General features: G+C 69.6%; 57 protein-coding genes (2 of these 57 only partly in view). 31 read left to right on the top strand and 26 right to left on the bottom strand.

The genetic code is table 11. The annotated features are described in order from the left end of the window. From odhB to ACT541_RS00810, 4 genes are all read left to right on the top strand, one after another. Positions 1-427: the final stretch of a 2-oxoglutarate dehydrogenase complex dihydrolipoyllysine-residue succinyltransferase gene (odhB, locus tag ACT541_RS00825; RefSeq protein WP_476133519.1), read on the top strand. 797 nt of this gene lie to the left of the window's left edge; 427 of the gene's 1,224 nt are visible here — the last part of the coding sequence; its start codon lies beyond the left edge, outside the window; it ends in the stop codon at positions 425-427. 103 nt (positions 428-530) lie between these two features. Further along, positions 531-1,298 carry an SDR family oxidoreductase gene (locus ACT541_RS00820; protein WP_476133518.1) on the top strand — a complete coding sequence of 256 codons (768 nt, stop codon included), beginning with the start codon at positions 531-533 and terminating at the stop codon, positions 1,296-1,298. 35 nt (positions 1,299-1,333) lie between these two features. After that, complete coding sequence (gene lpdA / locus ACT541_RS00815; RefSeq protein WP_476133516.1) at positions 1,334-2,740, top strand: dihydrolipoyl dehydrogenase; 1,407 nt, start codon at positions 1,334-1,336, stop codon at positions 2,738-2,740. Between the two features lie 221 nt (positions 2,741-2,961). Further along, positions 2,962-3,303, top strand: a complete 342-nt coding sequence (locus tag ACT541_RS00810) for a hypothetical protein (protein WP_476133514.1) — start codon at positions 2,962-2,964, stop codon at positions 3,301-3,303. Between the two features lie 192 nt (positions 3,304-3,495). On the opposite strand, the gene ACT541_RS00805 is transcribed toward ACT541_RS00810, so the two are convergent. From ACT541_RS00805 to ACT541_RS00795, 3 genes are all read right to left on the bottom strand, one after another. Then, positions 3,496-4,296: a Bax inhibitor-1/YccA family protein gene (locus ACT541_RS00805; protein WP_476133513.1), complete on the bottom strand. Its 801-nt coding sequence runs from the start codon at positions 4,294-4,296 to the stop codon at positions 3,496-3,498. Between the two features lie 151 nt (positions 4,297-4,447). Further along, positions 4,448-7,006: an ABC transporter permease gene (locus ACT541_RS00800; protein ID WP_476133511.1), complete on the bottom strand. Its 2,559-nt coding sequence runs from the start codon at positions 7,004-7,006 to the stop codon at positions 4,448-4,450. Further along, positions 7,003-7,719, bottom strand: coding sequence for an ABC transporter ATP-binding protein (locus tag ACT541_RS00795; protein ID WP_476133509.1), 717 nt, complete (start codon positions 7,717-7,719; stop codon positions 7,003-7,005). Before ACT541_RS00795 ends, ACT541_RS00800 begins: the two co-directional genes overlap by 4 nt. A gap of 120 nt (positions 7,720-7,839) precedes the next feature. On the opposite strand from ACT541_RS00795, the gene ACT541_RS00790 reads away from it, so the two are divergent. After that, a complete protein-coding gene (locus ACT541_RS00790; RefSeq protein ID WP_476133508.1) occupies positions 7,840-8,475 on the top strand; it encodes an arylesterase in 636 nt (211 codons plus the stop codon). 34 nt (positions 8,476-8,509) lie between these two features. Then, positions 8,510-9,562 (top strand): aldo/keto reductase, encoded by a 1,053-nt coding sequence (locus ACT541_RS00785; protein ID WP_476133507.1) that lies wholly within the window; start codon positions 8,510-8,512, stop codon positions 9,560-9,562. Between the two features lie 27 nt (positions 9,563-9,589). On the opposite strand, the gene ACT541_RS00780 is transcribed toward ACT541_RS00785, so the two are convergent. From ACT541_RS00780 to ACT541_RS00765, 4 genes are all read right to left on the bottom strand, one after another. Further along, positions 9,590-9,829: a hypothetical protein gene (locus ACT541_RS00780; RefSeq protein WP_476133506.1), complete on the bottom strand. Its 240-nt coding sequence runs from the start codon at positions 9,827-9,829 to the stop codon at positions 9,590-9,592. Positions 9,830-9,955: 126 nt separating this feature from the next. Beyond that, positions 9,956-10,729: an alpha/beta fold hydrolase gene (locus ACT541_RS00775; RefSeq protein WP_476133504.1), complete on the bottom strand. Its 774-nt coding sequence runs from the start codon at positions 10,727-10,729 to the stop codon at positions 9,956-9,958. Between the two features lie 110 nt (positions 10,730-10,839). Continuing rightward, on the bottom strand, positions 10,840-11,565 hold the full coding sequence (gene phbB, locus ACT541_RS00770) for an acetoacetyl-CoA reductase (protein ID WP_476133502.1): 726 nt from the start codon (positions 11,563-11,565) through the stop codon (positions 10,840-10,842). A 163-nt stretch (positions 11,566-11,728) separates the two neighbouring features. Beyond that, the gene (locus ACT541_RS00765) at positions 11,729-12,901 is read right to left on the bottom strand and encodes an acetyl-CoA C-acetyltransferase (RefSeq protein WP_476133501.1); all 1,173 of its coding nucleotides are present in this window, start codon (positions 12,899-12,901) and stop codon (positions 11,729-11,731) included. Between the two features lie 402 nt (positions 12,902-13,303). Between ACT541_RS00765 and phaR the strand changes: the two genes are divergently transcribed. After that, the gene (gene phaR, locus ACT541_RS00760; protein ID WP_476133500.1) at positions 13,304-13,885 is read left to right on the top strand and encodes a polyhydroxyalkanoate synthesis repressor PhaR; all 582 of its coding nucleotides are present in this window, start codon (positions 13,304-13,306) and stop codon (positions 13,883-13,885) included. Positions 13,886-13,897: 12 nt separating this feature from the next. Here the strand turns inward: phaR and ACT541_RS00755 are convergent, their stop codons facing one another. Then, on the bottom strand, positions 13,898-14,359 hold the full coding sequence (locus ACT541_RS00755; RefSeq protein ID WP_476133498.1) for a helix-turn-helix domain-containing protein: 462 nt from the start codon (positions 14,357-14,359) through the stop codon (positions 13,898-13,900). Between the two features lie 69 nt (positions 14,360-14,428). Between ACT541_RS00755 and ACT541_RS00750 the strand changes: the two genes are divergently transcribed. The 8 genes from ACT541_RS00750 (at position 14,429) to ACT541_RS00715 (ending at position 21,725) form a co-directional block, all read left to right on the top strand. Further along, positions 14,429-15,682 (top strand): MFS transporter, encoded by a 1,254-nt coding sequence (locus tag ACT541_RS00750; protein ID WP_476133496.1) that lies wholly within the window; start codon positions 14,429-14,431, stop codon positions 15,680-15,682. Positions 15,683-16,002: 320 nt separating this feature from the next. After that, on the top strand, positions 16,003-16,311 hold the full coding sequence (gene rplU / locus ACT541_RS00745; protein WP_476133494.1) for a 50S ribosomal protein L21: 309 nt from the start codon (positions 16,003-16,005) through the stop codon (positions 16,309-16,311). A gap of 91 nt (positions 16,312-16,402) precedes the next feature. After that, complete coding sequence (rpmA, locus tag ACT541_RS00740) at positions 16,403-16,675, top strand: 50S ribosomal protein L27 (RefSeq protein ID WP_476133492.1); 273 nt, start codon at positions 16,403-16,405, stop codon at positions 16,673-16,675. A 177-nt stretch (positions 16,676-16,852) separates the two neighbouring features. Beyond that, complete coding sequence (locus ACT541_RS00735; protein ID WP_476133490.1) at positions 16,853-17,461, top strand: GNAT family N-acetyltransferase; 609 nt, start codon at positions 16,853-16,855, stop codon at positions 17,459-17,461. Between the two features lie 58 nt (positions 17,462-17,519). Continuing rightward, entirely contained in the window at positions 17,520-18,560 is a 1,041-nt protein-coding gene (gene obgE, locus ACT541_RS00730) for a GTPase ObgE (RefSeq protein ID WP_476133489.1), read from the top strand. A 116-nt stretch (positions 18,561-18,676) separates the two neighbouring features. After that, positions 18,677-19,798, top strand: a complete 1,122-nt coding sequence (gene proB, locus ACT541_RS00725) for a glutamate 5-kinase (RefSeq protein WP_476133488.1) — start codon at positions 18,677-18,679, stop codon at positions 19,796-19,798. Then, complete coding sequence (locus ACT541_RS00720) at positions 19,798-21,072, top strand: glutamate-5-semialdehyde dehydrogenase (protein ID WP_476133487.1); 1,275 nt, start codon at positions 19,798-19,800, stop codon at positions 21,070-21,072. Before proB ends, ACT541_RS00720 begins: the two co-directional genes overlap by 1 nt. An 83-nt stretch (positions 21,073-21,155) precedes the next feature. Further along, a complete protein-coding gene (locus ACT541_RS00715; protein ID WP_476135993.1) occupies positions 21,156-21,725 on the top strand; it encodes a nicotinate-nucleotide adenylyltransferase in 570 nt (189 codons plus the stop codon). A 3-nt stretch (positions 21,726-21,728) separates the two neighbouring features. Here the strand turns inward: ACT541_RS00715 and ACT541_RS00710 are convergent, their stop codons facing one another. From ACT541_RS00710 to rsfS, 5 genes are all read right to left on the bottom strand, one after another. Further along, positions 21,729-22,883, bottom strand: a complete 1,155-nt coding sequence (locus ACT541_RS00710) for a divergent polysaccharide deacetylase family protein (RefSeq protein WP_476133486.1) — start codon at positions 22,881-22,883, stop codon at positions 21,729-21,731. Positions 22,884-23,016: 133 nt separating this feature from the next. Beyond that, positions 23,017-24,363 carry a S41 family peptidase gene (locus ACT541_RS00705; protein ID WP_476133485.1) on the bottom strand — a complete coding sequence of 449 codons (1,347 nt, stop codon included), beginning with the start codon at positions 24,361-24,363 and terminating at the stop codon, positions 23,017-23,019. Further along, a complete protein-coding gene (locus ACT541_RS00700) occupies positions 24,360-25,646 on the bottom strand; it encodes a murein hydrolase activator EnvC family protein (protein ID WP_476133483.1) in 1,287 nt (428 codons plus the stop codon). The genes ACT541_RS00705 and ACT541_RS00700 overlap by 4 nt, the downstream gene beginning before the upstream one ends. Before the next feature lie 103 nt (positions 25,647-25,749). Continuing rightward, positions 25,750-26,229 (bottom strand): 23S rRNA (pseudouridine(1915)-N(3))-methyltransferase RlmH, encoded by a 480-nt coding sequence (gene rlmH / locus ACT541_RS00695; RefSeq protein WP_476133481.1) that lies wholly within the window; start codon positions 26,227-26,229, stop codon positions 25,750-25,752. 16 nt (positions 26,230-26,245) lie between these two features. After that, positions 26,246-26,620: a ribosome silencing factor gene (gene rsfS / locus ACT541_RS00690; RefSeq protein WP_476133480.1), complete on the bottom strand. Its 375-nt coding sequence runs from the start codon at positions 26,618-26,620 to the stop codon at positions 26,246-26,248. Positions 26,621-26,886: 266 nt separating this feature from the next. On the opposite strand from rsfS, the gene ACT541_RS00685 reads away from it, so the two are divergent. Both ACT541_RS00685 and ACT541_RS00680 read left to right on the top strand, forming a co-directional pair. Beyond that, the gene (locus ACT541_RS00685) at positions 26,887-27,396 is read left to right on the top strand and encodes an RNA pyrophosphohydrolase (RefSeq protein WP_476133478.1); all 510 of its coding nucleotides are present in this window, start codon (positions 26,887-26,889) and stop codon (positions 27,394-27,396) included. 60 nt (positions 27,397-27,456) lie between these two features. Next, complete coding sequence (locus tag ACT541_RS00680; RefSeq protein WP_476133476.1) at positions 27,457-27,975, top strand: hypothetical protein; 519 nt, start codon at positions 27,457-27,459, stop codon at positions 27,973-27,975. Positions 27,976-28,079: 104 nt separating this feature from the next. Here ACT541_RS00680 and ACT541_RS00675 read toward each other — a convergent pair whose 3' ends face one another. The 6 genes from ACT541_RS00675 to ACT541_RS00650 form a co-directional block, all read right to left on the bottom strand. Further along, positions 28,080-28,490 (bottom strand): F0F1 ATP synthase subunit epsilon, encoded by a 411-nt coding sequence (locus tag ACT541_RS00675; protein WP_476133474.1) that lies wholly within the window; start codon positions 28,488-28,490, stop codon positions 28,080-28,082. Between the two features lie 87 nt (positions 28,491-28,577). After that, positions 28,578-30,017, bottom strand: coding sequence for a F0F1 ATP synthase subunit beta (gene atpD / locus ACT541_RS00670; protein ID WP_476133472.1), 1,440 nt, complete (start codon positions 30,015-30,017; stop codon positions 28,578-28,580). Between the two features lie 23 nt (positions 30,018-30,040). Further along, a complete protein-coding gene (locus ACT541_RS00665) occupies positions 30,041-30,919 on the bottom strand; it encodes a F0F1 ATP synthase subunit gamma (RefSeq protein ID WP_476133470.1) in 879 nt (292 codons plus the stop codon). Between the two features lie 118 nt (positions 30,920-31,037). Next, entirely contained in the window at positions 31,038-32,567 is a 1,530-nt protein-coding gene (gene atpA, locus ACT541_RS00660) for a F0F1 ATP synthase subunit alpha (RefSeq protein ID WP_476133468.1), read from the bottom strand. After that, a complete protein-coding gene (locus ACT541_RS00655) occupies positions 32,567-33,130 on the bottom strand; it encodes a F0F1 ATP synthase subunit delta (protein WP_476133467.1) in 564 nt (187 codons plus the stop codon). The genes atpA and ACT541_RS00655 overlap by 1 nt, the downstream gene beginning before the upstream one ends. A gap of 239 nt (positions 33,131-33,369) precedes the next feature. Next, positions 33,370-35,601 (bottom strand): primosomal protein N', encoded by a 2,232-nt coding sequence (locus ACT541_RS00650; protein WP_476133466.1) that lies wholly within the window; start codon positions 35,599-35,601, stop codon positions 33,370-33,372. A gap of 334 nt (positions 35,602-35,935) precedes the next feature. On the opposite strand from ACT541_RS00650, the gene ACT541_RS00645 reads away from it, so the two are divergent. The 10 genes from ACT541_RS00645 (at position 35,936) to yddG (ending at position 45,865) form a co-directional block, all read left to right on the top strand. Then, positions 35,936-36,895, top strand: coding sequence for a tyrosine recombinase XerC (locus ACT541_RS00645; protein WP_476133464.1), 960 nt, complete (start codon positions 35,936-35,938; stop codon positions 36,893-36,895). A gap of 118 nt (positions 36,896-37,013) precedes the next feature. Beyond that, positions 37,014-37,898 carry a DMT family transporter gene (locus tag ACT541_RS00640; RefSeq protein WP_476133463.1) on the top strand — a complete coding sequence of 295 codons (885 nt, stop codon included), beginning with the start codon at positions 37,014-37,016 and terminating at the stop codon, positions 37,896-37,898. Positions 37,899-38,017: 119 nt separating this feature from the next. Beyond that, a complete protein-coding gene (locus tag ACT541_RS00635) occupies positions 38,018-39,694 on the top strand; it encodes an acyl-CoA dehydrogenase family protein (protein WP_476133461.1) in 1,677 nt (558 codons plus the stop codon). Between the two features lie 370 nt (positions 39,695-40,064). Next, positions 40,065-40,913: an SDR family NAD(P)-dependent oxidoreductase gene (locus ACT541_RS00630; protein ID WP_476133460.1), complete on the top strand. Its 849-nt coding sequence runs from the start codon at positions 40,065-40,067 to the stop codon at positions 40,911-40,913. Positions 40,914-40,918: 5 nt separating this feature from the next. Then, positions 40,919-41,107, top strand: a complete 189-nt coding sequence (locus ACT541_RS00625; RefSeq protein ID WP_476133459.1) for a twin transmembrane helix small protein — start codon at positions 40,919-40,921, stop codon at positions 41,105-41,107. Between the two features lie 86 nt (positions 41,108-41,193). Further along, entirely contained in the window at positions 41,194-41,769 is a 576-nt protein-coding gene (locus ACT541_RS00620; protein WP_476133457.1) for a cob(I)yrinic acid a,c-diamide adenosyltransferase, read from the top strand. Positions 41,770-42,024: 255 nt separating this feature from the next. Next, entirely contained in the window at positions 42,025-42,774 is a 750-nt protein-coding gene (locus tag ACT541_RS00615; protein WP_476133456.1) for an electron transfer flavoprotein subunit beta/FixA family protein, read from the top strand. 14 nt (positions 42,775-42,788) lie between these two features. Continuing rightward, positions 42,789-43,733, top strand: coding sequence for an electron transfer flavoprotein subunit alpha/FixB family protein (locus ACT541_RS00610; protein WP_476133455.1), 945 nt, complete (start codon positions 42,789-42,791; stop codon positions 43,731-43,733). A 266-nt stretch (positions 43,734-43,999) separates the two neighbouring features. Then, complete coding sequence (locus ACT541_RS00605) at positions 44,000-44,881, top strand: 3-hydroxybutyryl-CoA dehydrogenase (RefSeq protein WP_476133453.1); 882 nt, start codon at positions 44,000-44,002, stop codon at positions 44,879-44,881. A 90-nt stretch (positions 44,882-44,971) separates the two neighbouring features. Further along, complete coding sequence (gene yddG, locus ACT541_RS00600; RefSeq protein ID WP_476133452.1) at positions 44,972-45,865, top strand: aromatic amino acid exporter YddG; 894 nt, start codon at positions 44,972-44,974, stop codon at positions 45,863-45,865. On the opposite strand, the gene ACT541_RS00595 is transcribed toward yddG, so the two are convergent. Then, complete coding sequence (locus ACT541_RS00595; protein ID WP_476133450.1) at positions 45,848-46,309, bottom strand: cupin domain-containing protein; 462 nt, start codon at positions 46,307-46,309, stop codon at positions 45,848-45,850. The two genes, yddG and ACT541_RS00595, sit on opposite strands and share 18 nt — an antisense overlap. 11 nt (positions 46,310-46,320) lie before the next feature. Then, positions 46,321-47,070, bottom strand: a complete 750-nt coding sequence (gloB, locus tag ACT541_RS00590; protein ID WP_476133449.1) for a hydroxyacylglutathione hydrolase — start codon at positions 47,068-47,070, stop codon at positions 46,321-46,323. A gap of 120 nt (positions 47,071-47,190) precedes the next feature. Between gloB and ACT541_RS00585 the strand changes: the two genes are divergently transcribed. Then, positions 47,191-47,931, top strand: a complete 741-nt coding sequence (locus tag ACT541_RS00585) for a class I SAM-dependent methyltransferase (RefSeq protein ID WP_476133447.1) — start codon at positions 47,191-47,193, stop codon at positions 47,929-47,931. Between the two features lies 1 nt (position 47,932). Here the strand turns inward: ACT541_RS00585 and metW are convergent, their stop codons facing one another. Both metW and metX read right to left on the bottom strand, forming a co-directional pair. Further along, a complete protein-coding gene (gene metW / locus ACT541_RS00580) occupies positions 47,933-48,580 on the bottom strand; it encodes a methionine biosynthesis protein MetW (protein WP_476133445.1) in 648 nt (215 codons plus the stop codon). A gap of 11 nt (positions 48,581-48,591) precedes the next feature. Next, positions 48,592-49,785: a homoserine O-acetyltransferase MetX gene (metX, locus tag ACT541_RS00575; protein WP_476133443.1), complete on the bottom strand. Its 1,194-nt coding sequence runs from the start codon at positions 49,783-49,785 to the stop codon at positions 48,592-48,594. A 137-nt stretch (positions 49,786-49,922) separates the two neighbouring features. Between metX and ACT541_RS00570 the strand changes: the two genes are divergently transcribed. The 3 genes from ACT541_RS00570 to ACT541_RS00560 are packed head-to-tail and all read left to right on the top strand — an operon-like array spanning position 49,923 to position 52,888. Further along, entirely contained in the window at positions 49,923-50,774 is an 852-nt protein-coding gene (locus ACT541_RS00570) for a chorismate mutase (RefSeq protein WP_476133441.1), read from the top strand. A 58-nt stretch (positions 50,775-50,832) separates the two neighbouring features. Then, entirely contained in the window at positions 50,833-51,945 is a 1,113-nt protein-coding gene (locus tag ACT541_RS00565) for a pyridoxal phosphate-dependent aminotransferase (protein ID WP_476133440.1), read from the top strand. Positions 51,946-51,949: 4 nt separating this feature from the next. Further along, positions 51,950-52,888 (top strand): prephenate/arogenate dehydrogenase family protein, encoded by a 939-nt coding sequence (locus tag ACT541_RS00560; protein WP_476133439.1) that lies wholly within the window; start codon positions 51,950-51,952, stop codon positions 52,886-52,888. Positions 52,889-52,914: 26 nt separating this feature from the next. On the opposite strand, the gene ACT541_RS00555 is transcribed toward ACT541_RS00560, so the two are convergent. From ACT541_RS00555 to ACT541_RS00545, 3 genes are all read right to left on the bottom strand, one after another. After that, complete coding sequence (locus tag ACT541_RS00555; RefSeq protein WP_476133437.1) at positions 52,915-53,229, bottom strand: hypothetical protein; 315 nt, start codon at positions 53,227-53,229, stop codon at positions 52,915-52,917. Positions 53,230-53,388: 159 nt separating this feature from the next. Further along, positions 53,389-54,888 carry a phosphomannomutase/phosphoglucomutase gene (locus tag ACT541_RS00550; RefSeq protein WP_476133436.1) on the bottom strand — a complete coding sequence of 500 codons (1,500 nt, stop codon included), beginning with the start codon at positions 54,886-54,888 and terminating at the stop codon, positions 53,389-53,391. 96 nt (positions 54,889-54,984) lie between these two features. Next, positions 54,985-55,580, bottom strand: partial view of an AMP-binding protein gene (locus ACT541_RS00545; RefSeq protein ID WP_476133435.1) — the 3' portion only. The gene runs 430 nt beyond the window's last position; the window shows 596 of its 1,026 coding nt (coding positions 431-1,026); its start codon lies beyond the right edge, outside the window; the stop codon is at positions 54,985-54,987.

Raw genomic sequence — 55,580 nt, 5'->3', positions numbered from 1 at the left:
GAACTACTACAACATCGCCGTGGCGGTGGGCTCCGACAAGGGTCTGGTGGTTCCGGTGGTGCGCGACGCCGACAAGCTGTCGATCGCCGGCGTCGAGAAGACCATCGCCGACTTCGGTCGCCGCGCCCGCGACGGCCAGCTGAAGATCGAGGAGATGCAGGGCGGCACCTTCACCATCTCCAACGGCGGCGTCTACGGCTCGCTGATGTCGACCCCGATCCTCAACGCGCCGCAGTCGGGCATCCTCGGCCTGCACCGCATCGAGGAGCGGCCGGTGGTCAAGAACGGCCAGATCGTCATCCGTCCGATGATGTACATGGCGCTCTCCTACGATCACCGCGTCATCGACGGCAAGGAGGCGGTCACCTTCCTCGTCCGCATCAAGGAGCTGATCGAGGATCCGCAGCGTCTGGTGATGGACATCTGATCCGGCAGGATCGATCCTCACGACCGCGGCGGGTGCTCCTCGCCGCGGTTCGCTGTTCGGCGGCCCGCGTCCTCGCGCAGCTTGGGAAAGGCGGCGGAGCATCATGGCAGACACCCGCGACATCGTCTTGGTCACCGGCGGCAGCCGTGGCATCGGGCGCGCGATCTCCGTGAGCGTCGCCGCGACGGGGGCGGCCGTGGTGGTGAACCACGTCGGCAATCTCGCCGCGGCGGAAGAGACCGTCGCCGAGATCGAGGCCGCCGGCGGCACCGCGATCGCCGTGCGCGGCGACGTCGCTTCGGAAGCCGACGTCCTCGCTCTCTTCGCGGCGGTCGAAGCCTTCGCCGCACGGATCGGCGGCCGTCTCGCCGCGGTCGTCAACAATGCCGGCGTCGTCGACGTCGCCGCGCGGGTCGAGGACATGTCCGCCGCCCGCATCGAGCGGATGTTCCGCATCAACGTCTTCGGCACCATGCTGGTGGCGCGCGAGGCGGTCCGCCGCCTGTCGACGCGCCGCGGCGGCGCCGGCGGTGTGATCGTCAACATCTCCTCGATCGCCGCGCGCCTCGGGTCGGCCGGTCAGTACGTCGACTATGCCGCCGCCAAGGCCGCCGTCGACACCTTCACCCTCGGCCTCGCCCACGAGGTCGCCGACGAGGGCATCCGCGTCGTCGGCGTTCGCCCCGGCATCGTCGACACCGAGATCCACGCCTCCGGCGGTCAGCCCGATCGGGCCCGCGCCATGGCGGGACACATTCCGATGAAACGCCCCGGCCGGCCGGAGGAGATCGCCTCGGCGGTCCTCTGGCTCCTGTCGCCGGGGGCCTCCTACACCACCGGCTGCCTTCTCGACGTCTCGGGCGGGCGGTGATTTTTCATCCCATGCGATCAAACGGGGATCAGGCAATGGCTCAAGTATACGATCTCGTCGTCATCGGCACCGGCCCGGGCGGTTACGTCTGCGCCATTCGTGCCGCCCAGCTCGGCATGAAGGTGGCGGTCGTCGAGAAGCGCAAGACGCACGGCGGAACCTGCCTCAACGTCGGCTGCATTCCGTCGAAGGCGCTGCTGCACGCCTCCGAACTCTTCGAGGAGGCCGGTCACGAGTTCGCCGATCTCGGCATCGAGGTGTCGAAGCCGAAGCTGAACCTCGCGGCGATGATGAAGCACAAGCAGGACGTCATCGACGGCAACGTCGGCGGCATCCAGTTCCTGTTCAAGAAGAACAAGATCGACGTGTTCCACGGCACCGGCTCGATCGTCTCCAAGGGCAATGTCGGCCTCGCGCTCGAGGACGGCACCAACCAGGTGATCGAGACGCGCAACATCGTCATCGCCACCGGCTCGGACGTCGCCCGTCTGCCGGGCATCGAGATCGACGAGAAGGTCGTGGTCTCTTCGACCGGCGCGCTCGAACTCGACAGGGTTCCGGGCAAGATGATCGTGGTCGGCGCCGGCGTCATCGGCCTCGAGCTCGGCTCGGTGTGGCGCCGCCTCGGTTCGGAGGTGACGGTCGTCGAATATCTCGACCGCATCCTGCCGGGCCTCGATCTCGACAGCTCCAAGCAGTTCCAGCGCATGCTCGGCAAGCAGGGCATGGCCTTCGAGCTCGGCATGAAGGTGACGGGCGTCGAGAAGGGCGCCGAGGGCGCCAAGGTCACGATCGAACCGGCGGCCGGCGGCGAGGCCAAGGTGCTCGAAGCCGACGTGGTGCTGGTGGCGATCGGCCGCGTGCCCTTCACCGACGGTCTCGGCCTCGAGGCGGTCGGCGTGCCCAAGGACGCGCGCGGTCGGATCGAGGTCAACGACCACTTCCAGACGGCGGTCCAGGGCATCTACGCCATCGGCGACGTCATCCGCGGCCCGATGCTCGCCCACAAGGCCGAGGACGAGGGCGTCGCGGTCGCCGAGATCATCTCCGGCCAGCACGGCCACGTGAACTACGACGTGATCCCGGGCGTGGTCTACACCCAGCCCGAGTTCGCCTGCGTCGGCAAGACCGAGGAAGACCTCAAGGCCGCCGGCGTCGCCTATTCGGTCGGCAAGTTCCCCTTCTCGGCGAACGGCCGCGCCAAGGCGATGCGCAAGTCGGAGGGCTTCGTGAAGGTGCTCGCCGACAAGGCGACCGACCGGGTGCTGGGCGTCCACATCGTCGGCGCCGGTGCCGGCGAGATGATCCACGAGGCGGCGGTGCTGATGGAGTTCGGCGGCTCGGCCGAGGATCTCGCCCGCACCTGCCATGCCCATCCGACCATGTCGGAAGCGATCAAGGAGGCGGCGCTGGCCGTCGACAAGCGCCCGATCCACATGTGATCGCCCGACGATCGGTGTCGACGACGAGACGAGAGCGCCTTCGGGCGCTCTTTTTCGTTTCGGGGTGCCTTCGGGGCAGGGGACGGACGTTGCGGCAATCTCTCCGAGTGACAGAATTATGAAGCATCTTTGACGCGATTCTGCCATCGACTCTCGAGTGAGAGGATGAGACTATCCGAAACCAGCAATTGCTGGATCAAAGATACACAAGGAGGAAGCGCATGTCCGGAACCAAGACGATCACCAACAATTCCAGCGGTCCCATCTCGGTGGTGCTGCGTGGTCGCATGGGCGCCGATCCGCACAACGGCAGCCTGCCGCCGGTATCGGCCTCGATCCCGGCGCATCAGTCGGTCCTGGTGACCTACGGCAACGACCAGAACCCCTATCTGAACTCGCTGCAGGTCGAGGAGAGCTCCAACGGCTCCGACGTCTCGCAGAGCTACGTCTGTCTGGCGCGCGGCGGGCCGGGGACGCTCGACAACCTCTTCAACGCCAACAGCACCCTGGTGCTGAGCTATTCGGCGGGCAGCTACGGCTACACCCTCGCCGCGCACAACTGAGCGGCGGATCGGGCGAAGCCCGGTGCGGGCCGTCGACGAGCGTCCGATCCACATCTGATCGGGACGCGATCCTCGCGGGGATTTCGAAGGGCGGAACGGCGACGTTCCGCCCTTTGTCGTCTCGGCGGGCCAAACGAAAAGGGCGGCCCGAAGGCCGCCCCGCGTCTCGTCTCTTCCGAGGATCCTCGCGGATCAGTCGTTGTTGCGCTGTCCGAAGAGCTGCAGCAGCATCATGAAGAGGTTGATGAAGTCGAGGTAGAGGGTCAGCGCGCCCATCACCGCGGAGCGACCGACGGTCGCCTCGTCCGCGCCGGACAGGCCGAAGACGTACTCTTCCTTGAGCTTCTGGGTGTCGTAGGCGGTGAGGCCGGCGAAGACCAGGACGCCCACCACCGAGATGGCGAACTGCAGGGCCGACGAGGCCAGGAAGATGTTCACCAGACCGGCGATGATGATGCCGATCAGGCCCATCATCAGGAACGAGCCCATGCCCGACAGCGAGCGCTGGGTGGTGTAGCCGTAGAGCGACAGACCACCGAAGGCCGCGGCCGAGATGAAGAACACCTGCGCGATCGAGTTGTGCGTGTAGACGAGGAAGATCGTCGCCAACGACGCACCGACGAGGGCGGCGTAGAGGAAGAACACGCCCTGAGCCGTGGTCGGCTGCATGCGCTGGACGCGGAAGCCGAGCAGGAGGACGAGGCCGATCGGCGCCAGCGCCACCACCCACTTCAGCGGGCTGACGAACATCACGCGGCCGAATTCGGTCAGCGCGATGCCGCCACGAACCGCGGCGACGGCGTCGGGGGCGCCGACGGTGGTCACGGCCATGTTGTAGACGACGAGCGCGATCAGGCCGGTCACGGCGACGCCGATCGCCATGAAGTTGTAGATCGAGATCATGTAGGCGCGCAGGCCGCGATCGATCTCCCGGGCGTCTGCATGCGCCACGGTCGAACCGAAGCGGGCGTAGCCGTTGTCGAAGTTCGACATCGAATTCATCCTTTCGTTGGCTCCCCTCGAACGAAGAGGGGCCTCGATGCTCGAATATGGGTGCGCCTCGTGACGGCCGCAAGGCGAGATCTGTCCGAATCGGTTCGCATGCGACCAAAAATCCCGTGAACGGGATTAATTCTTCGTCATGTCAGGCAGTTGCGCGGAGCACGTCGGCCGGTCGGGCGGAAAGCGCGGTGCGGGTGGCGAGGAGTCCGAGGCCCACCGTGACGGCGAGCGTGCCGACGAGGACGGCCGCGAGCGTCGCGGGATCGGGGGCGAAGGGCAGCTTCATGATCCGCGTCAGGACGTGATGGGCGGCGAGCGTGCCGACGAGGCCGGCGAAGAGCCCGCCGATCAACCCGAGCAGCGCCAGTTCGACGGCCAGCGCCGCGACGAGGCGCCGGCGGGTGGCACCCAGCGCCACCAGGATCGCGGCGTTGCGGACGCGCGCCTCGCCGCGGGCGGCGAGCGAACCGGCGAGAACGAGGGCGGCGGCGACCACGGCGAAGCCGGCGACGACGGAGATGCCGGAGGCCGAGCGGCGCACCAGCGCGTCGACCTGGGCGAGCGCGTCGCGCACGCGGACGGCGGTCACCACCGGGAAGCGGTCGACGACGGCGCGCATCAGGGCGGTCTCCTTCTCGGCCTGCCCGCCGCCGGCCCAGGTGACGGTGGCGAGCCGCGTCACCGGCGCGCCGCGGAAGGCGTCGGGCGAGAAGACCATGAAGAAGTTGATCGCCAACCGGTTCCACTCGATCCGGCGCAGGTTGGCGATCGTCGCCTCGATCTCGCGGCCGAGCACGTTGACGGTGACGGTGTCGCCGACGGCGAGGCCGAGGCCGGCCGCGGCGTCGGCATCGAGCGAGACGAGCGGTGGGCCGGCGTAGGCCTCGTCCCACCAACTGCCGGCGACGATGCTCGAATGGGGCGGTGGTGCCGGCGAATAGGTGATGCCGCGGTCGCCGGCCAGCATGAAGCGCATACGCTCCTCGATCGTCACCTTCTCGACCGGCACGCCCTTCAGCGCGGTGATGCGGCCGCGCAGCATCGGCACGTCCTCGATCCGCGCGCCCGTCGCCTTGTCGGCGAGGAAGCTGCGGAAGGCGTCGGCGTCGCGGGCCGGAACGTCGAGGAAGAAGAAGCTCGGCGCCTCGCCGGGGATCGTCGTCTCGACCGCCTTGAGGAGGCCGCTCTCGATCTCCAGAAGCGCGACGATCAGCGTCGCGCCGAGGCCGATCGAGGCGAGGACGGCGCCGGTCGCCGCCCCCGGCCGCACCATGGCGGAGATCGCGGCGCGTCCTTCGAAACGCTCGGGCCGCGGCAGGCGCGCGAGCAGGGCGACGAGGCCGCGCGCCACCAGCCTGAGCCCGACGAGGGCGACGGCGAGGACGACGAGATAGGGCAGGGTGATGCGTCGATCGGGGGCCGCCGCGACGACGAGGGCGACGAGGGCGAGGCCGACGACGACGGTCGCGACGAGACCGGCGCGGCGACGGCCGGGGCCGGCGTCGAGCGTGTCGCGGAAGAGCACGGCCGGCGGCGTCTCGACCGCACGGGTGAGCGGGCCGACGGTGAAGAGCGCCGCGGTGAGGAGGCCCTCGGCGGCGGCGAGCAGCCAGTCGGCCGGGGCGGCGACCGGGGTCAGCGGCACGCCCAGCGCACTGCCGATCGGTCCGGCGAGGAGCCAGGGCGTGGCGAGGCCGAGGATCAGGCCGATCGTCACGCCGATCACCGCGATGGCGCCGATCTCGATGCCGTGGACGAGGAAGATCTGGCCGCGGGTCGCACCGAGCGAGCGCCAGACGGCGATGGTGCGGCGACGGCGCTCGAGATGACCGCTGACGGCATTGGCGACGCCGATGCCGCCGATCACCAGCGTGGTGAAGCCGACCAGCGTCAGGAACTGGACGAAGCGCTCGATCGTCGCCTTGGTGCCGGGAGCGGCGTCGGTGCGGGTGCGGATCTCCCAGCCGGCGCCGGGGAAGGCGGTGCCGGCGTCCGCCACCGTCGCGGCGAGGCGGCCGGGGTCGGAGAGCGCGACGCGCAGGTGCCAGCGCACGAGGCTGCCGGGGGCGAGCAGCCCGCTCGCCTCGAGGGCGGCGCGCGAGACGAGGAGGCGCGGACCGAAGCCGATGCCCGAGGCGAGGCGATCGGGCTCGTCGGTGAGGATGCCGGCGATGCGCAGACGGGCGCCGCCCAGCGCGATCTCGTCGCCGACGGCGATCTTCAGGCGGGCGAGCAGCGTCTCTTCGGCGAGTGCCGGGAAGACGCCGTCGCGGGGGGCGTCCGCGAGGACGGGACGGGCGTCGGTGCCGTCGGCGAGCGTCGCGCGGCCGACGAGCGGCCAGGCGGCATCGACCGCCTTGGCCTCGACCAGCGCGGTCTCGGCGCCGTCGGGCGTGCGGGCCATGGCGCGCAGGGTGGCGACTTCCGAGGTGCGGCCGCGGACGGCGAAGAAGGCGATCCGATCGGGGGCGAAGGGGCGGTGATTGACCGAGACGGCGAGGTCGCCGCCGAGGATGGCGTCGCCCTGCGCCGCCAGTGTCGCCTCGAAGGCGCGGCCGAGGGCGCCGACCGCGGCGATGGCGGCGACGCCGAGGGCGAGGCAGGCGACGAAGATGCCGAAGCCGCGCAGCGAACGGCGCAGCGTGCCGGCGATCTCGCGGCCGGCGATACGGACGGCGGCGGCGAGGCGGGCGCGGTTCATGCGGGTGATCCCGACGCGGCGCCGTGGGCGGCGGCGTCGACCACGCGGCCGGCGCGGACGTGGACGATGCGGTCGCAGCGGGCGGCGAGGTCGCCGTCGTGGGTGACCAGCATCAACGCCGCGCCGATCTCGCGGACGCGGGCGAAGAGCAGATCGGCGATCTCGGCGCCGGTCGTCTCGTCGAGATTGCCGGTCGGTTCGTCGGCGACGACGATCGGCGGGCGATGGACGAGGGCGCGGGCGATGGCGACGCGCTGCTGCTCGCCGCCGGAGAGCTGGGCGGGGTAGTGGTCGAGCCGCCGGCCGAGGCCGACGGCCTCCAGTTCGGCACGGGCGCGGGCGAAGGTGTCGGGTTGGCCGGCGAGTTCCAGGGGCGTCGCGACGTTCTCGATCGCCGTCATGTCGGAGACGAGGTGGAACGACTGGAAGACGATGCCGATCGTCTCGCCGCGCAGGATCGCCAACCGGTCGGGGTCGAGGCCGGCGAGGTCGCGGCCCTGGACCGCGACGCGGCCGCCGTCGATGCGCTCGAGGCCACAGGCGACCATCAGCGCCGTCGACTTGCCGGAGCCCGAGGCGCCGACCACGCCGACGCGCTCGCCGGGGGCGATCTCGAGATCGAGGCCGCGCAGCACGTCGACGGCGGCACCGCCGCTGCCCAGTCTCAGATGGACGTCGGCGAGGAGGAGGGCAGGCGGGAGGGGCGCGGACAAGGGCGGGCTTCCTGTGGGCGGGCGATCGGACGGCGGGAGGGGCTGGTATCGCGGTGTGTCGGTTGTCATATGGAGGAGGACGGGGAATGATCCAATCCCCCCGTGTTTCACGAGACCGTCATGCCGCATCCGACCCGCCGCTCCGTCACCACGGCCCTCGCGCTCGCCCCGCTCGCCGGTCGCCCCGCCGCGGCCGCTCCGCTCCGCCTCGCCGCTCTCGGCGACAGCCTGACCGCCGGCTACGGCCTGCCGCGCGCCGACGGTTTCGTCGCCAAGCTGGAAGCGGCGCTGAAGGCGGAGGGCCGCGACGTCTCCATCGTCGACGGCGGCGTCTCGGGCGACACCACGGGCCAGGGCCTCGCCCGGCTCGAATGGTCGGTGCCGGCGGAGGTGAAGGGCGTCATCGTCGAACTCGGCGCCAACGACATGCTGCGCGGCCTGCCGCCGGCGGAGGCGCGGGCCAATCTCGACGAGATCCTGACCCGGCTGACGGGACGTGGACAGAAGGTGCTGCTCGCCGGCATGTCGGCGTCGCGCAATCTCGGCGAGGCCTATGTGAAGGCCTTCGACCCGATCTATCCGGAACTGGCGGCGAAGCACGGCGCGCTGCTCTATCCCTTCTTCCTCGAGGGCGTCGCGCTCGATCCGTCGATGACGCTGCCCGACGGGCTCCATCCCAACGCCCGCGGCGTCGATCGCATCGTCGCCGGCATCCTGCCCAAGGTGCGCGAGCTGATCGCCCGCATCGAGGGCTGACGTTTCCCTCCTCACTCATTTCCCGCGAGACCCCATGCGCCGCAATCGCCTCGGAACGTCCGACGTCACCGTTTCCGCCGTCTGCCTCGGCACCATGACCTTCGGCGAGCAGAACACCGAGGCCGAGGGCCATGCCCAGCTCGACCTCGCCTTCGATCGCGGCATCGACTTCGTCGACACCGCCGAGCTCTACGCCATCCCGCCGAAGCCGGAGACGCAGGGGCGGACCGAGGAGATCATCGGCTCGTGGATGAAGGCGCGGGGCAACCGCGACCGGGTGGTGCTCGCCACCAAGGTCTGCGGTCGCTCGGCCTCGACCTGGTACCGCAAGGACGGCTCGCGTTGCCGCCTGACCCGGGCGCAGATCGACGAGGCGGTGTTCGGGTCGCTCAGGCGGCTCGGCACCGACTACATCGACCTCTATCAGGTCCATTGGCCCGAGCGTGCGGTGGCCGCCTTCGGCGCCAACGCGCCGATCTGGAGCGACCCCAAGCCGCATGCCGAGGAGACGCCGATCGAGGAGAGCCTCGCGGCGCTCGCGGATCACGTGAAGGCCGGGCGAATCCGGCAGATCGGCCTCTCCAACGAGAGCGCCTGGGGAACGATGCGGTGGTTCGCCGCTGCCGCCGCCCTCGGCGTGGATCGTCCGGTGTCGATCCAGAATGCCTACAGCCTCGTCAACCGCATGTACGAGGTGGCGCTGGCCGAGGTCTCGGCGCGCGAGGGCATCGGGCTTCTCGCCTATTCGCCGCTCGGACAGGGCTATCTCACCGGCAAGTATCGCGGCGGGGCGCGGCCGGCGGGGGCGCGGACGACGCTCTTCGGCCGCGGTCAGCGCTACGAGGGGACGAACGCGGAGGAGGCGATCGCGGCCTACGTGGCGCTCGCCACCGAGCTCGGCGTGACGCCGGCGACGCTGGCGCTGGCCTTCGTCGCCTCCAAGCGCTTCGTCGCCTCGACGATCATCGGCGCCACCACGCTGGCGCAACTCGAGGAGGACATCGCCGCCTTCGACTTCGCGATCACGCCCGAGATCGCGGCGAAGATCGACGCGATCCATCTGCGCTTCCCCAATCCGGCGCCGTGAACGAGCGCCTCGGCGCAACGGGTGCGGTCAGCGGCGGGCGAGGAAACGTCCGTCGGCGGCGAGCTTGGCGAGGAACCAGCCGGCCTGGGCCGCGGCCCAGAAGGCGAGGCAGGCGAGCAGCACCGGCGTGGCGAAATGGCCGGCGGCGGCGGCGAGCAGCAGTGCGATCAGGCAGACGACGACCAGCGCGACCGCGAACTGCGGTCGTTGCATGCGGCGCGCCAAGAGCCAACCGACCAGTAGGCCGGCGAGCGATCCGATCAGCATCGAAGCCTCCCCCACCCGCTCGCGCGGGCCCGAGGGAAATGGTTAACACGCCTCGCCTCCGTCGGGAATGGCGTCGTTCCGCGCGCGATGGTCGCAGTCCCATACCGCATCGGCGAAACGGCGCGGTCAGTCGCGGGCGGTGTTCTCGGCGATGATCCGGGTGACGTCGCGGGCGACCTCGAGATGCGGCATGTGGCCGACGCCGGCGAAGACGTGGACGCCGACGGTGCCGGGCACGCCATGGGCCTGGCGCAGCGGCAGGACGCGGTCCTGATCGCCCCAGATCAGGCGGATCGGGTGGGGCAGGTCGGTGAGGCGGGCGAGGTCGAAGCTCTTCTGGCGTTCGCCGTCGAGGATCGCCTCGGCGATGATCGACAGGGTGCGCGGCACGTCCGCGTCCTCGCGCGCCTCGGCGATGCGGCGGGCGGCGGCGAGCGGCACCGGCTTCTCGAAGCCGAAGAACTGTTCGAGCAGCGAATGGATCTCGTGCTCGTCGACGGCGGCGGCGAAGCGGCGCAGCAGGCGGTGGTTGATCTCCGGGCCGAAACCGCCGGGGGCGACCAGCGTCAGGCTCGCCAGTCGCTCGGCCTCGGCGAGTTTGGAGGCGACGATCGTGGCGGTGGCGCCGCCCATCGAATGGCCGACGAGATGGAAGCGTTCGATGCCGAGGCCGTCGAGCGAGGCGATCACCGCGGCGGCGGAGATGCCGGCATGGCCGATCTTCGGCCAGTGGAGCGCGGCACCGTGGCCGGGCAGGTCGAAGGCGATGGTGCGCCGCCGCGTCTCGAGGCCGATGGTCTGGCCGATCCAGGTCTCGTGGTCGCCGGCGAAGCCGTGCAGGAAGACGACCGGCACGCCGCCCTGCGGGCCGCGGGTCCAATGGGGGAGAATCGTCGACATCGGCAGGCTCCGAACGGCGGTGGGGCGCCATCTTCGCGGCTGCCGGACCCGAAGGAAAGAGGGGGCCGCATGGGCCCCCTCGGTGGTCGCGCAACGTTCGGTCGGCGAACTCAGGTCAGATACTGGCCGCCGTTGATCGACAGCGTCGAACCGGTGATGAAGCCGGCTTCCTCGGAGGCGAGGAAGAGCACGGCGCGGGCGATCTCTTCCGGCTGGCCGAGGCGGCCGACCGGGATGTGCGGCAGGATCTTGGCCTTGAGCACGTCCTCCGGGATCGCCTGGACCATCTCCGTGGCGATGTAGCCGGGGGTGATGGCGTTGCAGGTGATGCCCTTGGTGGCACTCTCCTGGGCGAGCGCCTTGATGAAGCCGATGTCGCCGGCCTTGGCGGCGGAGTAGTTCACCTGGCCGAACTGACCCTTGTGGCCGTTGATCGACGAGATGACGATGATGCGGCCGAAGTTGCGGTTGCGCATGCCCTCGATCACCGGGCGGGTGATGTTGAACAGACCGTCGAGGTTGATGCGGATCACCGACGACCACTGTTCCTTGGTCATCTTGTGGAAGAGGCCGTCGCGGGTGATGCCGGCATTGGCCACCAGCACGTCGACCGGACCGATCGACGCCTCCACCTTGGCGATGCCTTCGGCGCAGGCGTCGAAGTCGCCGACGTCCCACTGGAAGATGGCGATGCCGGTCTCGGCGTGGAACTTCTCGGCCGCCTCGACGTTGCCGCCGTAGGTGGCCGCGACCTTGTAGCCGGCCGCGTGCAGGGCCTTGGATATGGCTGCGCCGATGCCGCGGGTACCGCCGGTGACGAGTGCAACTCTGCTCATGTGATTCTCTCCCTGTGGGCCGCCGGTGCCCGTCTGATGCGGCTCGGCGGCATCGTTTCGATGAAGGACGGCGCAACGGAGATCGGCTCGGAGCCGCGCCGCGTGCCGGGGATCTCTTCGTTGGGCGACCGGCCCCGCCGCGGCGCGACGGGGCGGCGTCCGATCAGCGCTCGACGGTGAGGGCGATGCCCATGCCGCCGCCGATGCAGAGGGTGGCGAGGCCCTTCTTGGCGTCGCGCTTCTGCATTTCGTAGAGCAGCGTGACGAGGACGCGGGCGCCGGAGGCACCGATCGGGTGACCGATGGCGATGGCGCCGCCGTTGACGTTGACCTTCGACGTGTCCCAGCCGAGCTCCTTGTTGACGGAGATCGCCTGCGCCGCGAAGGCCTCGTTGGCCTCGACCAGATCGAGGTCGGCGACGGTCCAGCCGGCCTTCTCGAGCGCCTTCCTGGAGGCCGGGATCGGGCCGGTGCCCATGATCGCCGGATCGACACCGGCGGTCGCCCAGGACTTGATGGTGGCGAGCGGGGTCAGGCCGCGGCGGTCGGCCTCGTCCTTGGTCATCAGCACGACGGCGGCGGCGCCGTCGTTGATGCCGGAGGCGTTGCCGGCGGTGACGGTGCCGTCCTTGGAGAAGGCCGGACGGAGCTTCGCCATGGCGTCGAGGGTGGCGCCGTCACGGATGTACTCGTCGGTGTCGACGATGACGTCGCCCTTGCGGCTCTTCACCGTGACGGGGACGATCTCGTCCTTGAAGCGGCCGGCCTTGCGGGCGGCCTCGGCCTTGTTCTGCGAGGCGGTGGCGAAGGCGTCCTGCTCCTCGCGCGAGATCTGCCAGCGGGTGGCGATGTTCTCGGCGGTGGTGCCCATGTGATAGCCGTTGAAGGCGTCGGTCAGGCCGTCCTTCAGCATGGTGTCGATGAACTCGAGGCTGCCCATCTTGGTGCCGTTGCGCAGATGCGCGGCATGCTGCGACTGCGACATGGATTCCATGCCGCCGGCGACGATGACCTTGGCATCGCCGTTGGCGATCTGCTGCAGGCCGAGGGCGACGGCGCGCAGGCCCGAGCCGCAGAGCTGATTGAGACCCCAGGCGGTCGCCTCCTGCGGCACGCCGGCGGCCATCGCGGCCTGACGGGCCGGGTTCTGGCCGTGACCGGCCGACAGGACCTGGCCGAGGATGACTTCGTCGACGTCGGCGGCGGCGACGCCGGCGCGCTCCAGCGCGGCGGAGACGGCGGTCGCGCCGAGCTGGTGGGCCGACACGCCGGCGAGGGCGCCCGAGAACGAGCCGACGGGGGTGCGGGCCGCGCCCACGATGACGACGGTGGTCATGCGAATTTCCTCCGGTTTCCGTTTGCCGGCCCGTCGTGGCGTCACGCCCGGGCCGTGTCACATTGGATCGTTTGAAACGGCGGATTGCCTCGTGCCGCTCCGAACCTCCCTCGGTGGCGATGAGAGACGACGCACCCCGCCCGTGTCAATGCGACGAGGGTCGGGCGCGTCTCGGCAATCCGTCGGATTCGACGTCGAAGTCGGCGTTTCGGCATCAGACCTTCGGCCAAGAGAGCCCGGGTGCGGCGGTTCGGCGCCTTTTGCACCACGGAAAGCGGTGGCCTTGCAGCGCAAAACTTCCTAATCTCGTCCGACCGGGAGGCCCCGCCGATCGACTGCGCTCCACGTCGCGCCTGCGGCCGAGCGCGCGGCGACCGGCGGTCGAAAAGAGTGGCAAAGAAGATGGCAAAGACCGACGAGCCCACGATCATCAAGAAATACGCGAACCGGCGGCTCTACAACACCGGCACCTCGTCCTACGTGACGCTGGAAGATCTCGCCGAGATGGTGAAGAGCCAGGAGATCTTCGTCGTCTACGACGCCAAGTCGGGCGACGACATCACCCGTTCGGTTCTCACCCAGATCATCTTCGAACAGGAAGGCAAGGGGCAGAATCTGCTTCCCATCGCCTTCCTGCGTCAGCTCATCCGGTTCTACGGCGACAGCATGCAGAACCTGGTGCCGAGCTACCTGGAGTTCTCGCTCGACGGCTTCGCCCGCGAGCAGGAGAAGTTCCGCGAGCAGATGACGACGGCCTTCCCCGGCAATGCCTTCGAGGCGATGGAAGAGCACGTGCGCCGCAACACCGAGATGTTCGAGCGGGCGATGCGGATGTTCTCGCCCTTCGGCGCGATCATCCCCGAGGGCTTCACCCCCGCGACCCCGGCCAAGTCGGAAGAGAAGCCGGCGTCGAGCGAACTCGATCTGCTCAAGCAGCAGATGGAGGAGATGAAGAAGAAGCTCGACTCGCTCGCCTCCAAGTGAGGCCGGTGACGGTCATTCCGCCCCGCGGCGCGTGCCGCGGGCGGGACGGCCGCTCGCCTTCTCGCGGGCGACGCGCGAACGCCGCCAACGGCCCGCGACCTCGATCAGGCGCCGGAAGGTCGGGCATTCCATGTGGCTCGGCGCCGGACAGTCGGCGACGTGGCGCAGCGTGTCGCGCAGCGCCGTGAGTTCCCTGATCCGGCGGTCGAGGTCGTCCGCCTTCTCGCGCAGCCGCGCCCGCGGCAGATCGGGCGCGCCGTTCCGGCCGAACATGCCGGCGATCTCGTCGAGCGAGAACCCCGCCGTGCGCCCGACCGCCACCAGTTCCAGCTGAAGCAGCACATCGGGCGCGAACTGACGACGCAGCCCGTGGCGGGCGATCGATTCGATCAGCCCGATCTCCTCGTAGTAGCGCAGCGCCGAAGGGCGGATGCCGGTCGCGGCGGCGACCTCGCCGATGTCGAGAATCTTCATGCTTGACTTCAAGTCGACTTGAATTCGTAGCCTGCCCTTCGAGGTCGTTTTCGGCAAGAGGGCAATGCGATGAAGACACGGACGGACGGGACAAACAGGCGATGGATCGGCCGCGAGACGGGGGCTGCGGCGCTGGCGACGGGGCTCGCCTCGCTCGGCACCAGCATCGCCAACATCGCGCTGCCGGCGACGGCCGAGGCCTTCGCGGTGACCTTCCCCGAGGTGCAGCGGGTGGTCGTCGCCTATCTCGCGACGATGACGGCCTTCGTACTGATCGCCGGGCGTCTCGGCGACCGGCATGGCGTCCGCCGCATGCTGCTCGTCGGGCTCGGTCTCTTCGCGGCGGCGGCCGGGGCGGCGGCGCTGGCGCCGTCGCTTCCCGCGCTGATCGGGGCGCGGGCGGTCCAGGGCGTCGGCGCGGCCTTCGCCATGACGCTGTCGCTGGTGCTGGCGCGGCAGGCGGCCCCCGCCGATCGGCTGGGGCGGACGATGGGTCTCCTCGGCACCGTCTCGGCGATCGGCACGGCGCTCGGGCCGTCGCTCGGCGGGTTTCTGGTCGCGACGGCCGGGTGGCGGGCGGTCTTCGTCGTCCAGGTACCGATCGCACTCGCCGCGCTGGTGCTGGTCTCGGGGTTGCCGAAGGACGTGCCGGTCCGGCCGGCGACTGTCACGGGGCGAGCTCGCTTCACGCTCGCCGCGCCGCTCTCGTCGCTCGCGGCCAATGTCCTGGTCGCCGCCGTGATGATGGCGACGCTGGTGGTCGGCCCCTATTTCCTGGCGCGTGGCCTGGGTCTCGGCGAGGGGGCGGCCGGGCTGGTGATGGCGGTCGGGCCGATGATCTCGATCGTCGGCGGCGTGCCGGCGGGGCGGGCGGTCGACGCGGTCGGCGCCGGGCGCATCCTGGGGCTCGGACTGGTGATGCTGGCGATCGGTGCCTTCGGCCTCGCGGTGCTGCCGATCCGTTTCGGCGTCGCAGGACAGATCGCGGCGATCGTGGTGCTGACGCCGGGCTATCAGCTGTTCCAGGCCGCCAACAACACCGCGGTGCTGGCGGCGGTGCCGGCCGATCGCCGCGGCGCGGCGTCCGGTTGGCTCGGTCTCGCGCGCAACGTCGGGCTGATCCTCGGGGCCTCGGTCGCCGGACTGATCTTCGCCGGCGCGGCGGGCGCCGAGGATCCGGCGCGGGCCCTGCCGTCGGCGATCGCCTCGGGCATGCAGGCGACCTTCGTCATCTGCGGTGCGGTGATGGTGGCGGCGATCGCGATCGTCGCCGTGGCGGGTGCGCGGCGGCGGCGTGGCGCCGGCGACACGGCGCGCCGGTGAGGGCGGTTTTTCTCGGGTTCCGTCGTTGACAGAGGCCGGGTTTTCCCCTTATGACACCGCATTCGCGAAGGGCCGGGAAACCGGCTCCGGCGCTGCCCGAGGCTCCAACGACCCCGGTTCCGGTCCGATCCCCTCCGTGAGGAGGCGAGCGGCAGCGGGACCGGTTCGGTTCGTTTCCAAGCCCGTGCGACGTCGCACCGCCTCCGGCCACGGTCGGCGGCGGATGGCTCCGGTTCCCGGAGCCGGCGGCGGAACCGACCCGCAAGGTCGGCCATGGCACGGCGCCGAAGGGCGCGTGAAAGAGAAGAGAGAGAGTAAACATGTTCGCGGTCATCAAGACGGGCGGCAAGCAGTACAAGGTCGCCGCCGACGACGTGATCACCATCGAGAAGGTCGCCGGCGAAGCCGGTGAGGCCGTCACGTTCGGCGAAGTTCTCCTGATCGGTGGCGAGACCACCGTGGTCGGCGCCCCGACCGTGGCCGGCGCCACCGTCACCGGCACCGTGGTCGAGCAGGGCCGTGCCAAGAAGGTGATCATCTTCAAGAAGCGCCGCCGCAAGAGCTGGCGCCGCAAGGAAGGTCACCGTCAGGAACAGACCACGGTGAAGATCACCGCGATCAACGCCTGATCCCGTCGCCCGACCCCAGGGTCGGTCAGTCCATTCGAAGCGTCCCCCGGTCGGTCCGGTGCGGGACGAGAGCAGATGAAGGAGCACAATCATGGCTCACAAGAAGGCCGGCGGTTCTTCGCGCAACGGTCGCGATTCCGAGTCCAAGCGCCTCGGCGTCAAGAAGTTCGGTGATCAGGCCGTGATCCCGGGCAACATCATCGCGCGTCAGCGCGGTACCAAGTGGCATCCGGGCACCGGCGTCGGCATGGGCACCGATCACACGATCTTTGCCACCATTCCGGGCCGCGTACAGTTCCGTACGAAAGCCAACGGTCGCATCTACATCTCCGTCATGCCGAATACGGCAGCGGCCGCGGAGTAACCGGCGAAATGATCCTTCGATCCGCCGGTGTCCCATCGACCCGGTGGATCGTCTGATCCGCTGATCTCGGCTCCCGGTTCCGGGGGAAAGGCGAGAGGGGAGATGGGGCACCATCTACCCCTCTTCTCTTTTTCGCCCCCTTGCCGCCCTGGCGGCACGAACCGGAGGAGCCGCACCATGAGCGGTGTCATCGATACCCCGCCCGACCGGGACCTGCCCGGCCTCGTGATCGAAACCGAACGGCTGATCCTCAGGCGTCCGGTGCGTGCCGACGCCGAGGCGCTGGCCGATCTCGCCAACGATGCCGGCGTGGCGGAGAATCTCGCCAGTCTGCCGCACCCCTACGGGGTCGACGATGCGCTCGCCTTCATCGACAACGCCGAGGTCGGGCCGTCGCGCTGGAGTCTCGGTCTCTATCTGAAGGACGAGACGGGCGGTGCGGTCTTCGTCGGCACGGCGAGCCTGATGCCGCGCGACGGCGAGCGCTTCGTGCTCGGCTACTGGATCGGCCGGCCCTTCTGGGACCGCGGTCTGGCGACGGAAGGGGTGCAGGCGCTCTGCGACTTCGCCTTCCAGAGCCTCGACGCGGGGGCGATCGCGGCGGCGGCGCGGGTGACCAACGGCGCCTCGCGGCGGGTGCTCGAGAAGAGCGGTTTCCAGTATGCCGGTCAGGGCATGGGGCCGTCGCTCTTCCACCGCGGCATGGTGCCGGTCGATCGCTTCCGTCTGGAGCGGTCGATCTGGACGTCGATCAAGAATTGGGCGAAGACCGGCGTCGGAGCGTGACGCCGGCCGACGCGAGCGGGAGCGGGCAGGGGCGCGCTCCCCGGCACGAGGTGATGCGATGAAGTTTCTCGATCAGGCCAAGGTCTTCATCCGCTCGGGCGACGGCGGTGGCGGGTCGGTCTCGTTCCGCCGCGAGAAGTTCATCGAGTTCGGCGGACCGGACGGCGGCGACGGCGGCCGCGGCGGCGACGTCTGGGCCGAATGCGTCGACGGCCTCAACACGCTGATCGACTATCGCTATCAGCAGCACTTCAAGGCCAAGACCGGCCAGCACGGCATGGGCCGCAACCGCCACGGCGCCAAGGGCGACGACGTCGTCCTGCGCGTGCCCAAGGGCACGCAGATCTTCGAGGAAGACGGCGAGACGCTGGTCGCCGACATGACGGAGGTGGGCGAGCGCGTGCTGCTGGCGCGCGGCGGCAACGGCGGCTTCGGCAACGACCGCTTCAAGTCGTCGACCAACCGGGCGCCGCGGCGCGCCAATCCCGGCGAAGAGGGCATCGAGCGCTGGCTGTGGATGCGGCTGAAGCTGATCGCCGACGCCGGTCTCGTCGGCCTGCCCAATGCCGGCAAGTCGACCTTCCTCGCCGCGGTGACGGCGGCGAAGCCGAAGATCGCCGACTATCCCTTCACCACGCTCCACCCCGGCCTCGGCGTCGTCCGCGTCGACGCGCGCGAGTTCGTGCTCGCCGACATTCCCGGCCTGATCGAGGGTGCCCACGAGGGTCTCGGCCTCGGCGACCGCTTCCTCGGTCACGTCGAGCGTTGCCGCGTGCTGCTGCATCTCGTCGACGGCACCCAGGACGACGTCGCCAGGGCCTACAAGACCATCCGCAAGGAGCTGAAGGCCTACGGCGGCGGTCTGGCCGACAAGCCGGAGATCGTCGCGCTGTCGAAGGTCGACAGCCTGACGCCCGAGGAACGCGCCGAGAAGGCCGCCGCGTTGAAGAAGGCGGCGCGCCGCGTGCCGCTCGAACTGTCCGCGCCGACCGGCGAGAACGTCGAGAAGGTGCTGCGCGCGCTGCGTCGCGCCATCGATCAGGCGGATGCCGCCGATCTCGACGTGCCGGCGGCCAGGGACGAACCCTGGCGACCGTGATGCTCCGGACGTTTCGTCGCGAAAGGCGGCGAAACGCTTGATCCCATGTCGGTTCGTCGCTAAGGCGAGCCGATCCCGCCGCGACAGCGGCGCGTGGATTCCGGGGTTTGCCCATCATGAACCGTCGTCTGGAAGATTATCGCCGCATCGTCGTGAAGATCGGCTCCGCCCTGCTCGTCGACAAGGCGACCGGGGACATCCACTGGGCCTGGCTCGAGAGCCTCGCGGCGGACGTGGCGCGGCTGATGAAGGCCGGCTGCGAAGTGCTGCTCGTCTCCTCCGGCGCCATCGCGCTCGGGCGCGGGCGGCTCGGCCTGCCGCGGCGACCCCTGGCGCTGGAACAGAGCCAGGCGGCGGCCTCCGTCGGCCAGATCGCACTGGCGCGGGCCTATTCCGAGATCCTCGGCGGCCACGGCTTCATCGCGGCGCAGATCCTGCTCACCCTCGACGACACCGAGGACCGCCGACGCTATCTCAATGCGCGCGCGACGCTCGGGACCCTGCTCGAGGCGCATGCCGTGCCGATCATCAACGAGAACGACACGGTGGCGACCACCGAGATCCGCTACGGCGACAACGACCGGCTGGCGGCGCGCGTCGCCACCATGGTCGGCGCCGACTGTCTGGTGCTGCTCTCCGACATCGACGGGCTCTACACCGCCCCGCCGGCGCAGGACCCGAGCGCCGCGCACATTCCGGTGGTCGAGCGCATCACGCCCGAGATCGAGGCGATGGCCGGCGGCGCGGGCTCGGAACTGTCGCGCGGCGGCATGAAGACCAAGATCGACGCCGGCAAGATCGCCACCGACGGCGGCACCGCCATGGTCATCACGCTGGGCAAGCGGATGAGCCCGCTCTCGGCGATCACTGCCGGCGAACGCGCCACCTGGTTCGAGCCCTCGGCCGATCCGGTGACGGCGCGCAAGAAGTGGATCGCCGGGTCGCTCGACGATCACGGCACGATCGTGATCGATGCGGGCGCGGTGCGGGCACTGCGTTCGGGCAAGAGCCTGCTGCCGGCCGGCTGCACGCGGGTCGAGGGCGCCTTCGCCCGCGGCGACACCGTGCGGGTGGTCGGGCCGACCGGCGAGGAGCTGGGCCGCGGTCTCGTCGCCTTCGACGCGGCCGACGCCGAGGCCATCCTCGGCCGCAAATCCCATGAAGTGGAAGACATTCTCGGCTATACCGGGCGGACGGAGATGATCCACCGCGACCATCTGGTGATGAGGGGCGAGTGATGGCGGACGTGAACGACGTCGATGCGCTGATGAAAGAGATCGGCCGGCGGGCGCGCGCCGCGGCCCGCGGTCTCGCCCTGGCGCCGACCGCCGCCAAGGACGCGGCCCTTCGTGCGATGGCGGCCGAGATCCGCGAGGCGACGGCCGAGATCATCGCCGAAAACGACAAGGACGTGACGGAAGGTCGCGCCAAGGGCCTCTCCGGCTCCTTCGTCGACCGGCTGATCCTGAACCCCGCCCGCATCGAGGCGATGGCCCAGGGCCTCGAGGACATCGCGGCCCTGCCCGATCCGGTCGGCCGGGTGCTCTCCGCCTGGGAGCGGCCGAACGGGCTGAAGATCGAGCGGGTGGCGACGCCGCTCGGCGTCATCGGCATCATCTACGAGAGCCGTCCCAACGTGACGGCGGATGCCGGCGCGCTGTGCCTCAAGGCCGGCAATGCGGCGATCCTGCGCGGCGGCTCCGACGCGCTGCGCTCGTCGAGCGTCATCGTGGCGGCGCTGCGGCGCGGCCTCGCTTCGGCGGGCCTGCCGCAAGATGCGGTGCAGCTGGTGCCGACGCCCGACCGTGCCGCGGTCGGGGCGATGCTCACCGGCCTTTCGGGCGCGATCGACGTGATCGTGCCGCGCGGCGGCAAGAGCCTCGTCGCGCGCGTCCAGACGGAGGCCCGGGTGCCGGTCTTCTCGCATCTGGAAGGCATCTGCCACGTCTACGTCGACAGGGCGGCCGATCTCGACATGGCGATCGCGATCGTCGCCAACGCCAAGATGCGGCGTACCGGCATCTGCGGTGCGGCCGAGACGCTGCTGGTCGATCGTGCCTGTGCCACGACCCATCTCGCCCCGATCGTCGCCGGCCTGCGCGCGAAGGGCTGCGAGATCCGCGCCTCGGCCGAGGTGCTGGCGCTGGTGCCGGATGCGGTTCCCGCGACCGAAGCGGACTGGTCGACCGAATATCTCGACGCGATCATCTCCGTCGCTCTGGTCGACGGGGTGGACGGGGCGATCGCCCACATCGAGACCTACGGCTCGCACCACACCGAGGCGATCGTCACCGACGATGCGGCGACCGCCGAACGGTTCCTGTCGGAAATCGATTCGGCGATCCTGCTGTGGAACGCCTCGACCCAGTTCGCCGACGGCGGCGAGTTCGGCATGGGCGCGGAGATCGGCATCGCCACCGGCAAGATGCATGCGCGCGGGCCGGTCGGTGTCGACCAGCTCGTCTCCTTCAACTATCGCGTTCGCGGCAACGGCCAGACGCGGCCGGTGTGATGGACGGCGCGGCGGACCCTCGGGTGGATCGAGCGGGCGCTCCGGCGCGCGGCGATCTCGTCGTGCCGCCGTCCTTTCCCGGCATGCGCATCGGCCTCTTCGGCGGGTCGTTCAACCCGCCGCACGGGGGGCACGTCCACGTCGCCGAGACGGCGCTGCGCCGCCTTCGCCTCGATCGGCTGTGGGTTCTGGTGACGCCCGGCAATCCGCTGAAGGAGAAGGCCGGCCTGCCGACGCTCGCGGCGCGAATCGCGGCGGCGCGGCGGCTGGTGGACGATCCGCGCATCGTCGTCACCGGTTTCGAGGCGGCCTTCGGTTCGCCCTACACCTGGAAGACGGTCGAACGGTTGGCGGCGACGCGGCCGGGCGTGCGTTTCGTCTGGGTGATGGGGGCGGACAATCTCGCCGGCTTCCACCGCTGGCAGGCGTGGCGGCGGATCGCGTCCACGGTGCCGATGGCGATCGTCGACCGCCCCGAGGCGACGATGGCGGTGCTGTCGTCGCCGGCGGCGCGGACGCTCGCGGGGGCGCGGATCGCGGAGGGTCGCGCGTCGGCGCTGGCGAACCGCCCGGCGCCGGCCTGGGTCTTCCTCGAGGGACCGCGCAACGCGCTGTCCTCGACCGATCTCAGGCGCCGCGGCGTCGGGGTCTGAGCCTCAGTTCGCCCCGCCGGCGAGCGAGGACACCGGCACCAGCACCAGACCGCGGCTCTCCAACGACTTGGTCCAGCCCTCGAGATTGCGCAGCGAGATCGGCAGGGCGGAGGCCGTGCCGATGGCCACACCCTTGGTGCGGGCGATCTGTTCGAGTTGGGTCAGCCGGGCGCGGATGGCGTCGTCGCGGGCGACTTCGTCGATCACCACGTCGGTCTTGACGAAGGGCGTGCGGGCGGTGCGGGCGACGGGCTCGGCGAGCGAGCGCGACGACGAGCCGTCGTCGAGATACATCAGGCCACGACCGGTCAGCTCGGCGAGCGTCGCGCCGAGCGCGGTCGGGTCGGCGGTGTAGCGGGCGCCCATGTAGTTGACGACGCCGACGTAGTTGGTCAGCCGCCCGAGCAGCGTCATCAGCCGATCCGTGTTGGCCTCTGTTGGGGAAGAGGCGATCAGCGTCTGCGGGCCGGGATCGTTGTCGGGATAGTCGAAGGGCTCCATCGGGATCTGCAGCAGCAGCTCGTGGCCGTCGCCGCGGGCCTTCTGCATCCAGCGCTCGAGGCTGGCGCCGTAGGGGGCGAAGGCGAGCGTGACGTCGGGACCGAGCACGCGCAGGGCCTCCTGCGTCGAGGTCTGCGAAATGCCGAGGCCGCCGACCACCAGGGCGATGCGTGGTGTCGCCTGGGGCCGTTTCGGGGCGGGGCGGGCATAGACGTCGAGCGGGCGGGTGCCGTCGGTGGCGATGCGGGGCAGGACACCCCAGCGGGTCTTCTCCGAGACGCGGGCGATCGGTTGGGTCGACAGCGGCTGGCCCTCGGTCGCCTCGGGCACGCGGCGCGGCGGCACGGGGACGAGGCCCTTGTCGGTCGCGGGGGCGAGTTCGCTCACCGCCGGTTCGCCCGGTTTGGCGGCGTCGGGGGCTTCGGGCCTTCCGTCGGCGACGGCGACGTCGTTCTTGGCGATGCCGGTCTTGGACCGGTCGAGCTTGACCACGGCCTGCGGCTCGCCGCCGCGCGGGTCGCGCACGAAGACCGCCCAGACGCCGAGCGAGGCGGCGACCAGCCCGATGATGCCGAGCCCGGCCGCCCCGAAGGGGATGCGCGTCCAGAAGGGACGCGGCCTCGTCAGTCCGAGAGGGGCGTCGAGATCGCCGGCCATGGCCGCTCTCTCCCAGGTTTCCAGTGCCTCGTCGACGATCCCGAGCGCCGCATGCCGGATCGCAGGGGGCCCCGCGAATCAGCAGGGCCGCCGAACACATATTCGGCGGCCCTGCCCGAGACGTCACGTCCGATCAATTCGGCACGGCGGCCTTGGGGTTCGGCGGGAAGGCGGCGTTGACCTTGATGCCGCGCAGCAGGTCGTAGGCGTAGTTCAGCGCCTTGTCGTCCTTGGCTTCCGGCGGCACGTAGGCCTGCGAACCGGTCTTCTCGTCGGTGGCGGTGCCGTCGTTCGGGTTCTTGAGGTGGCCCTTGAGGCTCGCCTCGCCCTTGGTGTCGTCCTTGCCCTTCAGATCCTCGGGCGTGTCCTGCAGGATCTCGATGTCCGGCTCGATGCCCTTGGCCTGGATCGAACGACCCGACGGCGTGTAGTAGCGCGCGGTCGTCAGGCGGATGGCGCCGTTCTGGCCGAGCGGGATGATGGTCTGGACCGAACCCTTGCCGAAGGAGCGGGTGCCGACGACGGTCGCCCGCTTGTGGTCCTGCAGGGCGCCGGCGACGATCTCGGAGGCCGAGGCCGAACCGCCGTTGACCAGGATCACGACCGGCTTGTGGTCGGTCAGATCGCCGCCACGGGCGTTGTAGCGCTGGCTCTCCTCGGCGTTGCGGCCGCGGGTGGAGACGATCTCGCCCTTCTCGAGGAAGGCGTCGGAGACCGAAATCGCCTGATCGAGCAGGCCGCCGGGGTTGTTGCGCAGATCGAGGACGTAGCCCTTCAGCTTGTCGGACGGGATGTCCTTCTTGATCCTGTCGATCGAGTCCTTGAGGCCGTCGAAGGTCTGTTCGTTGAACTGCGTGATGCGCAGATAGCCGACGTCGCCGCCCTCTTCGCGCGAGCGCACCGACTTGATGCGGATGGTGTCGCGGACGATCTTGATCTGCAGCGGCTCGGCGACGCCCTCGCGCTTGATCGTCAGCACGATCGGCGCGTTGACCGGGCCGCGCATCTTGTCGACCGCCTGGTTGAGGCTGAGGCCCTTGACCTCGTCGCCGTCGAGCTGGGTGATGATGTCGCCGGCGCGCACGCCGGCGCGCGCCGCCGGGGTCTCGTCGATCGGCGCGACGACCTTGACCAGGCCGTCCTCCATCGTCACCTCGATGCCGAGGCCGCCGAACTCGCCGCGGGTCTGCACCTGCATGTCCTTGAAGGACTTCGCCGACATGTAGCTCGAGTGCGGATCGAGCGAGGTGAGCATGCCGTTGATGGCGCTCTCCACCAGCTTCGAATCGTCGGGCTGCTCGACGTAGTCCGAGCGGATGCGCTCGAACACGTCGCCGAAGAGATTGAGCTGCCGATAGGTGTCGGCCGAGGCGGCGGCGACGGCGTCGCCCGCCAGGAACCGCCGGACCTCGCCGAACCCGAGCATCGAGGCGGATCCGAGCAGGACACCGAGCATCACCAGCGAAACTTTGCGCATCATCCGCGAACCTTTTCGTCACGCGCCCGAGCCCACCAGGGCGAGGGGTCTATGGACGTACCGTCTTTTCTGAATTCGACATAGAGGATCGGCTTTTCCGTGGCAGACCCGGCGCCCGTCACCATCTGAGGGCGGGCGCCCATCAGTCCGACCGGTTCGCCGGCCAGCACGGTTTGCCCGATCTCCACGTCGATCCGTTCCATTCCGGCAAGAACGACATGATACCCGCCGCCGCCGTTGATGATCAAGAGTTTGCCGTAGGATCGGAAGGTGCCGGCGAAGAGAACGGTGCCGTCACACGGAGACGTGACCGCGGTGCCCGCCCGCGCCGCGATCGAAATGCCCTTGGCGGCCATGCCGGCGGTGTCGGTCTCGCCGAAACGCAGGACCGTCTCGCCGACGATCGGCAGCGGCAGACGGCCGCGCGCCTCGCCGAGATCGGCGCCGGCGGCGCGGTCGCCGGGCTTCGGCTTCGCCTGCGCGGCATCGAGCGTGGCGACGAGATCCTTGAGCGATCCGGCCTTGGCGGCGAGTTCCTCGATCTTTCTGCGCTCCGCGTCGAGGCCCGCCTCGCGCTCGGCCTCGGCCTTGCGGCGCTCGGCGACCAGAAGTTCGACGCGGCGGCGTTCGGCGACGAGATCCTCGCCCTCGGCGCGGAAGCGGTCGCGCTCGGTGGCGGCGCTCTTCTCCAGCCCCTCGATCGCCTGAAGGTCGGCGAGGAGCGCGTCGGCCTGATCGCGCAGTTCCGGCAGGACGGCGCCGACGAGGATGGCGGAACGGACGGCGGCGAGCGCGTCGGAAGGCCGCACGACGATCGCCGGTGGCGGCTTGCGGCTCATCCGCTGGAGGGCGGCGAGCACGTCGGCGAGCACGGCGCGGCGTCCCTCGAAGGCCTTGCGGGCGCGGCCGAGGTCTCGCTCGAGATCGCCGATGCGCCTTTCCGTCACCGCGAGCCGGCCTTCGGCCTCGCGCAGTCGGTCGGCGAGGCGGACGAGTTCCTGGGCGAGGCGCCCGCGATCGCGGGCCAGCGTCTCGATCTCGGCGAGGATGGCGGCCTGGCGCTCCTTGCCCAGCGCGATGTCGTGCAGCACGGCGTCGAGTTCGGTGCGCAGGGCGGCGCGACGGTCGGGATCGGACGCGACCGATGCCGGGGTGGGTGGTGCGTCGGGCTGAGCGTCGGCCGGGCCGGCGAAGAGCGCCGCTCCCGTCGCCACGAGCAGCGCCAGCGCCGCCGCGCGGAGGCGGCGGGCGTCGCGAGGCGCTGAAGGGGCGGCGGTCTGGCGCATCGATCTCGGGCTTTCGCGGCGATTCGCGTCTCGCCGATGGTCGTCTCTCGGCGGGAGGGCCGCAACGCCTTCGTGTGGTCGAGCGTGCCGTTCCCGCGGCAGCTCAGGCGCGGTGATAGGGGTGGCCGGCGAGGATGGTGGCGGCGCGGTAGATCTGTTCGGCCGCGAGGATGCGGACGATCTGGTGCGGCCAGGTCATGGCGCCGAAGGCGAGCTTCAGATCGGCGCGGCCGCGGGCGGCGGGACCGTGGCCGTCGGGTCCGCCGATCAGCACGGCGAGATCGCGGCCGTCGCGCAGGCGCGCGGCGACGAGGTCGGCGAAGGCTTCCGACGTCATGGTCGTTCCGGTCTCGTCGAGGACGACGACGAAGGCGTCGTCGGCGAGCGGTTCGAGGAGGAGGGCGGCCTCCTCGGCCTTGCGGTCGTCGGGGCGGGCGGCCCGCGATTCGCCGATCTCGCGGACCTCGACGCGCGTGATGCCGAGCGGCCGGCCCTGTTTGCCGGCGCGGTCGAGATAGCGGTCGAGCAGATCCCGCTCGGGGCCGGCCTTCATCCGGCCGACCGCCGCGATGGTCACGCGCAAGGGGACCCCCTCCGGATCAGCGACGCGGCGCGGGCGCGTCGGCCGACCACATCTTCTCGAGGGCGTAGAAACCGCGCACCTCGGGACGGAAGAGGTTGATCAGCACGTCGCCGGCGTCGACCAGCACCCAGTCGCAGTGGGGCAGGCCTTCGACGCGCAGGTTCTCGACGCCGATCTTCTCGAGATCTTCGATGAGACGGTCGGCGATGGCGCCGACGTGACGATGCGAGCGGCCCGACGCGACGACCATACGGTCGGCGAGCGAGGACTTCTCGGCGATGTCGAGGACGACGATGTCTTCGGCCTTGCTGTCGTCGAGGCTCTTCTTCGCCGCTTCGGCGATCACCTCGGCGCTGGGCCAGGAACGGTCGGCAGCGGTCTTCGCGGCCATCGGGATCGAAGCGGCCAGGGCTTCGCGGGTCTGTTGGGCAGGCAGGTGAGTGACCTCCTCTCGAGTGCGGCTCGGGGCAGCGCTGGGGTATCGAGAACGGACTCTCATTCACTCCGAGTTGCCATGAACCGACCGGATGAACCACCCGGCCGTTCGACATTGAACCGTGCGGCCCGCCATTTCAAGGAAGAAGCGCCGGCGCGGGCGGTGACGAGGCACGAGGGATGGGCTAAGTCTCCTCGGCGCAACAATCCGGGAGCCGTGACGTGACCGACTTCGAGAGCCTTCCCTATCGTCCCTGCGTCGGTATCTGCCTGATCAACCGCGTCGGTCTCGTCTGGATCGGCCGGCGCGCCAACGAGGGGCTGGTCGAGCACGTCGCCCCCGGTCACGAGTGGCAGATGCCGCAGGGCGGCATCGATCCGGGCGAGGACCCGTTCGAGGCGGCCAAGCGCGAGCTGTGGGAGGAGACCAACGTGCGCTCCGCCACGCTGATCGCCGAGGCACCCGACTGGTACACCTACGACATTCCGCGTTCCGTCGTCGGCGAGCGCTGGCGCTTCAAGTGGCGCGGCCAGACCCAGAAGTGGTTCGCCTTCCGCTTCGACGGCGACGAGACCGAGATCGACATCGCCAACCCGCCGGCCGGCGAGCGCGAGTTCGCCGAATGGCGCTGGGAGCCGCTGGCCAATCTGCCGAGCCTGATCATCCCCTTCAAGAAGCCGGTCTACGACCGCGTCGCGGAAGCCTTCGCGCCCTACGCGGCGAGCGCTTAAGCCTTCGTTGACCATGTTCGACGACACTTCCCTCCGAACACCACGCGACGGGGGAAGGCCATGGTCGAGGCGCATACGACGGTCATGCAGGACAAGGGATCCATCGGCTTCGCGCAGCCGGTCGACGGCGCCTGGCGCGGGGCCGTCGGCACGCTGTCGGGCGCACTGCTGACCGCCGCGGTGTCGGTGATCGTGCTGGCGCGGCCGGGTCTCGATCTCTTCCCCGACGCCTTCGTCTGGTTCGGCTGCGGTCTGTCGATCGCGCTCGGCTCGGCCGGCGTCACGGCGGCGCTGTCGGGCATCGAGCGGGTGGTCTCCTTCCACGGCGCCTCGGCGAGCGTGGTCGAGGAGCTGCGCACCCGCTTCGGCACCGGCATCAGCCGGCATCTCTCCTACGAGGACTGCGGCACGCTCGGCGCGCTGCGCGAGGACGTGATCGGCGGCAGCCTGTGGCATCTCTTCCTGATCGACGCCCGCGACGGCTCGGCGATCGAGATCGGCGACTTCGCCAGCGAGGAGGCGATGCGTCGTTCGGCCGCGGCGATCGCCGCGGTCCGCCCCGACATCGCGCTCGGCTGAGGGACGAGCGCTTCTCCCCGACGACGGAATCATGAAACGAAAGAGGCCCCGATCGGCGATCGGGGCCTCTTTGCTGTTCGATTCGCCGAGATCGGCGGGACGCCTCAGTGGGCGGTCGGCGCGGCGGAGAGAACCGCCTTGAGCTGGTCGAGCTTCTGCTGCGCGACACGCTTGGCCTCGGGCGACTTGGCGTCGGCGAGGTCTTCCTCGGCGTCCTTGATCTCCTTGGCGATCACGTCGGCCTTGAGGTCTTCCACCGCGATCGCCTGCTCGGCGAGGATGGTGAGACCGGCCGGCGAGGCGTCGGCGAAGCCGCCGCGCACGAAGATCCGGGTGACCTTGCCCGCCGGCGAGGTCGATTCGACGACGCCCGGACGCAGGGTGGTCATGAACGGCGAATGGCCCTTCAGCATGGTGAAGTCGCCGTCGGCGCCGGGGACCATCACCTGCGCGACGTCCTCGGAGAGGACCAGACGCGCCGGAGAGACCAGTTCGAACTTGAAGGGTTCGGCCATGTTCGCCTCGTGTCACGGCCCCGCGCGCGGGGCCCGTTCTTCATCGGAGTGGCGGCCGGGCGCGAGCCCGGCCGAACCGGTCTTCGATCAGGCCGCCTCGGCGGCGAGCTTCTTGGCCTTCTCGATCGCCTCTTCGATGGTGCCGACCATGTAGAAGGCGGCCTCCGGGAGGTGATCGTAGTCGCCGTCGCACAGACCCTTGAAGCCGCGGATGGTGTCCTTCAGGTCGACGAGCTTGCCCGGCGAACCGGTGAAGACTTCGGCGACGTGGAAGGGCTGCGACAGGAAGCGCTCGATCTTGCGGGCGCGGGCGACCGAGATCTTGTCCTCTTCCGACAGCTCGTCCATGCCCAGGATCGCGATGATGTCCTGCAGCGCCTTGTAGCGCTGGAGGATCGCCTGGACCTTACGGGCGACGCCGTAATGCTCCTCGCCGATGACCAGCGGCGACAGGATGCGCGAGGTCGAGTCGAGCGGATCCACCGCCGGGTAGATGCCCTTTTCGGCGATCGAACGCGACAGAACGGTCGTGGCGTCCAGATGGGCGAAGGAGGCGGCCGGCGCCGGGTCGGTCAGGTCGTCGGCGGGCACGTAGATGGCCTGCACCGAGGTGATCGAACCGGTGTTGGTGGTGGTGATGCGCTCCTGCAGGGCGCCCATCTCGGTGGCGAGCGTCGGCTGATAGCCCACCGCCGACGGGATACGGCCGAGCAGCGCCGACACTTCCGAACCCGCCTGGGTGAAGCGGAAGATGTTGTCGACGAAGAACAGCACGTCCTGACCCTGGTCGCGGAAGTACTCGGCGACGGTCAGACCGGTGAGCGCGACGCGGGCGCGGGCGCCCGGGGGCTCGTTCATCTGGCCGTAGACCAGGGCGCACTTCGAACCGGCGGCAGAACCGTTGTTCTCCTTCGGGTCGACGTTCACGCGGGACTCGATCATCTCGTGATAGAGGTCGTTGCCCTCGCGGGTGCGCTCACCGACGCCGGCGAAGACGGAGTAACCGCCGTGCGCCTTGGCGACGTTGTTGATGAGCTCCATGATCAGAACGGTCTTGCCGACGCCGGCGCCGCCGAAGAGGCCGATCTTGCCGCCCTTCGAGTAGGGAGCCAGGAGGTCGACGACCTTGATGCCGGTGACCAGGATCTCGGCTTCCGTCGACTGTTCGGCGAAGGTCGGAGCGGGCGCATGGATCGGACGACGCTCGACGGCGTCGACCGCGCCGAGCTCGTCGACCGGCTCGCCGATGACGTTTATGATGCGGCCCAGCGTGCCCTCGCCGACCGGAACGGCGATCGGCAGGCCGGTGTCGACCACTTCCTGGCCGCGGGCGAGGCCCTCGGACGAGTCCATGGCGATCGTGCGGACGGTGTTCTCGCCCAGATGCTGCGCGACTTCGAGCACCAGACGGGAACCGTTGTTGGTGGTCTCGAGCGCGTTCAGGATCGCCGGAAGGTGGTCGTCGAACTGAACGTCGATGACGGCACCCATCACCTGACGAATACGACCGATCTTGTTGTCAGCCATCGTTTTGTCCTCTGAATAAGTGCTCAGACCGCTTCGGCGCCCGAGATGATTTCGATGAGTTCCTTGGTGATCATGGCCTGACGCGACCGGTTGTAGGTCGTCGTCAGCTTCTTGATCATTTCACCGGCGTTGCGCGTCGCGTTGTCCATGGCCGACATGCGCGAGCCCTGTTCCGACGCGGCGTTCTCGAGCAGCGCCCGGAAGATCTGCGTCGAGACGTTGCGCGGCAGGAGCTCCGCCAGGATCTCCTCCTCGCTCGGCTCGCATTCGTAGACCGCGCCCGTCGCCGCCTGCTTCGCCTCGGCCGAGATCTCGGCCGGAACCAGCTGCTGGGCGGTCGGGATCTGCTGGATCACCGACTTGAAGCGCGAATAGAACAGGGTGGCGACGTCGAATTCGCCCGCCTCGTACATCGCCAGGACCTTCTTGCCGACGCCGTCGGCATGGTCGTAACCGAGCTGCTTGACGCCCTTGAACTCGATCACCTCGACGATCTTGTCGGCGAAGGTGCGGCGCAGGGCATCGGCGCCCTTGCGGCCGACGCAGAGGATCTTGACCGTCTTGCCCTCGCCGATCAGGCGATTGGCGGTGTCGCGCGCCAGACGGGCGATCGACGAGTTGAAGGCGCCGCACAGGCCGCGCTCGGCGGTGCACACCACGAGCAGCTGCACGTCGTCGCGACCGGTGCCGGCCAGCAGCGCCGGGGCATCGGGGCGACCGTCGAAGGCGCCGGCCAGATTGGCGAGCACGCCGGTCATCCGTTCGGCGAAGGGCCGCGCGGATTCGGCCGCCTGCTGGGCACGCCGCAGCTTCGCCGCAGCCACCATCTGCATGGCCTTCGTGATCTTCTGCGTCGCCTTGACCGAGGCGATGCGATTTCTGAGATCCTTCAAGCTCGGCATCGGGCCGTCCTATCCTCGAGCGTGGGAACCGGGCACGCCCGGCTCTCTCGTCGTCGACCCGGGGCGCACATGTCGTGCGCGCCCCGTAGGCCGACGGGTTTCCAGGTCGTTCCGCCGATCAGGCGAAGGACTTGGTGTAGGCCTCGACGACGGACTTCAGCGAAGCGCCGAGTTCGGCCGTCAGTTCCTTCTTCTCGCGGATGCCGTCGAGAAGCGCGGCATGCTCGGAGCGAAGGTGACGCAGGAGGCCCTGCTCGTAGGCGCCGACGGAGGCGACCGGGATCGCGTCCAGGTAGCCGTTGATGCCGGCGTAGATCACGCAGACCTGCTCTTCGGTCTTGAGCGGCGAGAACTGCGGCTGCTTGAGGAGCTCGGTGAGGCGAGCGCCACGATTGAGCAGACGCTGGGTCACGGCGTCGAGGTCGGAGCCGAACTGCGCGAAGGCCGCCATTTCGCGGTACTGCGCGAGCTCGCCCTTGATCTTGCCGGCGACCTGCTTCATCGCCTTGACCTGCGCCGACGAACCGACGCGGGAGACCGAGAGGCCGACGTTCACCGCCGGGCGGATGCCCTGGTAGAACAGATCGGTCTCGAGGAAGATCTGACCGTCGGTGATCGAGATCACGTTGGTCGGGATGTAGGCGGACACGTCGTTCGCCTGGGTCTCGATCACCGGCAGAGCGGTGAGCGAGCCGAGACCATTGTCCTTGTTCAGCTTCGCCGCGCGCTCGAGCAGGCGGGAATGCAGATAGAACACGTCGCCCGGATAGGCTTCGCGGCCCGGCGGACGGCGCAGGAGGAGCGACATCTGACGGTAGGCGACGGCCTGCTTGGAAAGGTCGTCGTAGATGATGACGGCGTGCATGCCGTTGTCGCGGAAGTACTCGCCCATGGCGCAGCCGGCGAAGGGCGCGATGAACTGCATCGGCGCGGCGTCGGAGGCGGTGGCGGCCACGACGATCGAGTACTCGAGAGCACCCTGCTCCTCGAGGACCTTCACGAACTGGGCGACGGTCGAACGCTTCTGACCGATCGCGACGTAGACGCAGTAGAGCTTCTGGCTCTCGTCGCCCGTGGCGTTGATCGGCTTCTGGTTCAGGATGGTGTCGAGCGCGATCGCGGTCTTGCCGGTCTGACGGTCGCCGATGATCAGCTCGCGCTGGCCGCGGCCGATCGGGATCAGCGCGTCGACGGCCTTGAGGCCGGTCGACATCGGCTCGTGCACCGACTTGCGCGGGATGATGCCCGGCGCCTTGACGTCGACGCGGCGACGCTCGGTGGTGTCGATCGGGCCCTTGCCGTCGATCGGGTTGCCGAGGGCGTCGACGACGCGGCCGAGAAGGGCCTTGCCGACCGGCACGTCCACGATGGAACCCGTGCGCTTGACGACGTCGCCTTCCTTGATCTCACGGTCGGAGCCGAAGATGACGATGCCGACGTTGTCGACCTCGAGGTTGAGCGCCATGCCGCGGGTGCCGTTGGCGAACTCGACCATCTCGCCGGCCTGGACCTTGTCGAGGCCATGCACACGCGCGATGCCGTCGCCGACGGACAGAACCTGGCCGACCTCCGAAACTTCGGCTTCCTGGCCGAAGTTCTTGATCTGCTCCTTGAGGATTGCGGAAATTTCCGCTGCCCGAATATCCATCAGCGGACCTCTTTCAGTGCGACCTTGAGAGAAGTGAGTTTCGTCTTGAGCGAGGTGTCGATCATGCGGGAGCCCACCTTGACGATGAGGCCGCCGATGATCGAGGGATCCACCTTCGGGACGATCCGGATTTCCTTGCTGTCGCCGACACCCGAGAGGGCCGACTTGAGCGAGGCGATCTGGTCCTCGTTGAGAGCCTGAGCCGACGTGACTTCGGCCACCTGCTCGCCGCGGTGAGCCGCGACCAGCTGGCGATACGCCTCGATCATGCCGGGAAGGACGAACAGCCGGCGGTTGCGCGCCGCCAGGCCGATGAAGTTGGCGGCGAAGCCGCCGATGCCGAGCTTGGCGAGCACCGCGCCGATCGCGCGGCTCTGTTCCTCGGCGGAGAAGACCGGGGAGCCCACCAGGCGGCGGAGATCGTCGCTTTCGGCGAGCGCGGCGCCGAAGGTCTCGAGATCCTTGCCGACGGCGTCGATCGCGCCGCCTTCCAGGGCCACTTCGAAGAGCGCGCTCGCATAGCGCCGAGCCACGCCGGATACGATCGAAGTCGTCTCTGCCACCGGTCTGGAACCCCCACGCCAATTCGGGCGTTCGACGCGAATGTCGCTCCGGACGCCCTTGAAATCCTTGGATTATTTCGATCGGACAAGGCCTTGTAAGCACTTTTCCTTCGAAGACGGGGGTGTCCTAGCATAGCGAACCGGCCTGCGCAACAAGGCGACCGGCGGCTTTTCCGAAAGTCTAAGACGGCTACCGGGGCGCTCGTCGTGCCCCTGCGAGCGCGCTTTCCACCCGCGGCTCAGAGGAAGCTCTGCGGGTCGACGTCGATCTGCACGCGCAGGTCGCCGCGGACGGGAGGACAGCGCGCCATCCATTCGCGCAGCTTCGCCTGGATGTCGGTCGCCCGATCGGTGCGCATCAGCAGGCGGAAACGATGGCGGCCGCGCACCACGGCGATCGGGGCTTCCGCCGGTCCGAGGACCATCGCGTCGCCGTCCCGGGGGGCGCAGGCGGCCATGGCACGGGCATGGGCGAAGGCCGGTTCTCGCGCCTCGGCCGAGACGACGATGCCGGCGAGGCGGCCGTAGGGCGGCATGCCGGCGCGGCGGCGTTCCTCGCTTTCGCGCTCGTAGAAGCCGTCGCGGTCGCCCGAGACGATCGCCCTGAGCACCGGGTGGTCGGGCGCGCGGGTCTGGAGGAAGGCGCGTGCCCCGCCGCTCATGCGGCCGGCGCGGCCGGTCACCTGCTGGACGAGCTGGAAGGTCTTCTCCGCGGCGCGGAGATCGCCGTGGGCGAGGCCGAGGTCGGCATCGACCACGCCGACCAGATCGAGCAGGGGGAAGTTGTGGCCCTTGGCGAGAATCTGGGTGCCGACCACCAGATCGGCGGCACCTTCGGCGAAGGCGGCGAGTTCGGCCTTCATGCGCAGGTTGCCACCCGGCATGTCGGACGAAAGAACGAGACGGCGGACGTCGGGAAAGAGCACCGCCACTTCCTCGGCGATGCGTTCGATGCCGGGGCCGACGGCGACGAGCCCGTCGACCTCGCCGCAGTCGGGACAGGCGTCGGGCCGGCGCACCGAATGGCCGCAGTGGTGGCACATCAGCTGGCCGCGAAAGCGGTGCTCGACCAGCCAGGCCGAACAGTTCGGGCATTCGAAGCGGTGACCGCAGGACCGGCAGAGCGTCAGCGGCGCGTAGCCGCGGCGGTTGAGGAAGAGCAGGGCCTGTCGCCCGCCGGCGATCGTGTCGCGGATCGCCGAGACCAGGGGGGCGGCGAGGAAGCGGCCGGCTTCGGGGCGGTGGACACGCAGATCGAGGGTGCGGATCTCCGGCAGGCGGCCGGCGCCGGCGCGGGTCGGCAGGACATGGCGACGATAGCGGCCCTGCTCGGCGTTGACCCAGGTCTCGAGCGACGGCGTGGCGGAGGCGAGAATGACGGGGAAGTCGTCGATGCGGCCCCTGAGCACCGCCATGTCGCGGGCGTTGTAGACGACGCCGTCCTCCTGCTTGTAGGCGCCGTCGTGTTCCTCGTCGACGACGATCAGGCCGAGGTCGGCGAAGGGCAGGAAGAGCGATGAGCGGGCGCCGACGACGACGCGGACCTCGCCGGTCGCGACCCCGCGCCAGACCCGGGCGCGGGTCTTGGGCGGGACTTCCGAATGCCATTCGGCCGGGCGGACGCCGAAGCGCTCGGCGAAGCGGTCGAGGAATTCCGCCGTCAGCGCGATCTCGGGCAGCAGCACCAGCGCCTGACGGCCACGACGTGCGACCTCGGCGACGGCCTCGAAATAGACCTCGGTCTTGCCCGAGCCGGTGACGCCGTCGAGGAGATCGACGCGGAAATGCCCTTCCACCACGCCTTCGACCAGCTCTTCCGCCGCCGCCTTCTGGTCGGCGCCGAGCGCCTTGCCGGCGTGGTCGGGATCGGGTTCGGCGGGGGCGCGGCCGGGCGGCAGCCAGACCTCTTCGAGGGTTCCTTGGGCGATCAGCCCGTCGACCACCGAGGCCGAGACACCGGCCGAGGCCGCGAGCCCGGTGCGCGACCAGGCGAAGTCGTCTTCGAGCACGGCGAGGACGCGGGCACGGGCCGCCGTCATGCGCTCGGGGCGCGGGCCTGCGAGGCGGACGCCGCGGATCGGCGCCTCGGGCTCGAGGGCTTCCGGCGCGCGCAGAACCATGCGCAGGACCATGCCGCGCGGCATCAGATAGTAGCGGGAGAGGCGCTCGACGAAGCGGCGCAGGCCGGTCGAGACGGGCGGGCAGTCGAAGGTGCGTTCGATCTCCCGGAGGCGATTGTCGCCGGCGCGCAGGCCGGAGCCCGGCTCCTCGTCCCAGACGACGCCGAGCACCTTGCGGGGGCCGAGCGGCACCTCGACGATCGAGCCGGGGACGACGTCGAGATCGCGCGGCACCCGATAGGAATAGGCGACGTCGAGGGCGACCGGCACGACCACGGGCACGACGCGCGGACCCGTCGGGACGGGGCGCGGATCGGAACCGGCAAAGAGGTCGTCGACGGGTGAGGCCATGCGAATCGGAGCTCGGGTGGTCCGGGGAAGATAGGCGGGGGCGGGGGCGGGGGCGAGTCCGGCCGGTTGGGCTTCGGCGTTGCTGGCGGACGAGCGGCGCACGATCGGGTTTGCGACAGGGGTGGTGCGCGATGCTTCGAGACGGGCGCCCACGGGCGCCCTCCTCAGCATGAGGCCCATGTATTTGTGTCGAATATGAAAAACGCCTCATGCTGAGGAGGGCTGCCGATGGCAGCCCGTCTCGAAGCATCGCGCACTCGACCACCACGCGCCGCCCCGCCATGCTTCCTTAACCACGCCGGCGCGATCATCGCGGCCACACCCCGGAGCCCCGATGAACGCGCCCGCCCGTCCGCCCGAGATCCTGATCCTGGCCGCCCCCGACCTCGTCGCGGCGCTGGAGCGGTGGCGTCGGCATCTCGCGGCCGAACGGCGGGCCTCGCCCGAGACGGTCGAGGCCTACGAGCGCGACGTCGAGCAGTTCCTGCGGTTCCTGACCGAGCATCGCGGGTCGCCGCCGACCATCGCAGCGCTCTCCGAACTCCGCCCCGCCGACCTGCGTGCCTTCCTCGCCCGCCGCCGCACCGGCGCCAAGGCCGGGGCGCGGACGCTCGGGCGCAATCTCGCCGGCATCCGCTCGCTCGCCCGCTTCCTCGAGCGCCGCGAGGGGCTCAATGCGGCGCCCTATCGCGCGGTCCGTGCGCCGAAGGCCGGTCGATCGCTGCCGCATCCGGTGACGGCCTCGGCTGGGCTCCGGCTTGCCGACGCCGGCGAGAGCCTCGCCGAGGAGCCCTGGGTGGCGGCGCGCGACGCGGCGGTCTTCGCGCTGCTCTACGGCTGCGGCCTGCGCATCTCCGAGGCGCTGGGGCTGACGCGGGCCGAGGCGCCGACGGCCGAAACGCGGGCGCTCCGGATCACCGGCAAGGGCGGCAAGACGCGGATCGTCCCGGTGCTGCCGGCGGTCGTGGCCAGAATCGACGACTATCTGCGGCTCTGCCCGTTGCATCTTCCCCCCGACGAACCGCTGTTCCGCGGGGTGAAGGGCGGGCCGCTGTCGCCACGGATCATCCAGCTCGCGATGGAGCGGATGCGCGGCGTCCTCGGTCTCGACGACAGCGCCACGCCGCATGCCCTGCGCCATGCCTTCGCCACCCATCTGCTCGGGGCCGGTGGCGATCTGCGCACCATCCAGGAACTGCTCGGCCACGCCTCGCTGTCGACGACGCAGATCTACACCGAGGTCGACGCCGCCCGGCTGCTCGACGTCTGGGTCAAGACCCATCCGCGCGCCTGAGGGCGCCGGCACGCCGTTCCGATCCTTGCGAACAAATCGCGGAACGGGGTTCCGCCGTGGGCGGGCGCATGCGACCCTGCCGGCCAAACAAGGATACGCGACCGCCGGGGAGGGACTGATGGCGCGCCGTTCCGCGCTGCTGACGGCGGCGCCGCTGCTCTTCGTCGCCATCTGGTCGACCGGTTGGATCATGGGGAAATACGCCGCGATGGACGGCGATCCCCTGACCTTCCTCGTCGTCCGCTTCGTCGCCGCCATCGCCGTGCTGGTGCCGATCACCGTGGCGATGCGGGCGCCCTATCCGCGCGAGCCGCGGGCGATCCTCCATGCCATGGGTTCGGGCGTGCTGATCCACGCGCTCTATCTCGGCGGCGTGTGGTGGGCGATCGCCCACGGCGTGCCGGCGGGGCTGTCGGCGGTGATCGCCGCGCTGCAGCCGCTGATGACGGCGTCGCTCGCGCCGATGCTCGCCGGGGAGAAGATCGGGGTGAAGCGTGCGGCCGGCTTCCTCGTCGGCTTCGTCGGCATCGCCATCGTCGTCTCGCCCAAGCTCCTCGGCCTGACGCCGGAGGCGCTGGCGCAGGTCGCAGTCCCGATCGGCGTCAACGTCGCGGCGATGCTGGCGGTGACGCTCGGCACCTTCTACCAGAAGCGCCGGGTGACCGGCGGCCATCTGCTTGCGGTGGCGACGCTGCAATATGTCGGCGCGCTGGTGGTGATGGTGGTCGCCGCCTTCCTGCTCGAGCCGATGCGTTTCGACCTCAACTGGCGCTCGGCGGCGACGCTGGCGTGGTCGGTGCTCGGCCTGTCGATCGGGGCGATCTGGCTGCTGCTGCATCTCATCCGCTGCGGCGAGGTGTCGCGCGCCGCGGCCTTCATCTATCTGGTGCCGCCCGCCGCCGTCACCGAGGCCTGGCTGCTCTTCGGCGAAACGCTGAGCCTCGTTCAGATCGCCGGCATCGGCGTCACCGTCCTCGGCGTCGTGCTCGCCGACCGGCGATAGCGCCGATCTCGCCTTTCGGCGCATTGCAAGCGACGCGTCTTTCGGCTTCTTTCGCACTGCACAACACGAAACGATCCGATCCGCGCCTTCCGTGAGATCGGGACATGGGGAGCACTGACATGGCCGCCGCCTCCAACGGTCGAATCGATTTGGACCTGATCGCCCTCGGTCGCGAGGCCGTCACGGCTCTCGACGGGCTCTATGCCGCGGCGCGGGACGCCGTGCGGGCGAAGGTGGTGAAGGACGGCAAGGTCAGCGCGGCGCTGGTCGATCTCGAGCAGCGCGCCACCCACGGCCTCGCCTGGCTCGCGACCTACGTCGAGAGCCTTCGCGAGATGGTCGACTATTCCGAGCGCCTGACGGCGGCCGGTCAGTTCGGCGAGATCGAGCGCGACATCGTCTCGATCGCCTTCGGCGAATATCTGGCCCAGGTCTTCGGCGGCATCCCGATGAACCAGGGCGAGTTCGTCCGCCTCGCCGACATGGGCGTTTCGCCCGAGACCGCCGCGGCCGCCCGCGTGCCGGCGGTCGAGACGCTGATCGCCCACGGCAACACGCCGGCGGTGCGCGCCGCGCTGGTCGCCGCCATGACGCGGCTCGAGGGCGCCGGCTCCTTCGGCGAGCTCGGCCTCGACGAGACGCTCAACCAGTTCCGCGACGAGATGCGCAAGCTCGCCGTCGACGCGGTGCTGCCCTTTGCCCACGAGTGGCATCTGAAGAACGAGTACATCCCGCTCGCGCTGATCCAGCAGATGGCGGAAATGGGCGTCTTCGGCCTGACCATCCCGGAGGAATACGGCGGCCTCGGCCTCGGCAAGGAATCGATGTGCGTCGTCTCCGAAGAGCTGTCGCGCGCCTATATCGGCGTCGGCTCGCTCGGCACCCGGTCCGAGATCGCCGCCGAGCTGATCCTGTGCGGCGGGACCGAGGAGCAGAAGCAGGAATGGCTGCCGAAGCTCGCCTCGGGCGAGATCCTGCCGACCGCCGTCTTCACCGAGCCGAACACCGGTTCGGACCTCGGCTCGCTCCGCACCCGTGCCGTGCGTCAGGGCGACGACTACGTCGTCAACGGCAACAAGACCTGGATCACCCATCCGGTCCGCGCCGATCTGATGACGCTGCTGGTGCGCACCAACCCGGACGAGCCGGGCTGGAAGGGCCTGTCGATGCTGCTGGCGCCCAAGCCGCGCGGCGACGATGCGATCCCGTTCCCGGCCGAGGGCATGTCGGGCGGCGAGATCGAAGTGCTCGGCTATCGCGGCATGAAGGAATACGAGATCGCCTTCGACGGCTTCAAGGTGCCGGCGGCGAACCTCCTCGGCGGCGTCGAGGGGCAGGGCTTCAAGCAGCTGATGCAGACCTTCGAGAGTGCCCGCATCCAGACCGCGGCGCGCGCCATCGGCGTCGCCCAGTCGGCGCTCGATCTGGGGCTCCGCTACGCCCAGGAACGCGTGCAGTTCGGCAAGGCGCTGATCCACTTCCCGCGCGTCGCCGACAAGCTCGCCATGATGGCGGTGGAGATCATGGTGGCGCGTCAGCTCACCTATTTCGCCGCGCGCCGCAAGGATCAGGACCAGCGCTGCGATCTCGAGGCCGGCATGGCCAAGCTGCTCGGGGCCCGCGTCGCCTGGGCGGCGGCGGACAACGCGCTGCAGATCCACGGCGGCAACGGCTTCGCGCTGGAATATCCGGTCAGCCGCGTGCTGTGCGACGCCCGCATCCTCAACATCTTCGAGGGTGCCGGCGAGATCCAGGCGCAGGTCATCGCCCGTCGTCTGCTCGACGGCGGCAACTGATTGCCGCGGCCACCCTGATTTTTCAGGGATTGGCCGCAGCCGTCGACCTGCCAAGATGAGCGGGTCGGGAGTTCAGGGGATCTCTCGACGCCGACTCGACGACATTGCCGGCCGAACACGTTTCGGCCGGCCTTTTTTTGTCGTGCCTCGCGATGAAGAGAGCCGGTATTGCTTACGCTACGGCAACGCAAGTTAACCGTCTTTCTTTGTTTCCGTTGATTTCCGGCGAGCAACCTGTCATCCAAGGGGCACACACGGTCATCGAAGCTCACGGGAACCGGTCGACACAGTCGACCGGTTTTCGTTTTCGTGCATTCGCGTCTAGAACTTCGGCGTGTCCGACACCGCGCGTTGCTTCGGAGCGAGAGCGATGACCGATGGTTTCCCCCGCAGCATCCTGATCACCGGCGCCTCGTCGGGCATCGGCCGGGCCGCCGTCGAGCGCCTGGCGGGCGAGGGTTGGCGGGTCTTCGCCACGGCGCGGCGGGCCGACGATCTGGCGGCGCTCGGGGCGATCTCCGGCGTGCGGCCGGTGTTCCTCGAACTCTCCGATCCGGCCTCGATCGCCGCCTGCGCCGATCTGGTGCTGGCGGAGACCGGCGGGCGGATCGAGGCGCTCTTCAACAACGGCGCCTACGGCCAGCTCGGCGCGGTCGAGGACCTGACGCCGGCGGTGCTGCGCGCCCAGTTCGAGGTCAATTTCTTCGGCTGGCACGATCTCGCCCGGCGGCTGATCCCGGCGATGCGGGCGGCGGGGCGCGGGCGGATCGTCCAGTGCTCGTCGGTGCTCGGCATCGTCGGCATGAAGTATCGCGGCGCCTATGTCGCCTCGAAGTTCGCGCTCGAAGGGCTGACCGACGTGCTGCGGATGGAACTGCGCGGTTCGGGCATCGAGGTGGTGACGCTCCGGCCGGGGCCGATCGCCACCCGCTTCGTCGCCCATGCGATCGAGGCCTTCGAACGCAACATCGACATCGCCGGCTCGGTCCATGCCGAGGTCTATCGCCGGCGGCTCGAACGGCTCCGCCGCGGCGGGGCGTCGCGCTTCAAGTTGCAGCCGGACGCGGTCGTCGACAAACTGGTCGAAGCGCTGACGAGCGAACGCCCGCGTGCCTCCCAGGCGATCACCGTGCCGACGGTGGTGATGGGATGGCTCCGGCGGCTTCTCTCCGACACCGCCCTGTCGCGATTGGCGGGGCGGCTTTCCGACCGGGAGTGAGATCGATGACGACCCTGTTCGCCGTGCTGCTCGCCCTCTCGCTCGCCGGTGTGCTGATCGTGCTGGCCCTCGGCCTGACCAATCTGGCGCGGGCCGGCTCGCCGCGACGCTCGCAGATGCTGCAGCGGGCGCGCATCGTGCTGCAGGCGCTGGCGCTGGTCGCGCTCTTCGGCCTGATCTGGTCGCGCGGCTGAGGTTCGGCGTTTCGGGCCGAAAGCGGCATGGACGGACGGGGAGAATCTCGCCATATCCCTTGGCTCTGGCGCGCGCGGAGGCGGAGATGGTCGTTCTCAATCGGATCTATACCCGCAAGGGCGACGACGGCACCACGAGCCTCGTCACCGGCGAGCGGCTGCCCAAGTCGCATCTGAGGATCGAGGCCTACGGCACGGTCGACGAGACCAACTCGGTCGTCGGCATGGCGCGGCTGCACACCGCCGCCGAGCCGGAGCTCGACGCCATGCTCGCCCGCATCCAGAACGATCTCTTCGATCTCGGCGCCGATCTCGCCACGCCGCCCGAGGCCGAGACCAAGTGGGAGCCGCTGCGCGTCGTCGCCGCGCAGGTCGAACGGCTGGAGGCGGAGATCGACCGGCTCAACGCCGATCTCGAACCGCTGAAGTCCTTCGTGCTGCCCGGCGGATCGCCGGCGGCGGCGCATCTCCATCTCGCGCGCACCGTGTCGCGGCGGGCCGAGCGGCTGATGGTCGCACTGACCGAGGCGGAGGAGGGCGCCGTCGGCAAGCCCGCCATCGCTTATGCGAACAGACTGTCGGATTTCTTCTTCGTCGCGGCGCGCTGGGTCAACGACCGCGGCCGCGCCGACGTGCTGTGGGTGCCGGGCGGCAACCGCTGAAGTTCGCGACGCGGACGCCGCACCTCGCTGCGGACGAGGCCTCGCCGACACCCGATCGCGCCCGGAATTCCGGGCTCGCACAGTACGTCAATAGTCTACCGCAATCGTACACTCGGCGCATTGACAAGGTTGGTCGGCGCAGTTAGCGTCCCGCCCACTTTTTGCATCCTCGCCGATCGGTGTGCGCTGCACAACCAATCGGTTCGTATGATCCACCAGACGGTCGGTCGGAAGCCGGCGCCGGAGGCTCGCCCCATGAAGATTCTCGTGCCCGTGAAGCGGGTGGTCGACTACAACGTGAAGATCCGGGTCAAGCCGGACGGTTCGGGCGTCGATCTCGCCAACGTCAAGATGTCGATGAACCCCTTCGACGAGATCGCCGTCGAAGAGGCGATCCGCCTGAAGGAGAAGGGCATCGCCACCGAGATCGTCGTGGTCTCGATCGGTCCGGCGCAGGCGTCGGAGACGCTGCGCACCGGTCTCGCCATGGGCGCCGACCGCGGCATCCTGGTCAAGGCCGAGGGCGCCGTCGAGCCGCTCGCCGTCGCCAAGATCCTCAAGGGCATCGTCGCGGCCGAACAGCCCGGCCTCGTCATCCTCGGCAAGCAGGCGATCGACGACGACACCAACGCCACCGGCCAGATGCTGGCGGCGCTGACCGGCCTCGCCCAGGGCACCTTCGCCTCGAAGGTCGAGGTTTCCGGCGACACCGTCGCGGTGACCCGTGAAGTCGACGGCGGTCTGCAGACCGTGTCGCTCAAGATGCCGGCGATCGTCACGACCGACCTGCGCCTCAACGAGCCGCGCTACGCCTCGCTGCCCAACATCATGAAGGCGAAGAAGAAGCCGATCGACGAGAAGACGCCCGCCGACTACGGCGTCGACGTCACGCCGCGCCTCGCCGTCCTCGAGACGCGCGAGCCCGCCGCCCGCAAGGCCGGCGTCAAGGTGGGTTCGGTCGCCGAACTCGTCGCCAAGCTCGCCGACGAAGCCGGCGTCATCTGAGAGGGATCCGAACCATGACCGTTCTCCTGATCGCCGAACACGACGGCGTCTCCCTCAAGGACGCGACCGCCAAGGCGCTCACCGCCGCCGCCCAGATCGGTGGCGACGTGCACGTGCTGGTCGCCGGCAGCAGCGTCGGCGCGATCGCCGCGGAGGCCGCGACCCTCTCGGGCGTCGCCAAGGTCCTCACGGCCGAAGCCGCCCATCTCGACCATCAGCTGGCCGAGCCGATGGCGGCGCTGATCGTCGCCCTCGCCGGTCCCTACGACGCGATCGTCGCCGCGGCGACGACGACGGCGAAGAACGTGCTGCCGCGCGTCGCCGCCCTCCTCGACGTGTCGCAGATCTCCGAGATCACCAAGGTGGTCGCCGCCGACACGTTCGAGCGTCCGATCTATGCCGGCAACGCCATCCAGGTGGTGAAGTCGTCCGACGCCAAGAAGGTGATCACCGTCCGCACCGCGTCGTTCCAGGCCACGGCCAAGGGCGGCGCCGCGGCGATCGAGGCGGCCACGGTCCCGGCCGATCCGTCGCTGTCGTCCTTCGTCGGCGAAGAACTGTCGAAGTCCGACCGTCCGGAGCTGACTTCGGCCAAGATCATCGTCTCGGGCGGCCGCGCCATCGCCAACCGCGAGAACTTCGGCACCTACATCGAGCCGGTCGCCGACAAGCTCGGCGCCGCGATCGGTGCGTCGCGCGCCGCGGTCGATGCCGGCTACGCGCCGAACGACTGGCAGGTCGGCCAGACCGGCAAGGTCGTCGCCCCCGAGCTCTACATCGCCTGCGGCATCTCCGGTGCGATCCAGCACCTCGCCGGCATGAAGGACTCGAAGGTGATCGTCGCGATCAACAAGGACGAAGAGGCGCCGATCTTCCAGGTCGCCGACTACGGCCTCGTCGCCGACATCTTCCAGGCCCTGCCGGAGCTGGCGGCGGAGTTGGCCAAGCGCGGCAAGTGACGCACTGAGGTGCGTACCTCTCGTCCGACCATAGGACGACGAGAGACGACTTGCCGTCCGCCGCGGACCAATCGAATATGCGCTCGCCCGTTCCGACGGGCGAGCGCATCTTTTCGTGGACGAGCGACCGCGTTCGGCCACGGGTCTCTGCCGCCGGTGCCCTGCTGCATTGCGGAAGAGACGGCACGAGCCTAGAGTGCGCTCGTGTTCCTCGCGGGACGAACGCGGTGCCTGTCGCCCCGCGTCATGAGAAGACCGAGGCCGTCATGGGGTTCGAAATCAAGCGGGTCGGCGTGATCGGCGCCGGTCAGATGGGAAACGGGATCGCGCATGTCTGCTCGATCGCCGGATATGACGTTTCCCTCAACGACATGTCGACGGAGCGGATCCAGCTCGGATTGGCGACGATCAACGGCAACATGACCCGTCAGGTCAACAAGGGCACGCTTCCGGAGGCCGATCGCGTCGCCGCGCTCGCCCGCATCCAGGCCGCCGAGAACCTCGACGCGCTCTCCGACTGCGACCTCGTCATCGAGGCGGCGACGGAGAACGAGCAGGTCAAGCGCAAGATCTTCCAGCAGCTCTGCCCGGTCCTGAAGCCGGAGGCGCTGCTCGCCACCAACACCTCGTCGATCTCGATCACGCGGCTCGCCGCCACGACCGATCGGCCGGAGAAGTTCGTCGGCGTCCACTTCATGAACCCGGTGCCGGTGATGCAGCTCGTCGAGCTGGTCCGCGGCATCGCCACCGACGACCACACCTTCGATCTCTGCAAGGCCTTCGTCCTGCGCCTCGGCAAGATCTCGACGGTGGCCGAGGACTTCCCGGCCTTCATCGTCAACCGCATCCTGCTGCCGATGATCAACGAGGCGATCTACACGCTCTACGAGGGCGTGGGTTCGGTCGACGCCATCGACACCGCCATGCGGCTCGGTGCCAATCACCCGATGGGCCCGCTGCAGCTCGCCGACTTCATCGGCCTCGACACCTGCCTGTCGATCATGCAGGTGCTCTACGAGGGTCTGGCGGACAGCAAGTACCGTCCGTGCCCGCTCTTGGTGAAGTACGTCGAGGCCGGTTGGCTCGGTCGCAAGACCCAGCGCGGCTTCTACGACTATCGCGGCGAGAAGCCCGTTCCGACCCGCTGAGCGAACCCCGCTCGGCAGACCACGACCGACGCGTCCGGACCCCTCCGGGCGCGTCCCGCGTTTCAGGCCCTGTTTTCGGGAGATCCCGGCATGACCGTCCGAACCCGTGCCACGCTCGTCGGTCTGACGGCGATCCTGATGTGGTCGGCGCTCGCCACGCTCGGCACGCTGTCGGGCAAGGTGCCGCCGTTCCTGCTCAACGCGCTGACCTTCGGCCTCTCGGGCACCGCGGCGACGATCTGGCTGGCAGCGACCGGCCGGCTCGGCGTGCTGCGCCAGCCGGCGAAGGTGTGGGCGCTCGGCGCCGGCGGGCTCTTCGGCTTCCACGCGCTCTATTTCGCCGCGCTGCGCCTCGCCCCGCCGGTCGAGGCGAGCCTCGTGTGCTATCTCTGGCCGCTCCTCATCGTCGTCTTCTCCGGCCTGCTGCCGGGCGAGAAGCTGAAGCCGCATCACGTGATCGGCGCGCTGCTCGGCCTCGTCGGCGCGGCGGCGGTGGTCACCAAGGGGCGTGCGTTGTCGATCGATCCGGCCCATGTCGCGGGCTATCTCTGCGCGGCGGGGGCGGCGGTCTTCTGGGCGGGCTATTCGGTTCTGTCGCGCTCGGTCGGCGCGGTGCCGACGGCGGCGGTCGCCGGCTTCTGCCTCGCCACGGCGGCGCTGTCGGCGCTCTGCCACGTCGCCTTCGAGACGACGGTCTGGCCGGCCGGGGCGGTCGAATGGGGGGCGGTGGTGGCCTTGGCGGTCTTCCCGGTCGGCCTCGCCTTCTTCGTCTGGGACCACGGCGTCAAGCGCGGCGACATCCAGGTGCTGGGCGCGGCGAGCTACATGGCGCCGCTGCTCTCGACCCTGATCATGATCGCGGTCGGGCTCGGCCGTTTCGAGCCGGCGATCGCGGTCGCGGCGCTGGCCATCACCGCCGGGGCGGTGGTGGCCTCCAAGGACATGCTGAAGCGCGCGCCCGCCGCCTCAACGCCCGAGGCGTGAGGGCCGCGGCGACGGACGCCAGTCGTCGGGGGCGAGTTCGAAGCCCGAGAACTCGAAGCCCGGCGCCACGGTGCAGCCGACCAGCGTCCAGGCACCGAGGCTGACGGCGGTCTGCCAGGCATGGGCCGGGACGATCACCTGCGGTCGCTCGCCGGTCGAAAGATCCATGCCGAGATGGGCACACCAGGCGTCGTGGCCGTTCTCCGAGACCGTCAGGGCGAGCGGCGCGCCGGCATGCCAATGCCAGGTCTCGACCGCGTCGACCCGGTGCCAGCGCGAGATCTCGTCGCCGGCGAGCAGGAAGTAGATCTGGGTCGAGCGCGCCCGCCCGTCGGGGCCGGCGACGTCACGAAAGGTCTCGCGGAAATGGCCGCCTTCCGGATGGGGCGCGAGTTCGAGGACGCGGATCACCTCGGCGGCGGTGAGCAGGCTCGGGTCTGCCATGGAACCCTCCTTCAGAAGCGGTCCTTGCGGCCGCGGATCTCGGCGAAGACCTCGACGTCGGTGCGATCGGTCATGCCGAGCGCCTTCTTCACGGCGGCGACGTTGGCCCTGAGCATCGGGTTGGTCGCCTTCTCGAGGCCGATGGTGGTGGGCAGCGTCGGCAGGCCCTCCATGCGCAGGTCGCGCACCTCGATCAGGCGGGCGGCGAGGCGCTCGTTGTCCGGCTCGATCGACGCGGCGAAGCGGCCGTTCGCCTCGGTGTATTCGTGACCGCAATAGACGCGGGTCGCCTCCGGCAGGGCGGCGAGGCGGGAGAGGCTCTCCCACATCTCGGCCGGCGTCCCCTCGAAGAGGCGGCCGCAGCCGAGCGAGAACAGCGTGTCGCCGCAGAAGAGTGCGTCCTCGATGACGTAGGCGACGTGGCCGAGCGTGTGGCCGGGCACCGCGATCACCGCGACGGGGACGTCGCCGAGGCGGATCGTCTCGCCGTCACCGACGGTGGCGTCGACCAGCGGCACGCGACCGCGGGCGTGGTCGTAGGCCGACGCGGTGACTCGCGCGCCGAAGGCTTCCTTCAGCACCGGGATCGCCTCGACGTGGTCGTAGTGGTGATGGGTGACGAAGATGTCGGTCAGCCGCCAGCCGGTCTCGTCGAGCGCGTCGAGGATGGCGTCCTCCTCCGGCGCGTCGATCGACGCCGTGGCACCGGTCGCGGGATCGTGGACCAGGACGGCATAGTTGTCGTCGCGGGCCGGAAACATGCGGATCTCGATCAAGGGCGGCTCCTCGGCTCCCGCTCCCGTCTCGACAGGGCGGTCGACCTACGACTAACATCCCTCCGCCCGGAAGGCGACCGCCGACCGGAGCGCACGGATGCCCGCATGTATCTCGACGTCGTCGATCTCCGGAACTTCTACGGTTCGCCCCTCGGCGATCTGGTGCGCCGTTCGATCCGTGGCCGGCTGCTCGACATGTGGCCGAAGGTCAACGGCGACCGGATGCTCGGCATCGGCTATGCGACGCCCTTCATGCGGCCCTTCCTCGGCCGCGCCGAGCGGGTGCTCGGCTTCATGCCGGCGCGCCAGGGCGTGGTGAACTGGCCGGCGGAAGGCCCCTCGGCCACCGCTCTGGTCGACGAGACGGCGCTGCCGCTTCCCGATTCCGCCGTCGACCGGGTGCTGCTCGTGCATGCGCTGGAGATGGCCGACGATCCGGCCGAGGTGTTGCGCGAGGTCTGGCGGGTGCTGGCGCCGGGCGGGCGGCTGATTGCGGTTGTGCCCAACCGCATCGGCCTGTGGTCGCGGGTCGAATCGACGCCCTTCGGCTACGGCCTGCCCTTCAGCCAGGGCCAGCTCGACACGGCGCTGCGCGACACGCTGTTCTCGCCGATCGACTGGCGCGGCGCGCTCTATGCGCTGCCGTCGGCGCGGCCGACGCTGCTGAAGCTGTCACGGCCGGCCGAGAGCTTCGGTCACCGGCTGTGGCCGGCCTTCGCCGGGGTGCTGATCGTCGAGGCGACCAAGCAGCTCTATCAGGGCATTCCGCAGCGCATCGGCAACAAGATGCGCCTCGCCCCGGTGTTCCGTCCGGCCTTGGCGCGGCACTCGCGGACGGACGCCTGAGTCAGGTCCGGCGCTTTTCCAGCACGAAGACGCCCTGTTCGCCGAACAGGTTCCAGAACCACCACGGCGCCTGCGAGAACAGCTTGCGGCCGCCGGCGTCGAGCGCATAGGCCTCGACGATCTCGGCATCGACCTCGCGCGTCAGCTCGACGAAGTCGCGGATGGTGCAGAAGTGGATGTTGGGCGTGTCGTACCAGGAATAGGGCAGATCCTCGGTCACCGGCATGCGGCCGAAGGCGAGGAACTGGCTGCGGATGCGCCAGTGGCCGAAGTTGGGGATCGACACGATCGCCCGCCGGCCGATGCGCAGCAGCTCTTCCAGCACGTGGCGCGGCCGGTTGGTCGCCTGCAGCGTCTGGGAGAGGATCACCAGATCGAAGCCGCCGTCGGGATAGGTCGCGAGGTCGGTGTCGGCGTCGCCCTGGATCACCGACAGGCCGCGGGCGACGCAGGCGTTGACGCCCTTCTGCGACAGTTCGATGCCGCGGCCGTCGATCCGCTTGGTGGCTTCCAGCCATTCGAGCAGGTTGCCGTCGCCGCAGCCGACGTCGAGGACGCGGGCGCCGGGCGGCACCAGTCCGCCGACCACGGCGAGGTCGACGCGGCTGGCGGGGACGGTGGGAACCTTGGGCGAAGCGACGTCGGCCATGTCGTGACCCCTCACAGTCCGCGCGCGCGGGCGGCGCTGTCGATGAAACCCGAGAGGATCGCGTGCATCTCCGGCTCGTCGAGCAGGAAGGCGTCGTGGCCGCGGTCGCTCTCGATCTCGGCGTAGGAGACCTTGGCGCCGGCGGCGGCGAGCGCATGGACGATGGTGCGGCTGTCGCGGGTGGGAAACGCCCAGTCGGTGGTGAAGCTCATGACGCAGAAGCGGGTCTTCGTGCCGCGGAAGGCATTGGCCAGCACCCCGCCGTGGTCGCCGGCCAGGTCGAAATAGTCCATGGCGCGCGAGACGTAGAGGTAGGAATTGGCGTCGAAGCGATCGACGAAGCTCGAGCCCTGATGGCGCAGATAGCTTTCGATCTGGAAGTCGCCGTCGAAGCCGAAGCCGAGCCGGTCGCGGTCCTGCAGGCGGCGGCCGAACTTCTGGTGCAGCGACACTTCCGACATGTAGGTGATGTGGGCGGCCATGCGCGCCACCGACAGGCCCTTGCGCGGGAAGGTGCCCTCGTCGAGATAGCGGCCCTCGCGCCAGTCGGGATCGGCGACGACGGCCTGACGGCCGACCTCGTAGAAGGCGATGTTCTGGGCCGAGTGCGACGCGGCGGTGGCGATCGGCGCGGCGGCGAAGACGCGGTCCGGATAGGCGGACGCCCACTGCAGCACCTGCATGCCGCCCATCGAGCCGCCGGCGACGAGGAACAGATCCGGGATGCCGAGATGGTCGATCAGCGCCGCCTGGGCGCGCACCATGTCGGCGATGGTGATCACCGGCAGGTCGAGGCCCCAGGCGCGGCCGGTCGCCTCGTTGGTCGAGGCCGGTCCCGTGGTGCCCATGCAGCCGCCGAGCACGTTCGACGAGATCACGAAGAATCGATCGGTGTCGATCGGCTTGCCGGGGCCGACCACCAGATCCCACCAGCCCGGCTTGCCGGTCAGCGGGTGGGTGGAGGCGGCATATTGATCGCCGGTCAGGGCGTGGCAGACGAGAACGGCGTTCGACTTCGCTTCGTTCAGCGTGCCGTAGGTCTCGTAGGCGATCTGCCAGGGGGCGAGCGTGATGCCGCCGTCGAGCACCAGCGGGTGCTCGGCGCCGAAACGGGCGACGCGGCTCGCCGGTTCGTCGGCCATGCGGCGGCGGGCGGTCGCGGTGGCCTCTTCCGCGGTCTCGGTCGCGTCGGTGGTCGCGCTCATCTCAGGTCGTCTCTCGTCGAAGCGGACGAAAGGGATGGGCGGGCAGGGCGATCCTGTCAATGTTTTCTTTGATTTCGCCGCGGCGCGCGCCTATGAAGACCCCCGACTTGGAACGATCGCGAGGGGCGGCTTCGGCCATGACCGAGACGATGGACGCGGCGAGCCGGCTCGCCGGGCTGCGCAAGGAAATCGACTCCATCGACGAAGAGGTGCACCGCCTTCTCGTGGCGCGGTCGGCCATCATCGACGAGTTGATCAAGGTGAAGGGCACCGCCGTCACCGGCGCCGCCTTCCGCCCGGCCCGCGAGGCCGACATGATGCATCGCCTCGTCGATCGCCATCGCGGCATCCTGCCGATCGTCACGGTCGAGCACATCTGGCGCGAGATCGTCTCGACCTTCACCTTCCTGCAGGCCCATTACGAGGTCTACATGGACGGCGGTCGCGATCCGGTCGCCATGCGCGATCTCGCCCGCTTCTATTTCGGCTTCACCGTTCCGGCCCATCTCGAGAGCGGCCCCGACGAGGTGATCGCCGCGGTCGCCCGCTCGGTGTCGGATCTCGGCATCGTCCAGCTCGCCCAGCCGAGCTGGGTCGGTCCGTGGTGGACGAAGCTCGGCGGCGACGGCCCGCGCATCATCGCGCGCCTGCCCTTCATCGTCTTCGACGGCCGCGTCGCCGACCTGCCGGCGCTGGTCGTCTCCAATCCGATCTCGGAAGTCGTCGGGCCGGAAGTGCTGACCCATGCCTTCACCGGCGTCGGCGACCGCGATCCGACCGACGCGCTGACGTCCGAAGGCTTCGAGATGCTCGCCCGTCACGACGAGGGACCGCGCGCCGAGTTCCTGGTGGCGGCGCCGGCCGAGACGCCGGTCGAGGCGATCGTCGCGGCCTTTGCCCGCGCCTCGGTCGAAGTGCGCGATCCCCGCCTCGTCGGCGGCTATCCGCGCCCCATTCGACACCGCGGGCCGAGTGCGGCAACGCCCTGAGGCGCGCGCTCGGCGATCGATCGAACCCGACCGTTTTTCCCTTTCGACGAGACATCCCATGACCAACGACAAGATCCGCTCCGAGCGCCCCGTTCCGCGCGCCGGCGTTCTCGACATCGCCGCCTACGTCCCCGGCAAGTCCAAGGCGACGGGCGGGGCGAAGCTGCACAAGCTCTCCTCCAACGAGACGCCGCTCGGCGCGAGCCCGAAGGCGATCGAGGCCTACAAGGCCCAGGCCGGGACCCTCGAGCTCTATCCCGACGGTTCGGCCAGCGCGCTGCGCGAGGCGATCGGCAAGGTCTACGGCCTCGATCCCGACCGCATCGTCTGCGGCAACGGCTCCGACGACCTGCTGCACCTCCTGACCGCGGCCTATGTCGGCGAGGGCGACGAAGGCCTCTATTCGCAGTACGGCTTCCTCGTCTATCCGATCGCCATCAAGGCGGCGGGCGGGCGTCCGGTGGTCGCGCCGGAGAAGAACCTGACGGTCGACGTCGACGCGCTGCTGGCGGCGGTGACGGAGAAGACGCGGATCGTCTTCCTCGCCAATCCGTCGAACCCGACCGGCACCTACATTCCCTTCGACGAGGTGAAGCGCCTCCAGGCCGGTCTGCCGAAGTCGGTGCTGCTGGTGCTCGACGCGGCCTATGCCGAATATGTCCGGCGCAACGACTACGAGGCGGGCGTCGAGCTCGTGTCGTCGTCCGACAACGTCGTGATGTGCCGCACCTTCTCCAAGATCCACGGCCTCGCCGGCCTGCGTCTCGGCTGGATGTACGGCCCCGAACACGTCGTCGACGCGGTCAACCGCATCCGCGGCCCCTTCAACGTCAATGCCGCGGCGCTCGCCGCCGGCGTGGCGGCGATCGAGGACAAGGCCCATGCGGCGGCGGCCGGCGACCACAACGAGATCTGGCTGCCGAAGGTGACCAAGGCGCTGGAAGGCCTCGGCCTCTCGGTCGCGCCGTCGGTCGGCAACTTCATCCTGATCGCCTTCCCCGACCGCGACGGAAAGCGGGCGCCCGACGCCGATGCCTTCCTGCAGTCGCGCGGCATCGTCGTGCGGCGGATGGAGGCCTACGGCCTGCCGAACTCGCTGCGCATGACGATCGGATCCGAAGAAGCCAACGAGGCGACGATCGCCGCGCTGGCCGACTTCCTGAAGGGGTGAGACGATGACCGGTGCCGAACAGGACAAGCCGATCTTTCGCCGTCTCGCCCTGATCGGCATCGGTCTCATCGGCTCCTCGATCGCGCGGGGCGCGCGGGCGAAGGGGCTGGTGGGCGAGATCGTGATCTCGACCCGGCGGGCCGAGACGCTGGCGCGCGCCCGCGAACTGGGTCTCGGCGACGCCTACGAGGCCGATCCGGCCAAGGCGGTCGAGGGCGCCGACTGCGTCATCGTCTCGGTGCCGGTCGGTGCCTCGGGCGCGGTGGCGGCGGCGATCGCCGATCATCTGGCGCCGGGCGCGATCGTCTCCGACGTCGGCTCGGTCAAGGCCGACGTGGTGCGCCAGATGGCGCCGCATCTGCCGGCCCACGCGCGCTTCGTGCCGGCCCATCCGGTCGCCGGTACCGAGCACTCCGGCCCGGACGCCGGCTTCGCCGAGCTGTTCGAGAACAAGTGGTGCATCGTCACGCCGCCGGAAGGCGCCGACGCCGACGCGGTCGAGACGCTGGTCGCCTTCTGGAAGGCGCTCGGCTCCAAGGTCGAGACGATGACGCCGGAGCACCACGACATGGTGCTCGCCATCACCTCCCACATCCCCCACCTCATCGCCTACAACATCGTCGGCACCGCCGCCGATCTGGAGACGGTGACGGAATCGGAAGTGATCAAGTTCTCGGCCGGCGGCTTCCGCGACTTCACCCGCATCGCGGCCTCGGACCCGACGATGTGGCGCGACGTCTTCCTGTACAACCGCGAGGCGGTGCTGGAGATGCTCGGGCGCTTCATCGAGGATCTGTTCGTGCTGCAGCGGGCGGTGCGCTTCGGCGACGGCGAGACGCTGTTCGACCACTTCACGCGGACGCGCAAGATCCGTCGCGAGATTCTCGACATCGGTCAGGACACGGCGGCGCCTGACTTCGGCCGTTCGCCGAAGAAGGACTGAGGCGGAGGCGGGCGAGCGGCCCGCCGTCAGCCCCGCGTGCCGAACTTCTTGCGTGCCTCGGCGGCGGCCCAGGCGGCGCGGGCCTGTTCGTCGGGCATGCGGCCGTGCGAGGCGCACCACAGCATGAAGGAGGCGGCGTCGAAGCGGATGCGCACGACCTTGTCGCCCTTCGCCGTCACGTCGCGCTCGATCTGCCGCGCGGCGACCAGCCACTCGTCGAACGTGTCGAACAGGACGTCGGGGTCGGCCATCAGCGAACGGGCGTCCTGGTAGGACTCGCGGCGGAACCAGCAGAAACCGATGATGCGGGGGCGGTTCGCGTCGTTCGCGGGCTTGGTCATGGAATCGTCCGTCAGGTTGGAGCGCCGAGCGCTTCGCCGGCTTTACCGCTCCGCGCCCGACGAAGCAACGCCCGCGCGCCGTTTTCCGGCGAACGGGCGTCGAAGAATGGGCAGAGATCGGCTCGGTGGATCAGGTCGTCTGCCGATCGGCTCGGCCGATCAGATGGTCTGATTGTAGGCGCCGACTTCCGGGTTCTCGCGCAGCACGGCGTCCATGGCGTGGAACATGTCGCGGTAGCGCGCCTCGGAGACCGGGCTCTCGATGACGACGACCAGCTCCGGCTTGTTCGACGACACGCGGATCAGGCCCCAGGTGCCGTCGTCGGTCGTCACCCGAATGCCGTTGACGGTGTTGACCTCGACGATCGGGTGACCGGCGAGTGTCTCGCCCTTCTCCCTCATCGCCGTCAGCCGGGCGATCACCCTGTCGCAGACGGCGTATTTGATCTCGTCGTCGCAGTGGGGCGACATGGTCGGCGAGGACCAGGTCTTGGGCAGCGCTTCGCGTAAGCCCGACATCTTCTTCCCCGGATTGCGGTCGAGCATGTCGAGGATGGCGATCGCCGAGACGAAGCCGTCGTCGTAGCCCCGCCCGATCGGGGCGTTGAAGAAGTAGTGGCCCGACTTCTCGAACCCGGCGAGCGCGCCGAGCTCGTTGACGCGGCGCTTGATGTAGCTGTGGCCGGTCTTCCAGTAGTCGGTCGTCACGCCGAGGGCCTGCAGCTCCGGATCGGTGTGGTAGAGGCCGGTCGACTTGACGTCGACGACGAAGGTCGGCTTCGCATGGACCTTGGCGAGGTCGCGGGCGAGCATGACGCCGACCTTGTCGGCGAAGATCTCGTCGCCGGCGTCGTCGATCACACCGCAGCGGTCACCGTCGCCGTCGAAGCCGAGGCCGACGTCGGCGCCGGTCCTCAGCACCTCGTCGCGGATGGCATGAAGCATCTTCATGTCTTCCGGGTTCGGGTTGTAGCGCGGGAAGGAGTGGTCGAGCTCGCAGTCCAGCGGGACGACCTCGGCCCCGAGGCCGGTGAGGATCTTCTCGGCGAAGGCGCCGGCGGTGCCGTTGCCGCAGGCCGCGACCACCTTGATCGGGTGCTTCAGCTTCGGACGGTCGGTCAGATCGGCGACGTAGCGGTCGGGGAAGGCCTCGACGAAGCGATAGGCGCCGCCGCCGGTCAGGTCGAACTCGGCGGCGAGCACGATCGCCTTCAGCGCCGTCATCTCCTCCGGGCCGAAGGTGAGGGGGCGGTGCATGCCCATCTTCACGCCGGTCCAGCCGTTCTCGTTGTGCGAGGCGGTGACCATGGCGACGGCCGGCACGTCGAGGGCGAACTGGGCGAAATAGGCCATCGGCGTGATGCAGAGGCCGATGTCGTGGACGGTGCAGCCCGCCGCCATCAGGCCGGTGGTCAGCGCCAGCTTGATCGAGGCGGAATAGGACCGGTAGTCGTGGCCGACGACGATCTCGCGCTTGACCCCGAGGCGGCCGAGCAGCGTGCCCAGACCCATGCCGAGGGCCTGGACGCCCATCAGGTTGATCTCCTTGCCGAAGATCCAGCGCGCGTCGTACTCGCGGAAGCCGGTCGGCTTCACCATCGCCGAGGACTCGTAGTCGTAGGTGTTGGGGACGAGCAGCGGCTTCGGGGTCGGGAACATGGGGCGCGGGGTCCTTGGCGGTCGGAGGCGGACGAAGGGCGGCGGATGGGGCGGGAGGCACCCGTCGGACGACGGAAAACCTCTAGCCGAGGAAGGTTACGATCGCATTGCGCCGGCCCCGCCGGGCAGCGCGATCGCCGTGCCGTCGAGGTGGAGCGCGATGGTGTCGCCGTCGCGCAGCAGGCGCCAGCGACGGAGCGAGGGATGGGCGGGCTCGTCGGGTGCCGGCGTGCCGGCGACGATCACCGGCAGATCGACCGGGCCGAAGGGCGCGACGTCGCGGTGGAGGACCGTCGCGGTGCCGGCGTCGAGCCCGTCGTCGAGGCCGACGAGGCGGCAGGCGGCACCGGCGGAAAGCGCCGCGAGCGGGGCGATCAGGCTCTCGAGCGAGGCCGTGGTCTCGCGCGCGGCGAGCGTGTCGTCGCGGCCGAGGCCGAAGAGCGCCGGCAGTTCGACGAGCAGGGCGGCGAGGCGGCCGTGGTCGACGTGGAAGACGCGGATGCGGCCGTCGTCGGCGTCGCGGGCGACGAGCGCGAGGCAGGGCATGTCGCGATCGATGCGGCGGCGGTCGCGGCCGACGAGGCGGACGGCGGAGAGCCCGTCGAGCGTCTCGTCGAGACGCGGATAGGCCATGTCGTGAGGCCCGTGGACCCAGACCTCGCAAGGGTGCCCCATGTGGCGGGCGGCGGCCT

The organism is Pinisolibacter sp. DMC100, from assembly GCF_056313705.1.
The sequence above is the reverse complement of the archived record's forward strand: the minus strand, read 5'-3'. Positions and strand labels throughout refer to the sequence as shown.

Coding starts and splice junctions, on each gene's coding strand:
- ACT541_RS00820 (WP_476133518.1), top strand. CDS start 531: ATGGCAGACACCCGCGACATCGTCTTGGTCACCGGCGGCAGCCGTGGC.
- lpdA (WP_476133516.1), top strand. CDS start 1,334: ATGGCTCAAGTATACGATCTCGTCGTCATCGGCACCGGCCCGGGCGGT.
- ACT541_RS00810 (WP_476133514.1), top strand. CDS start 2,962: ATGTCCGGAACCAAGACGATCACCAACAATTCCAGCGGTCCCATCTCG.
- ACT541_RS00805 (WP_476133513.1), bottom strand. CDS start 4,296: ATGTCGAACTTCGACAACGGCTACGCCCGCTTCGGTTCGACCGTGGCG.
- ACT541_RS00800 (WP_476133511.1), bottom strand. CDS start 7,006: ATGAACCGCGCCCGCCTCGCCGCCGCCGTCCGTATCGCCGGCCGCGAG.
- ACT541_RS00790 (WP_476133508.1), top strand. CDS start 7,840: ATGCCGCATCCGACCCGCCGCTCCGTCACCACGGCCCTCGCGCTCGCC.
- ACT541_RS00785 (WP_476133507.1), top strand. CDS start 8,510: ATGCGCCGCAATCGCCTCGGAACGTCCGACGTCACCGTTTCCGCCGTC.
- ACT541_RS00780 (WP_476133506.1), bottom strand. CDS start 9,829: ATGCTGATCGGATCGCTCGCCGGCCTACTGGTCGGTTGGCTCTTGGCG.
- ACT541_RS00775 (WP_476133504.1), bottom strand. CDS start 10,729: ATGTCGACGATTCTCCCCCATTGGACCCGCGGCCCGCAGGGCGGCGTG.
- phbB (WP_476133502.1), bottom strand. CDS start 11,565: ATGAGCAGAGTTGCACTCGTCACCGGCGGTACCCGCGGCATCGGCGCA.
- ACT541_RS00765 (WP_476133501.1), bottom strand. CDS start 12,901: ATGACCACCGTCGTCATCGTGGGCGCGGCCCGCACCCCCGTCGGCTCG.
- phaR (WP_476133500.1), top strand. CDS start 13,304: ATGGCAAAGACCGACGAGCCCACGATCATCAAGAAATACGCGAACCGG.
- ACT541_RS00755 (WP_476133498.1), bottom strand. CDS start 14,359: ATGAAGATTCTCGACATCGGCGAGGTCGCCGCCGCGACCGGCATCCGC.
- ACT541_RS00750 (WP_476133496.1), top strand. CDS start 14,429: ATGAAGACACGGACGGACGGGACAAACAGGCGATGGATCGGCCGCGAG.
- rplU (WP_476133494.1), top strand. CDS start 16,003: ATGTTCGCGGTCATCAAGACGGGCGGCAAGCAGTACAAGGTCGCCGCC.
- rpmA (WP_476133492.1), top strand. CDS start 16,403: ATGGCTCACAAGAAGGCCGGCGGTTCTTCGCGCAACGGTCGCGATTCC.
- ACT541_RS00735 (WP_476133490.1), top strand. CDS start 16,853: ATGAGCGGTGTCATCGATACCCCGCCCGACCGGGACCTGCCCGGCCTC.
- obgE (WP_476133489.1), top strand. CDS start 17,520: ATGAAGTTTCTCGATCAGGCCAAGGTCTTCATCCGCTCGGGCGACGGC.
- proB (WP_476133488.1), top strand. CDS start 18,677: ATGAACCGTCGTCTGGAAGATTATCGCCGCATCGTCGTGAAGATCGGC.
- ACT541_RS00720 (WP_476133487.1), top strand. CDS start 19,798: ATGGCGGACGTGAACGACGTCGATGCGCTGATGAAAGAGATCGGCCGG.
- ACT541_RS00715 (WP_476135993.1), top strand. CDS start 21,156: ATGCGCATCGGCCTCTTCGGCGGGTCGTTCAACCCGCCGCACGGGGGG.
- ACT541_RS00710 (WP_476133486.1), bottom strand. CDS start 22,883: ATGGCCGGCGATCTCGACGCCCCTCTCGGACTGACGAGGCCGCGTCCC.
- ACT541_RS00705 (WP_476133485.1), bottom strand. CDS start 24,363: ATGATGCGCAAAGTTTCGCTGGTGATGCTCGGTGTCCTGCTCGGATCC.
- ACT541_RS00700 (WP_476133483.1), bottom strand. CDS start 25,646: ATGCGCCAGACCGCCGCCCCTTCAGCGCCTCGCGACGCCCGCCGCCTC.
- rsfS (WP_476133480.1), bottom strand. CDS start 26,620: ATGGCCGCGAAGACCGCTGCCGACCGTTCCTGGCCCAGCGCCGAGGTG.
- ACT541_RS00680 (WP_476133476.1), top strand. CDS start 27,457: ATGGTCGAGGCGCATACGACGGTCATGCAGGACAAGGGATCCATCGGC.
- ACT541_RS00675 (WP_476133474.1), bottom strand. CDS start 28,490: ATGGCCGAACCCTTCAAGTTCGAACTGGTCTCTCCGGCGCGTCTGGTC.
- atpD (WP_476133472.1), bottom strand. CDS start 30,017: ATGGCTGACAACAAGATCGGTCGTATTCGTCAGGTGATGGGTGCCGTC.
- ACT541_RS00665 (WP_476133470.1), bottom strand. CDS start 30,919: ATGCCGAGCTTGAAGGATCTCAGAAATCGCATCGCCTCGGTCAAGGCG.
- atpA (WP_476133468.1), bottom strand. CDS start 32,567: ATGGATATTCGGGCAGCGGAAATTTCCGCAATCCTCAAGGAGCAGATC.
- ACT541_RS00650 (WP_476133466.1), bottom strand. CDS start 35,601: ATGGCCTCACCCGTCGACGACCTCTTTGCCGGTTCCGATCCGCGCCCC.
- ACT541_RS00645 (WP_476133464.1), top strand. CDS start 35,936: ATGAACGCGCCCGCCCGTCCGCCCGAGATCCTGATCCTGGCCGCCCCC.
- ACT541_RS00640 (WP_476133463.1), top strand. CDS start 37,014: ATGGCGCGCCGTTCCGCGCTGCTGACGGCGGCGCCGCTGCTCTTCGTC.
- ACT541_RS00635 (WP_476133461.1), top strand. CDS start 38,018: ATGGCCGCCGCCTCCAACGGTCGAATCGATTTGGACCTGATCGCCCTC.
- ACT541_RS00630 (WP_476133460.1), top strand. CDS start 40,065: ATGACCGATGGTTTCCCCCGCAGCATCCTGATCACCGGCGCCTCGTCG.
- ACT541_RS00625 (WP_476133459.1), top strand. CDS start 40,919: ATGACGACCCTGTTCGCCGTGCTGCTCGCCCTCTCGCTCGCCGGTGTG.
- ACT541_RS00620 (WP_476133457.1), top strand. CDS start 41,194: ATGGTCGTTCTCAATCGGATCTATACCCGCAAGGGCGACGACGGCACC.
- ACT541_RS00615 (WP_476133456.1), top strand. CDS start 42,025: ATGAAGATTCTCGTGCCCGTGAAGCGGGTGGTCGACTACAACGTGAAG.
- ACT541_RS00610 (WP_476133455.1), top strand. CDS start 42,789: ATGACCGTTCTCCTGATCGCCGAACACGACGGCGTCTCCCTCAAGGAC.
- ACT541_RS00605 (WP_476133453.1), top strand. CDS start 44,000: ATGGGGTTCGAAATCAAGCGGGTCGGCGTGATCGGCGCCGGTCAGATG.
- yddG (WP_476133452.1), top strand. CDS start 44,972: ATGACCGTCCGAACCCGTGCCACGCTCGTCGGTCTGACGGCGATCCTG.
- ACT541_RS00595 (WP_476133450.1), bottom strand. CDS start 46,309: ATGGCAGACCCGAGCCTGCTCACCGCCGCCGAGGTGATCCGCGTCCTC.
- gloB (WP_476133449.1), bottom strand. CDS start 47,070: ATGTTTCCGGCCCGCGACGACAACTATGCCGTCCTGGTCCACGATCCC.
- ACT541_RS00585 (WP_476133447.1), top strand. CDS start 47,191: ATGTATCTCGACGTCGTCGATCTCCGGAACTTCTACGGTTCGCCCCTC.
- metW (WP_476133445.1), bottom strand. CDS start 48,580: ATGGCCGACGTCGCTTCGCCCAAGGTTCCCACCGTCCCCGCCAGCCGC.
- metX (WP_476133443.1), bottom strand. CDS start 49,785: ATGAGCGCGACCACCGACGCGACCGAGACCGCGGAAGAGGCCACCGCG.
- ACT541_RS00570 (WP_476133441.1), top strand. CDS start 49,923: ATGACCGAGACGATGGACGCGGCGAGCCGGCTCGCCGGGCTGCGCAAG.
- ACT541_RS00565 (WP_476133440.1), top strand. CDS start 50,833: ATGACCAACGACAAGATCCGCTCCGAGCGCCCCGTTCCGCGCGCCGGC.
- ACT541_RS00560 (WP_476133439.1), top strand. CDS start 51,950: ATGACCGGTGCCGAACAGGACAAGCCGATCTTTCGCCGTCTCGCCCTG.
- ACT541_RS00555 (WP_476133437.1), bottom strand. CDS start 53,229: ATGACCAAGCCCGCGAACGACGCGAACCGCCCCCGCATCATCGGTTTC.
- ACT541_RS00550 (WP_476133436.1), bottom strand. CDS start 54,888: ATGTTCCCGACCCCGAAGCCGCTGCTCGTCCCCAACACCTACGACTAC.